This window comes from Tessaracoccus palaemonis, assembly GCF_019316905.1.
GTDB lineage: Bacteria > Actinomycetota > Actinomycetes > Propionibacteriales > Propionibacteriaceae > Arachnia > Arachnia palaemonis.
This window is the reverse complement of the sequence record NZ_CP079216.1, coordinates 2,856,763-2,914,433: the sequence shown is the minus strand read 5'-3', so window position 1 is coordinate 2,914,433 and position 57,671 is coordinate 2,856,763. Positions and strand designations below refer to the sequence as shown.

The 57,671-nt window shown below is 68.4% G+C and carries 43 protein-coding genes (2 of these 43 only partly in view); 23 read left to right on the top strand and 20 right to left on the bottom strand.

Going from position 1 to position 57,671, the window contains the following annotated elements; all coding sequences use genetic code 11:
• The 7 genes from KDB89_RS13240 to KDB89_RS13210 form a co-directional block, all read right to left on the bottom strand.
• Nucleotides 1-242, bottom strand: partial view of a carboxypeptidase regulatory-like domain-containing protein gene (locus KDB89_RS13240; protein WP_219081798.1) — the 5' portion only. It extends 1,108 nt beyond the left edge of the window; 242 of the gene's 1,350 nt are visible here — the first part of the coding sequence; its start codon is at nucleotides 240-242; its stop codon lies off the left edge, out of view.
• Between the two features lie 100 nt (nucleotides 243-342).
• Nucleotides 343-798: a type IV pilin protein gene (locus tag KDB89_RS13235; protein WP_219081797.1), complete on the bottom strand. Its 456-nt coding sequence runs from the start codon at nucleotides 796-798 to the stop codon at nucleotides 343-345.
• Nucleotides 799-925: 127 nt separating this feature from the next.
• On the bottom strand, nucleotides 926-2,164 hold the full coding sequence (locus KDB89_RS13230; protein WP_219081796.1) for a type II secretion system F family protein: 1,239 nt from the start codon (nucleotides 2,162-2,164) through the stop codon (nucleotides 926-928).
• A complete protein-coding gene (locus KDB89_RS13225) occupies nucleotides 2,161-3,903 on the bottom strand; it encodes a type IV pilus twitching motility protein PilT (protein ID WP_219081795.1) in 1,743 nt (580 codons plus the stop codon). Before KDB89_RS13225 ends, KDB89_RS13230 begins: the two co-directional genes overlap by 4 nt.
• A 54-nt stretch (nucleotides 3,904-3,957) precedes the next feature.
• The gene (locus tag KDB89_RS13220; RefSeq protein ID WP_219081794.1) at nucleotides 3,958-5,676 is read right to left on the bottom strand and encodes a GspE/PulE family protein; all 1,719 of its coding nucleotides are present in this window, start codon (nucleotides 5,674-5,676) and stop codon (nucleotides 3,958-3,960) included.
• A 257-nt stretch (nucleotides 5,677-5,933) separates the two neighbouring features.
• Complete coding sequence (locus KDB89_RS13215; RefSeq protein ID WP_439654857.1) at nucleotides 5,934-6,710, bottom strand: amino acid ABC transporter ATP-binding protein; 777 nt, start codon at nucleotides 6,708-6,710, stop codon at nucleotides 5,934-5,936.
• Nucleotides 6,707-8,893, bottom strand: coding sequence for an amino acid ABC transporter substrate-binding protein/permease (locus KDB89_RS13210; protein WP_219081793.1), 2,187 nt, complete (start codon nucleotides 8,891-8,893; stop codon nucleotides 6,707-6,709). Before KDB89_RS13210 ends, KDB89_RS13215 begins: the two co-directional genes overlap by 4 nt.
• A 127-nt stretch (nucleotides 8,894-9,020) precedes the next feature.
• On the opposite strand from KDB89_RS13210, the gene KDB89_RS13205 reads away from it, so the two are divergent.
• The 6 genes from KDB89_RS13205 (at nucleotide 9,021) to KDB89_RS13180 (ending at nucleotide 14,679) form a co-directional block, all read left to right on the top strand.
• The gene (locus KDB89_RS13205; protein WP_219081792.1) at nucleotides 9,021-10,235 is read left to right on the top strand and encodes an AGE family epimerase/isomerase; all 1,215 of its coding nucleotides are present in this window, start codon (nucleotides 9,021-9,023) and stop codon (nucleotides 10,233-10,235) included.
• Complete coding sequence (locus KDB89_RS13200) at nucleotides 10,236-11,210, top strand: acetylxylan esterase (protein WP_219081791.1); 975 nt, start codon at nucleotides 10,236-10,238, stop codon at nucleotides 11,208-11,210.
• Nucleotides 11,207-11,545 carry a NifB/NifX family molybdenum-iron cluster-binding protein gene (locus tag KDB89_RS13195; protein ID WP_219081790.1) on the top strand — a complete coding sequence of 113 codons (339 nt, stop codon included), beginning with the start codon at nucleotides 11,207-11,209 and terminating at the stop codon, nucleotides 11,543-11,545. The genes KDB89_RS13200 and KDB89_RS13195 overlap by 4 nt, the downstream gene beginning before the upstream one ends.
• A gap of 20 nt (nucleotides 11,546-11,565) precedes the next feature.
• The gene (locus tag KDB89_RS13190; RefSeq protein ID WP_219081789.1) at nucleotides 11,566-12,555 is read left to right on the top strand and encodes an acyltransferase family protein; all 990 of its coding nucleotides are present in this window, start codon (nucleotides 11,566-11,568) and stop codon (nucleotides 12,553-12,555) included.
• A gap of 413 nt (nucleotides 12,556-12,968) precedes the next feature.
• Nucleotides 12,969-14,185, top strand: a protein-coding gene (locus KDB89_RS13185) for an IS3 family transposase (RefSeq protein WP_219079980.1) whose coding sequence is annotated in 2 segments (ribosomal slippage) — nucleotides 12,969-13,245 and nucleotides 13,245-14,185 — 1,218 coding nt in all. Because the reading frame shifts where the segments join, the coding sequence is not laid out codon by codon here.
• A 74-nt stretch (nucleotides 14,186-14,259) separates the two neighbouring features.
• Nucleotides 14,260-14,679: a hypothetical protein gene (locus tag KDB89_RS13180; RefSeq protein WP_219081788.1), complete on the top strand. Its 420-nt coding sequence runs from the start codon at nucleotides 14,260-14,262 to the stop codon at nucleotides 14,677-14,679.
• Between the two features lie 98 nt (nucleotides 14,680-14,777).
• On the opposite strand, the gene KDB89_RS13175 is transcribed toward KDB89_RS13180, so the two are convergent.
• Nucleotides 14,778-15,809 (bottom strand): LacI family DNA-binding transcriptional regulator, encoded by a 1,032-nt coding sequence (locus tag KDB89_RS13175; protein WP_219081787.1) that lies wholly within the window; start codon nucleotides 15,807-15,809, stop codon nucleotides 14,778-14,780.
• Between the two features lie 118 nt (nucleotides 15,810-15,927).
• Between KDB89_RS13175 and KDB89_RS13170 the strand changes: the two genes are divergently transcribed.
• The 7 genes from KDB89_RS13170 to KDB89_RS13140 all read left to right on the top strand — a co-directional run bounded on the left by KDB89_RS13170 (nucleotide 15,928) and on the right by KDB89_RS13140 (nucleotide 24,449).
• On the top strand, nucleotides 15,928-17,214 hold the full coding sequence (locus KDB89_RS13170; RefSeq protein WP_219081785.1) for a sugar ABC transporter substrate-binding protein: 1,287 nt from the start codon (nucleotides 15,928-15,930) through the stop codon (nucleotides 17,212-17,214).
• Nucleotides 17,215-17,246: 32 nt separating this feature from the next.
• Complete coding sequence (locus KDB89_RS13165; protein ID WP_219081783.1) at nucleotides 17,247-18,212, top strand: carbohydrate ABC transporter permease; 966 nt, start codon at nucleotides 17,247-17,249, stop codon at nucleotides 18,210-18,212.
• Nucleotides 18,209-19,129, top strand: coding sequence for a carbohydrate ABC transporter permease (locus KDB89_RS13160; RefSeq protein WP_219081781.1), 921 nt, complete (start codon nucleotides 18,209-18,211; stop codon nucleotides 19,127-19,129). The genes KDB89_RS13165 and KDB89_RS13160 overlap by 4 nt, the downstream gene beginning before the upstream one ends.
• Nucleotides 19,126-20,580, top strand: coding sequence for a glycoside hydrolase family 32 protein (locus KDB89_RS13155; RefSeq protein ID WP_219081779.1), 1,455 nt, complete (start codon nucleotides 19,126-19,128; stop codon nucleotides 20,578-20,580). Before KDB89_RS13160 ends, KDB89_RS13155 begins: the two co-directional genes overlap by 4 nt.
• Before the next feature lie 72 nt (nucleotides 20,581-20,652).
• Complete coding sequence (locus KDB89_RS13150) at nucleotides 20,653-22,167, top strand: MFS transporter (protein WP_255555962.1); 1,515 nt, start codon at nucleotides 20,653-20,655, stop codon at nucleotides 22,165-22,167.
• 3 nt (nucleotides 22,168-22,170) lie between these two features.
• Entirely contained in the window at nucleotides 22,171-22,725 is a 555-nt protein-coding gene (locus KDB89_RS13145; RefSeq protein WP_219081777.1) for a TetR/AcrR family transcriptional regulator, read from the top strand.
• A gap of 476 nt (nucleotides 22,726-23,201) precedes the next feature.
• On the top strand, nucleotides 23,202-24,449 hold the full coding sequence (locus KDB89_RS13140; RefSeq protein ID WP_219081775.1) for an alpha/beta fold hydrolase: 1,248 nt from the start codon (nucleotides 23,202-23,204) through the stop codon (nucleotides 24,447-24,449).
• A 150-nt stretch (nucleotides 24,450-24,599) separates the two neighbouring features.
• Here KDB89_RS13140 and KDB89_RS13135 read toward each other — a convergent pair whose 3' ends face one another.
• From KDB89_RS13135 to KDB89_RS13120, 4 genes are all read right to left on the bottom strand, one after another.
• The gene (locus tag KDB89_RS13135) at nucleotides 24,600-25,955 is read right to left on the bottom strand and encodes an MFS transporter (protein WP_219081774.1); all 1,356 of its coding nucleotides are present in this window, start codon (nucleotides 25,953-25,955) and stop codon (nucleotides 24,600-24,602) included.
• Nucleotides 25,956-26,136: 181 nt separating this feature from the next.
• Nucleotides 26,137-29,502, bottom strand: a complete 3,366-nt coding sequence (locus tag KDB89_RS13130) for a DUF499 family protein (RefSeq protein ID WP_219081771.1) — start codon at nucleotides 29,500-29,502, stop codon at nucleotides 26,137-26,139.
• A gap of 39 nt (nucleotides 29,503-29,541) precedes the next feature.
• Nucleotides 29,542-32,340, bottom strand: coding sequence for a DUF1156 domain-containing protein (locus KDB89_RS13125; RefSeq protein ID WP_255556461.1), 2,799 nt, complete (start codon nucleotides 32,338-32,340; stop codon nucleotides 29,542-29,544).
• A 103-nt stretch (nucleotides 32,341-32,443) separates the two neighbouring features.
• Nucleotides 32,444-35,851 carry a helicase-related protein gene (locus tag KDB89_RS13120; protein WP_219081767.1) on the bottom strand — a complete coding sequence of 1,136 codons (3,408 nt, stop codon included), beginning with the start codon at nucleotides 35,849-35,851 and terminating at the stop codon, nucleotides 32,444-32,446.
• 352 nt (nucleotides 35,852-36,203) lie between these two features.
• Between KDB89_RS13120 and KDB89_RS13115 the strand changes: the two genes are divergently transcribed.
• Nucleotides 36,204-37,190 (top strand): hypothetical protein, encoded by a 987-nt coding sequence (locus KDB89_RS13115; protein ID WP_219081765.1) that lies wholly within the window; start codon nucleotides 36,204-36,206, stop codon nucleotides 37,188-37,190.
• Nucleotides 37,145-38,644, top strand: coding sequence for a DEAD/DEAH box helicase (locus KDB89_RS13110; RefSeq protein WP_219081764.1), 1,500 nt, complete (start codon nucleotides 37,145-37,147; stop codon nucleotides 38,642-38,644). Before KDB89_RS13115 ends, KDB89_RS13110 begins: the two co-directional genes overlap by 46 nt.
• A 157-nt stretch (nucleotides 38,645-38,801) precedes the next feature.
• On the opposite strand, the gene KDB89_RS13105 is transcribed toward KDB89_RS13110, so the two are convergent.
• The 6 genes from KDB89_RS13105 to KDB89_RS13080 all read right to left on the bottom strand — a co-directional run bounded on the left by KDB89_RS13105 (nucleotide 38,802) and on the right by KDB89_RS13080 (nucleotide 44,550).
• Nucleotides 38,802-39,791, bottom strand: coding sequence for an ABC transporter ATP-binding protein (locus tag KDB89_RS13105; protein WP_219081753.1), 990 nt, complete (start codon nucleotides 39,789-39,791; stop codon nucleotides 38,802-38,804).
• Entirely contained in the window at nucleotides 39,788-40,588 is an 801-nt protein-coding gene (locus tag KDB89_RS13100) for an ABC transporter ATP-binding protein (RefSeq protein WP_219081751.1), read from the bottom strand. The genes KDB89_RS13105 and KDB89_RS13100 overlap by 4 nt, the downstream gene beginning before the upstream one ends.
• Nucleotides 40,585-41,445 (bottom strand): ABC transporter permease, encoded by an 861-nt coding sequence (locus KDB89_RS13095; protein ID WP_219081749.1) that lies wholly within the window; start codon nucleotides 41,443-41,445, stop codon nucleotides 40,585-40,587. The genes KDB89_RS13100 and KDB89_RS13095 overlap by 4 nt, the downstream gene beginning before the upstream one ends.
• Complete coding sequence (locus KDB89_RS13090) at nucleotides 41,442-42,407, bottom strand: ABC transporter permease (protein WP_219081747.1); 966 nt, start codon at nucleotides 42,405-42,407, stop codon at nucleotides 41,442-41,444. The genes KDB89_RS13095 and KDB89_RS13090 overlap by 4 nt, the downstream gene beginning before the upstream one ends.
• 38 nt (nucleotides 42,408-42,445) lie before the next feature.
• Nucleotides 42,446-43,957: an ABC transporter substrate-binding protein gene (locus KDB89_RS13085; RefSeq protein WP_219081745.1), complete on the bottom strand. Its 1,512-nt coding sequence runs from the start codon at nucleotides 43,955-43,957 to the stop codon at nucleotides 42,446-42,448.
• A gap of 161 nt (nucleotides 43,958-44,118) precedes the next feature.
• Entirely contained in the window at nucleotides 44,119-44,550 is a 432-nt protein-coding gene (locus KDB89_RS13080; protein WP_219081743.1) for an OsmC family protein, read from the bottom strand.
• A gap of 323 nt (nucleotides 44,551-44,873) precedes the next feature.
• Between KDB89_RS13080 and KDB89_RS13075 the strand changes: the two genes are divergently transcribed.
• From KDB89_RS13075 to mshB, 5 genes are all read left to right on the top strand, one after another.
• Entirely contained in the window at nucleotides 44,874-46,238 is a 1,365-nt protein-coding gene (locus tag KDB89_RS13075; RefSeq protein WP_219081741.1) for an ISL3 family transposase, read from the top strand.
• 193 nt (nucleotides 46,239-46,431) lie between these two features.
• Nucleotides 46,432-47,508, top strand: a complete 1,077-nt coding sequence (locus KDB89_RS13070; protein WP_219081739.1) for a branched-chain amino acid aminotransferase — start codon at nucleotides 46,432-46,434, stop codon at nucleotides 47,506-47,508.
• 214 nt (nucleotides 47,509-47,722) lie between these two features.
• Complete coding sequence (locus tag KDB89_RS13065) at nucleotides 47,723-48,877, top strand: LLM class flavin-dependent oxidoreductase (RefSeq protein WP_219081737.1); 1,155 nt, start codon at nucleotides 47,723-47,725, stop codon at nucleotides 48,875-48,877.
• A 471-nt stretch (nucleotides 48,878-49,348) separates the two neighbouring features.
• Nucleotides 49,349-49,942, top strand: a complete 594-nt coding sequence (locus KDB89_RS13060; RefSeq protein WP_219081735.1) for a CE1759 family FMN reductase — start codon at nucleotides 49,349-49,351, stop codon at nucleotides 49,940-49,942.
• Nucleotides 49,943-49,947: 5 nt separating this feature from the next.
• Nucleotides 49,948-50,838 (top strand): N-acetyl-1-D-myo-inositol-2-amino-2-deoxy-alpha-D-glucopyranoside deacetylase, encoded by an 891-nt coding sequence (gene mshB / locus KDB89_RS13055; protein ID WP_255555958.1) that lies wholly within the window; start codon nucleotides 49,948-49,950, stop codon nucleotides 50,836-50,838.
• Nucleotides 50,839-50,924: 86 nt separating this feature from the next.
• Here mshB and KDB89_RS13050 read toward each other — a convergent pair whose 3' ends face one another.
• Together KDB89_RS13050 and KDB89_RS13045 are read right to left on the bottom strand one after the other, a co-directional pair.
• A complete protein-coding gene (locus KDB89_RS13050) occupies nucleotides 50,925-51,551 on the bottom strand; it encodes an HAD-IA family hydrolase (protein ID WP_219081731.1) in 627 nt (208 codons plus the stop codon).
• Nucleotides 51,552-51,555: 4 nt separating this feature from the next.
• Nucleotides 51,556-53,025, bottom strand: a complete 1,470-nt coding sequence (locus KDB89_RS13045) for a purine-cytosine permease family protein (protein ID WP_439654856.1) — start codon at nucleotides 53,023-53,025, stop codon at nucleotides 51,556-51,558.
• A gap of 134 nt (nucleotides 53,026-53,159) precedes the next feature.
• Here KDB89_RS13045 and KDB89_RS13040 point away from each other — a divergent pair, with 134 nt between their 5' ends.
• From KDB89_RS13040 to KDB89_RS13030, 3 genes are all read left to right on the top strand, one after another.
• Entirely contained in the window at nucleotides 53,160-55,526 is a 2,367-nt protein-coding gene (locus KDB89_RS13040) for an alpha-amylase family glycosyl hydrolase (protein WP_219081729.1), read from the top strand.
• 1 nt (nucleotide 55,527) lies between these two features.
• Nucleotides 55,528-56,472, top strand: a complete 945-nt coding sequence (locus KDB89_RS13035; protein WP_219081727.1) for a diacylglycerol/lipid kinase family protein — start codon at nucleotides 55,528-55,530, stop codon at nucleotides 56,470-56,472.
• 839 nt (nucleotides 56,473-57,311) lie between these two features.
• Nucleotides 57,312-57,671, top strand: partial view of a DUF4126 domain-containing protein gene (locus KDB89_RS13030; RefSeq protein ID WP_219081725.1) — the 5' portion only. 234 nt of this gene lie beyond the right edge of the window; only the first 360 of its 594 coding nucleotides appear in the window; it begins with the start codon at nucleotides 57,312-57,314; its stop codon lies beyond the right edge, outside the window.

Sequence of the window (57,671 nt, the reverse complement as noted above, 5' to 3'; positions counted from 1 at the left end):
TTCAGCTCGACGTCGCGGGTCGAGTTCACGATGTCGAACACGGTGGCGCGGGAGCGCTCGATGTCGACCTGCTGGGCCGCCAGATTGGCTGCCACGATGCGGGCCCGCGTGTCGCGCGACAGGGTCAGGCCTGAGGTCATGACGTAGAGGAAGCCGGTGGCGATCATCGCGAAGATCATCATCGCGACGACCACCTCGACGAGCGTGAAGCCGCCGTCGTCGAAGCGCTGCAGTCGTCGCATGGCGGGCCTCCGTCCGTCGGGTGGGTGGGTGGGGTGCGGAAACGTCGTGCCCGCGCGGTGGGGGGACCGCGCAGGCACGACGTGGATCAGGGGGTCCGGATCACGGAGTGGTGGGGGCGTCGCCCCACGAGCCCGCGCCGCTCTCGCTGGTGTAGGTGTAGACCTCATCGACGTTGTCGTTCGTGCCGACGACCTCGTAGGTCTGGGTGTCGTCATCGAACGTGATCTCGAGCGTGTTGTCGGGGGAGACGACGACCTCGGCCAGTTCGTCGCCGTCAGCGTTCAAGAGGGGCGCGGTCTCGTCGTCCTCGAAATCCGCGAGGCCGTTGACGGTGCCGTTGTTGCCGGACGTGGCGGTCTCGATGGACAGGACGGCGTTCTTGACGTCCGACTCGACCGACGACTTCCAGGCGCCTTCGCGCATGTTCAGGAAGATCGGGATGGCGACGGCGGCGAGGATGCCGATGATGATGACGACGACCAGGAGTTCGATCAGGGTGAAGCCCTTCTCGCCCTCCTCCTTCTTCGCCAGTGCGTTAGAAACGAAGTTCAGCACGTGAGTTCCCTTTCGCGGGATGTGGGGGGTTTGTCGGCCTCGGGGGATGTGGCCGATGACCGAGACCTTATAGGTGGTTCTCGGAAGATTTCAACTGCGTTCGGAAAAGTTCTGTAACGATATGGTTTCAGAGGTTTTGGATGGACTGGAAGATCATGAACATCGGCAGGTAGAGGGCGACGATCATGAAGCCGAGCAGGGCGCCCATGAAGACGAGCATCAGCGGCTCCAACAGGGCTGTGAGCTGGGATGACATGGTCTCGACCTCGTCATCGTAGAAGTCCGCGGTCTTCTCGAGCATGGCGTCGATGGACCCGGATTCCTCGCCGATCCCGACCATTTGCACGAGCATTTCGGGAAAGATCTCGGCCTCGGCCAGGGAGGCGCCGATGGAGTGCCCCTGTCTGACGTTCTCCTGGACGATATCCAGGGATGAGGAAACCACGTAATTGCCGCTCGTGGCGCCGACGATCGATAGCGACTGCATCAAGGGGACACCCGAGGCCAACATGGTGGCGAAGTTCCTCGTGAATCTCGTCAGCGCGATCTTCGTATTGAGCTTCCCGAAGACGGGGACCTTCAGTTTCACGGGGTCGAGCACCTTGCGCACGGCGTCGGTGTTCTTGTTGCGCGCCCACCAGATGGAGAAGATGATGCCGACCACCAGGGCGACGGGCACCACCACCGGCATGGCGTGCGACAGGTCGACGAGCAGTTGCGTCGGCGCCGGCAGCGAGCTGCCCAGGTCGGCGAACATCGCCTCGAAGACGGGGACGATGAAGATCAGCATGGCGGCGACACCCACCAACGCGATGATCAGCACCACGATCGGGTAGGTGAGCGCAGCCTTGACCTTGCTGCGGAGCCTGGTCTCGGCCTCGAAGTTGTCGGCGACCATGATGAGCGACTTGTCCAGGAAGCCGCCGGTCTCGCCGGCGCGCACCAGGTGCACCATGATCGGGGGGATGACGAGCGGGAAGTCCTCCAGTGCGTCTGAGAGCGCGACGCCGCCCTCCACCTTGGCCGAGACCTCCACGATCGTCGTTCGCAGCCTGGTGTTGTCCACCTGGTCCTTGACGATGGTGAGGGCCCGCAGGATGGAGACGCCGGCCGAGACCATGGTGGAGAGCTGCCGGGTGAGCAGCGCGAGGTCCTTCAGCGAGGGCCCGCGCTCCAGCGCCGGGATGGTGATCTCCTTCTGCAGGCCGGTGCCGGCGCCCTTCTGGGTCAACACGTCGGGGATGACGCCGCGGCCCTTGAGCTGCTGGATGGCCTGGGCCTCCGAGGACGCGTCGAGCACGCCCTTGACCTTGTTGCCGTCCCGGTCGAGACCCTTGTAGGTCCATTTGTCCATGGTGGCGGTCATGAGGGGCCTCCCATCCCGCCGGCCACCTGGCGGGTCCCCTCGATCAGCATCGGGTCGACGTCACGGCCGAGGCCCCGGTTGCGGACGAGCTGCTCGAACTCGGCCGCCTCCTGCGCCAGGTCGAGGGCCTGAGCGTGCGCGATCTCACCGGAGAGCACCAGCCGGGCCAGGTCCTGGTCGAGCGTGTGCATGCCCTGCGCGCTGCCCGCCTGCAGTGCGGTGCGCATCTGGTGGGTCTTGCCGGAGCGGATGAGGCTCGCGATGGCGGGGTTGGTGAACATGACCTCCGTCGCGACGGTGCGGCCCTTGCCGCCCGCGCGGCGGATCAGTGTCTGCACGACGATCGCGCGCACCGTGGCCGCGAGCTGCGTGCGGACCTGCGCCTGCTGGTGCGACGGGTACACGTCGATGATGCGGTCGATGGTCTGCGCCACGTCCTGCGTGTGCAGCGTCGCGAAGACGAGGTGACCGGTCTCGGCGGCCGTGAGCGCCGTCGAGATGGTCTCCAGGTCGCGCAGCTCGCCGACGAGGATGATGTCGGGGTCCTGGCGCAGCGCGTGCTTCAGCGCATGGGAGAAGCCGTGTGTGTCGGCCCCGACCTCGCGCTGGTTGATGATGCCGCGCTTGTGGTGGTGCAGGAACTCGATCGGGTCCTCGACCGTGACGATGTGCGACGCGCGGCTCGCGTTGGCCTTGTCGATGATGGCCGCGAGCGTCGTCGACTTGCCCGAGCCGGTGGGGCCGCAGACGAGGACGAGGCCGCGGGGCAGGTGCGCGAGGTCGACCAGCTCCGACGGCAGGCCGAGCTGGGCCACCGACTTGATCTCGGTGGGGATGATGCGCAGCGCGGCGCCCAGCCCGCGCTGGTCCTGGAAGATGTTCACGCGGAAACGGGCGACGTCGCCGACGGAGTAGGCGAGGTCGAGCTCGAGGTCCTTCTCGAAGGCCTGCAGCATCTCGGCCGGGACGAAGCTCTCGATCACGCGGCGGATCCGCTCGCGCGACCAGCTCGTGGTCCCCGCGACCGATTTCAGCTCGCCGTCGATGCGGATGACGGGTGTCGACTCGGCGCACAGGTGCAGGTCCGAGGCCCCCTCGGCGAGCACCGCGCGGATCGAGGTGACGAACTCGGTGTCGACGTCGGGGATCTGGCGACGCAGGATCGGGTCGACCTCGCCCGCGCGGGCCGCCAGCCCGCTGACGGGCTCCTTCACCGGCGCTAGATACGCGGGCAGTCGCATCGCCTCGGCGGCGTCGTCGGCGGGCAGTGACCTGGCGGCGCGTGGGGCCGGGGCCGCGGGGGGAGGCCACGCGACGGCGGCGGCCTCGGCGGGGGCCGACCAGGCCGAGGGGGCTGGAGCGGCGGGCGGCGTCGTTTCCTGGGCGGCCGGGGCCGCCCAGTCTGAGGCCGGCTTCGGGGAATCCGACGTGCCGGTCGACGACACCGACCACTCGGTGTTCGCCCTCGGCGCGGACCAGCTCGAGGTCGCCCAGTCGGACGCGGAGGATGCGGACCGGCCGGGTGCCGAGGATGCGGACCGGTCGGGTGCCGCCCACGGGGAGTCTCCGGCGCTGTCCGGCTCCGAAGGCGACGACCGGCGCGCGGCTGTGGGAGGCAGGGTCACACCGGGGACGCCGTCGAGGTAGGACCTCAGGTCAGGATCGACATCCTTGCCGGCAAACAGTTCGTCGAACCGCGTCGGCGCCGCGGGGGGGAAGTACCCGTCTTCTGGGGTCACAGTGTCCTTCTTTCTGCGTCTCCCCCAAGACGATGTTGATCATTTCCCCGACGCTCACAGCGTCACTCGCAGGATCTCTTCGATGGACGTGTGGCCGAGCAGCACCTTCGCCCAGCCATCCATCCGGAGCCTCGTCATGCCGGCCCTCTCGGCATGCTCGGCGATCTCCGCGGCGGGCGCGTTCTGCGACGCCAGCCGTTCGATCTCGTCGTCGACCGCCATCACCTCGTGCAGCGCGATGCGGCCCCGGTAGCCCGTCTCGGAGCACTCCGGGCAGCCGATCGGCCGGTAGACCGTCGGCAGCGGGTCCGTCAGCGGCGCTCCGACGATGCGCAGCTCCTCCGCGGTGGCCGTCGACGCCTTCCTGCACCTGGCGCACAGCCGCCGGGCGAGGCGCTGGGCGATGACGGAATCGAGTGCCGAGCCGACCAGGAACGGCTCGACCCCCATCTCGATCAGTCGGGTCACCGAGCTCGGCGCGTCGTTGGTGTGCAGCGTGGACAGGACGAGGTGGCCGGTCAGCGACGACTCGATGGCGATCTTCGCCGTCTCCTCGTCGCGGATCTCGCCCAGCAGGATGATGTCCGGGTCGGAGCGGAGGATCGAGCGCAGCGCCGCGGCGAATGTCATGCCGGCCTTCGGGTTCACCTGGACCTGGTTGATCCCTGGCATCCGGTACTCGACGGGATCCTCGACCGTGATCACGTTGACCGTGGGCTTCGAGATCGCGGCCAGCGTCGTGTACAGCGTGGTCGACTTGCCGGAGCCCGTCGGGCCGGTGACGAGGATCATGCCGTACGGCTTCGAGAAGCTCGAGGAGTAGACCTCCATGTTGCGTTCCAGCATCGCCAGGTCGCTCAGCTGGAGGCTGGCAACGGGCGAGTCGAGGACACGGGCGACGACCTTCTCGCCCCACACGGTCGGCAGTGAGGCGACGCGCAGGTCGATCGTGCGGCCGCTGTGGTTGACGGAGATGCGGCCGTCCTGCGGCCTGCGACGCTCGCCGATGTCGAGGTCCGCCATGACCTTCAGGCGGCTGATGACGCCGGGGATCATGGAGCGGGGGACGGACTGCACCGTCTTGAGCACGCCGTCGATGCGGTAGCGCACGCGCAGCTCGTCGCGCATCGGCTCGATGTGGATGTCGGAGGCGCGGTCGGTGATGGCCTGCCCGATGATCAGGTTCACCAGCCGGATGATCGGGGCCTCGTCGACGCCCTCGTCGACGTCCTGGCTCCACTGGTCCGTCTCCGCGTCGGCCCCGGCGAAGGCGGAGGCGAGCTCCTCGACCTCGGAGTCGACGCGGTGGTAGCGGTCGATTGCCGCCATGATCGCATCCGGCTCGGCGACGACCGGCGCGACGGGCTCGCGGAGGACGGCCGCGACGTCGTCGAGGACGATGACGTTCTCGGGATCGGCCATCGCGACCATGATGCGCTCACCGGCGCGCGCGATCGGCAGGGCGATGTGGCGCCGCGCCATCGCGTCGGGAACGAGGGAGACGACCGACGCGTCGACGGCGAACTCGGTGAGGTCGACGAAGGCCAGCCCGAGGCGGGCGGCCAGCGCGACGGCCCGCTCGCGCGGATCCTCCGGCTCGGGAGCGCGCTTGGGGGAGAAGTAGGCGCCCAGCCACTCCATCGAGTCGCGGCCCTCGACGTGGCCGTCGCGGCGCGGGGAGTCGGGGTCAGCCTCCGGGCTGCCCTGCGGCGCTGCTGCGGCGGGTCCCCGGCCAGGATCGACCGGCGGAACGCTGTCTTGCGTCTGATGCACGCGCGTTCCTTCCTGGGACACCGACGGCAGAGGCGGACCGCTGACGAGGGCCGTGGGCGAGAAACTGCCCGGAGCCCCCTCAGGCCGCGTTCACCGAAGTGGGACGGTTGTGAGAGCTTCGTGGAACGTGCTCTCGGTGGAAATCTTGGAGCACCCGGGAAGCGCCTGTCAACGACTTCATTTCGCTCTTAGCGAAATCCGACGCGACGGGCCCGAGATGACCTCATGCCGAGGTAGAGCTTCTCGGGTTCGCCGCCTCAGAGCACCTTGGAGAGGAAGTCCTGTGTGCGGGGCTCCTGGGGATTCGCCAGAATCTCCCGCGGGTCGCCCTCCTCGACGATCACGCCGTCGGCCATGAACATCAGGCGGTGGCCGACCTCGCGGGCGAAGCCCATCTCGTGCGTCACCACCACCATCGTCATGCCCTCCTTGGCCAGCTGCTGCATGACGTCGAGCACCTCACCGACCATCTCGGGGTCGAGGGCGGAGGTGGGCTCGTCGAACAGCATGATGTCGGGCTGCATCGCCAGCGCGCGGGCGATGGCCACGCGCTGCTTCTGGCCGCCTGACAGCTGGGCTGGGCGGGAGTCGGCCTTCTCGGACAGCTTGACCCGTTCGAGAAGGTCCCGGCCCAGCTTCTCGGCCTCGGCCGGCGACTGCTTCTTCAGCATGATCGGGGCCAGCGTGATGTTCTCCAGCGCGGTCTTGTGCGGGAACAGGTTGAAGTGCTGGAAGACCATGCCGATCTTCTGGCGCACGACGTTGATGTCGGTGCCCTTGGCCGTCAGATCGGCACCCTCGACGACGACCCGGCCGGAGGTGACCTCCTCCAGCAGGTTGAGGCAGCGCAGGAACGTCGACTTGCCCGATCCGGACGGGCCGATGATCGCGACGACCTCACCCTTGCGGATCGTGGTGTCGATGCCCTTGAGGACCTCGTTGGATCCGAACGACTTGTGCAGGTCCTCCACCTCGACGATGACGTCGCCCTCCGGCGCGGCGGCCGGGGTGGTCTGCTCCGCTGTGGTGCTCACTTGTTGATCCTCCTGTCGAGCGCGTTGCTCAGTTTCGTCAACGCGAAGATGACGACGAAGTAGATGGCGCCGATGATCAGCCACATCTCGAAGCTGCGGAAGGTCCGCGCGATGATCTGCTGGCCCTGGTAGGTCAGCTCGGCCAGGCCGAGCACGGCCAGGAGCGAGGTGTCCTTCAGGGTGATGACGAACTGGTTGATGGCCGACGGGGTCATGATCTTCAGCGCCTGCGGCACGATGATCTTGCGCATCGACTGCATCCAGTTCAGGCCGAGCGAGCGCGACGCCTCCATCTGACCCGTGTCGACGTTCTGGATGCCGCCCCGCACGATCTCGGTCATGTAGGCGCCCGCGTTGAGCGACAGCGTCAGCACGCCAGCCACGAACACGTCGATCTTCAGACCCGTCGCGGCGGACAGGCCGAAGTAGAAGAAGAACGCCTGCACCAGCAGCGGCGTGCCGCGGAAGACGTCGACGTAGATGCTGCCGAGCAGCTTCAGGATCCAGACCCCGCTCACCTTGAAGAAGCCGAAGATGACGCCGAGCACCGTGGCGAAGAGCAGCGACAGCGCGGTCGCGGCCAGGGTCATGCCGAGGCCCTGCATCAGGGCGGGCCAGCTCTGCGCCAGCAGCCCCCAGAAGGACAGTGACGTCGAGCCGTCGCCCGTGTCGCCGGTGGCGAGGTACTTGTCCATGATCTGCTGGTAGGTGCCGTCCTCCTTCATGGACTGCAGCCCGACGTTGAACGCCTTGAGGAGGTCCTCGTTCTGGCCCTTGAGGACGGCGAAGCCGTAGCTGGAGCCCTGCTCCTTGGGCGTGACGATCTTCAGGCCGTTGCCCTGCGAGATGCCGTAGGCGAGAACGGGGTAGTCGTCGAACACGGCTGCGGCGTTGCCCGTCTGGACCTCGGAGTACATGGTGTCGGCCTTGTCGAGGGCCTTGACGGTGAAGCCGTACTCGTCGGCGATCGACTGCGCGAAAGCGAGCCCCTCCGCCCCGGTCTTCGCGACGACCGTCTTGCCCTCGAGGTCCGCGTATCCGGTGATGGAGTCGTCGTCGGCCGCTACCGCCATCTGCACGCCCGAGTCGAAGTACGGGTCGGAGAAGTCGAAGATCTTCTTGCGCTCGTCGGTGATGGACATGCCGGCGATGACGCCGTCGGCCTGGCCCGCCTGGACCGCCTGGAGGGCGGCGTCGAAGCCCAGCGCCTTCACCTCGACGTCGAAGCCCTGGCGCTCGGCGACCTCCTTCATGAGGTCGACGTCGATGCCGGTCATGTTGCCGGAGGCGTCGCGGAACTCGAACGGGGCGAAGGTGGTGTCGGTGGCGATGACGAATGTCTCGCCCTTGACGCCTTCGACCTGCTGGCTGCTGTCCTCGGGGGCGTTGTCGCCGAGGTACTGCACAAGGATGTCGTGGTAGGTGCCGTCGGCGCGGAGCTCGGCGAGCCCGGAGTTGAAGGCCTCGAGCAGGTCGGCGTTCTGGCCCTTGAGGACGGCGAAGCCGTAGCTGGAGCCCTGTTCCTTGGGCGTGACGATCTTCAGCCCGTTGTCCTGCGAGATGCCGTAGGCGAGCACGGGGTAGTCGTCGAAGACCGCGGCAGCGTTGCCGGTTGTCACCTCGGAGTACATGGTGTCGGCCTTGTCGAGGGCCTTGACGGTGAAGCCGTACTGGTCCGCGATGGACTCCGCGAACGTCAGGCCCTCCGCCCCGGTCTTCGCGACGACGGTCTGGCCCTTGAGGTCGGCATAGCTCGTGATGTCGGAGCCGTCCTTGACGGCCATCTGCACGCCGGAGCTGAAGTACGGGTCGGAGAAGTCGAAGATCTTCTTGCGCTCGTCCGTGATGGACATGCCGGCGATGACGCCGTCGGCCTGCCGCGACTGCACCGCCTGGAGGGCCGCGTCGAAGCCGACGGCCTTGATGTCGACCGTGAACCCCTTCATCTCGGCGATCTTGTTGATGAGGTCGATGTCGATGCCGGTCATGTCGCCGGACTCGTCGCGGTACTCGAACGGGGCGAACGTGGTGTCGGTGGCGATCACGAACGTCTTGCCCTTGACCGCGTCGTCGTCGGCGCGCGCGGCCAGCGGCGCGACCAGCGTGGTCACCAGCACCGAGAAGAGCAGCGCCAGCAGCGCAAGGGGTCGGACGGCGGAGCCGCGGATCAGCGGTCGTCGCATGGGGTCACCTCCAGAGCCGGACCGGTCGGCCCGATGCCCTGAACCGTAGTACCTCGGTGAGTCGAACCGCTTGTCCGGATCAAGGTGTGATCCGCTAGCGTCGGTCCTGACGGCAAAGGAGTCCCCCATGCAGATCATCGAACGAGACACGCACAGGAACTGGCTGGATGGGCACTTCCTCAGCCTGCTTGAGTTCGGCCGCCGCACCCCGGTCGACGGTGGGGGAGCCGCCTGGCTCGACGATGATGGAAGCCCCGTGGCGGCGGAGGGCGTGCAGTGCTGGATCACCTGCCGGACCGTCCACACGTACAGCCTCGGCGCACTGCAGGGCATCCCCGGTGCGCGGGTCATCGCGCAGAGGGCGCTCGACGGTCTGACCGGGCCGCTGTACGACGACGTCAACGGAGGGTGGTTCGCCCAGGTCGGCGGCACGTTGCCGCCCGGCGCCCGCGACAAGGCCGCCTACGCGCACGCGTTCGTGGTGCTGGCGGCGACCTCCGGCGTGCTCGCCGAACTCGACGGGGCAGGCGATCTCCTGGCCGAGGCGCTGCGCACCGTCGAGGAGAGATTCTGGGACGAGGAGGCCGGGCTGGTCGTCGACACGTTCAACGACGACTTCACCGTGCTCGACCCGTACCGCGGCATCAACGCGAACATGCACACCGTCGAGGCGTTCCTCGCCGCGGCGGACGTGACGGGGGACCGGATCTGGCTCGACCGGGCCGCACGCATCGGGGCCTTCGCAGCCCGGGCCGCCAAGGCCAACGGGTGGCGGCTGCCCGAGCACTTCGACGAGCAGTGGAGCCCGCTGCTGGAGTTCAACGCCGACGTCCCGGGCGACAAGTTCAAGCCGTACGGCGCCACCGTCGGGCACGGCATCGAGTGGGCGCGGTTGTTGCTGAACCTGGAGGCTGCGGGGGCGAAGGGGGCCGACTGGGCCGAGGCTGCCGTCGCGCTGTTCGACCGCGCCGTCGAGGACGGGTGGGATGCCGAGCGCGGTGGCTTCGCCTACACGACCGACTGGACGGGGACCCCGGTCGTCGCGGACCGCATGCACTGGGTCGTCGCGGAGGCCATCGGTGCGGCCGCGTCGCTGTGGAAGCGCACGGGTGACGCCCGCTACGCGCAGCTCTACGCCACGTGGTGGGACTACGCCGACGCCTACGTGCTCGACCATGAGCACGGCTCGTGGCACCACCAGCTCGACCCCGAGAACCGGCCGACCGACACCGTCTGGCCGGGCAAGGCCGACCTGTACCACGCGGCGCAGTGCACGCTCATCCCGCGTCTGCCGCTCGCGCCCACCATGGCCAGCGCCATCGCTCGCGGAACGGAGCTCTGAATGCCCGCGATCGACCTGCCGCTGGCCGGGCTCGAGACCTACCGGTCCGCAGCCGTCGCGCCCGATGACTTCGATGAGCGCTGGGCGACCACGCTGGCCGAGGCGCGCGCCGTCGAGATGGTGCCGGTGGTCACGCCCGTGCAGACGGGGCTGAGGCTCGTCGACGTGTTCGACGTGACCTTCCCGGGGTTCGGTGGCGACCCCGTCCGGGCGTGGCTCGTCGTGTCGGCGGGGACCTCGGAGCGGCTGCCCGTCGTCGTCACCTTCCAGGGCTACGGCGGTGGCCGTGGGCTGCCCATCGAGCACCTGACCTGGGCGAACGCCGGCTACGCGCAGCTGTTCATGGACACGCGCGGGCAGGGGTCGTCGTGGGGGAGCGGCGGCCACACCGACGACCCGCACGGCGCCGGCCCGTCGGTGCCCGGTTTCCTGCTGCGTGGCATCGAGAGTCTCGAGACGTACTACTACCGTCGCCTGATCGTCGACGCGGTCCGCGCCGTCGACGCGGCCAGGGAACTGCCGCAGGTGGACCCGGAGCGGGTGGTCGTCGCGGGCATCAGCCAGGGCGGGGGGCTCGCGATCGCCGCGGCGGCGCTGGCCGACGGGGTCGTCGCGGCGATGCCCGACGTGCCGTTCCTGTGCGACTTCGCCCGCGCCGTCGACGTGTCGACGACGACGCCGTACGCCGAGGTCGCCCGGTACCTGTCGGTGCACCGCGACCGCGTCGCGACGGTGTTCGAGACCCTGAACTACGTCGACGGCGTGCACTTCGCGGCCCGGGCGACCGTGCCGGCGCTGTTCTCCGTCGCGCTGCTCGACCAGACCTGCCCGCCGTCGACGGTGTTCGGCGCCTACCATGCGTGGGCAGGCGAGGCGTCGATCGAGGTCTACCCGTTCAACGACCACGAGGGTGGCCAGGAACACCAGGTGGCGGTCCAGCTCGCCTGGCTTCAGAAGAGGATGGAGACGCTGTGATCATCGCAACACCCGTCGACGCCGAAGGGCGCGCGGCCGGATCCTGGGGGCGCGCCCACTTCGTCGCGATCGCGGACGTCGTCGACGGCGCCGTCGCGGCCTGGGCGGTGCACGAGGTCGCGTGGGACGAGTCGCACGACAGCGGCACCCACGGGTCGCACCACGCCCGCGTCGTCACCTTCCTGCGCGAGCAGGGGGTGCAGGCGGTCGTCGTCGACCACGTCGGCGACGGCATGCAGCGCATGCTCGGCACGATGGGGATCCCCATCCTGCCGGCCACGCCGGGCGACGCGCAGGCCTCCGTGCTGGCCGCCGTCGCATGGGCACAGACCTAGTCAGCGGGTAGATTCAGCAGGTGGCCGCGCAGAGACTCGTCTGGATCGACCGGATCCGGGCGCTGGGAATCATCATGGTGGTGACCTATCACACGGAGATCGCCCTGGTCTCGCGCGGCATCGACCTGATCCCCGGCATGTGGACGTGGAACGCTGCCACATCGGCGATGCGGATGCAGATCATCATCTTCGTGTCCGGGTTCCTGCTGGAGCGCACGCTGCGGAAGTCGTGGGGCGTGTTCCTGGACAACAAGCTGCGCACCATCGCGTGGCCGTGGTTCGTGTGGACGTCGATCCTGGCGATCTTCCTCGTGATCGGCAGCTGGGGCTTCGGCGGGCACACGTTCGGCTGGCAGCAGGTTTTCGACACCTACCTCAGCCAGTACACCTACACCTGGTATCTGGCCTACCTGTTCGCGTTCTTCGTCATCGCACGGCTGCTGACCCCGGCGATCCGCGCGTGGTCGATCCCCGTCCTGCTCGTGTTTGCCCAGTGGGTCGGTGATTACGACGGCTGGCACACGCGCTTCCCGTACATGCTGGCGCTGTTCTTCCTCGGCGAGCTCGTCGCCCGGCACCCGCGGTGGTGGGATGTGCTGAAGAAGAAGTGGGTGCTGGCGCTGTTCGTGCTTGTCACCGCCGCGTCGCTGGTCGCGGGGCCGCTCGGGTTCAAGACGTGGTACACCATCTGGTCCGTGCCGGGAACCGTGACTTTCGTGGCCGTGCTGGTGCTGCTGTCGGACCGGATCACGCGACCGATCGGCTGGCTGGAGACCATCGGCCGCGAGGCGATCGTCTTCTATGCGTCGCACCTGCCGTTCCTGAAGACCGCGTCGTACCTCGCGGTGATCCTCGGACTGGGCCGCTGGCCCGCGACGATCCTGATCCTGGCCGCGGCCCTGGGCATCCCCGCGCTGCTGGTGAAGTTGCGGTCCCGCTACCGCGCCGTCGGCTGGCTGTACGAGTGGAACCCGAAGTCGCCGCCGAAGTCCGCCCCGGTGGTTCCCTGAGCGGAACGCGGTTCCCTGAGCTGGACCCGGTTCCCTGAGCCTGTCGAAGGGCGCCGAGCGGAGCGAGGCGGTGGTCGGGTGGTTCCCTGAGCTGGACCCGGTTCCCTGAGCTCGTCGAAGGGCGCCGAGCGGAGCGAGGCGGTTCCCGGGTGTGTCCCTTCGCTTCGCTCAGGGCGTTTCGACAGGCTCAACGACTCGGTGCCAGTCCTCCGACGCCACCCTTCCCAACCGACGCCACCCTTGTTGACACTCGCCACCGCCATGGCGGTGGCAAGTGTGAAGAAGGGTGGCGTCTGCAGCTAAGGGTGGCGCCTGCGGATAAGGGTGGCGTCTGCAGCTAAGGGTGGTGGGCCTACCCTGGATTTGTGGACACCTGAGTAAGCGGGATCGTGGGTTCCGCGGGAGGGTGCCTGATGGCAGCAGAGAAGAAGAGTCGTCGGAGGTACACGGCGGAGTATCGGGCCGAGGCGGCTCGGTTGGTGATCGACACCGGGCGGCCGATCGCGCATGTGGCCCAGGAGTTGGGTATCGGGTCCCAGCTGTTGGGGCGGTGGGTCCAGGCGGAGCGTGATCGGGACGCTGGCGAGCCCGACGGCGATCTGAGCTTGGACGAGCGGGCCGAGTTGAAGCGGTTGCGTCGGGAAGTCAGCGAGCTACGCAAGGACAACGAGTTCCTGGGAAAAGCAGCTGCCTTCTTCGCGTCGAAGCCACCACGATCGAACGGTTCGAACTGATGGCGGCGGAGAAGGCCAACTTTGAGGTGGCCCGGATGGCGCGGCTGTTGCGGGTGTCCAGGTCGGGTTACTACCAGTGGGCCCAGCGCCGCGTGGCTGGTCCGAGCAGCCGGGCTCGCCGGCAGGCGAGCTTGGATGAACGGGTCCGTGCTCTGCATGAGGCCTCTGACCAGGTCTACGGCGCGCCGAGGATCACCGCTGATCTCCACCAGGAGGGCACGGCAGTCAACGTGAAGACGGTCGCTTCGTCGTTGCGTCGGCAGGGTCTGGAGGGGATCTCCCCGCGCTCGTTCTCGCCGGTGACCACGATCCCGGGGGTCCCGACTCACCACATTCCCGACCGGGTCAGCCGCGAGTGGGACACGGGAGAGTTGAACAGGGTGTGGGTCTCGGACATCACCTACCTGCGGACCGGGGAGGGCTGGCTCTACCTGTGTGTGGTGCGTGACGGGTGTTCCCGGCGGGTGCTGGGCTGGGCGATGGACTCCCACCAGGACAGTGACCTGGTCGAACGCGCGTTGACTATGGCGAGAACCCTCCGTGGTGACGTCCCGGGGCAGGTCGTGTTCCATGCCGACCGCGGCACGCAGTACACCTCCGACCAACTGCACCGCGCCGCGAAACGCCTCGGGGTGGAGCAGTCGATGGGACGCACCGGGGTGTGCTTCGACAACGCGATGGCTGAGTCGTTCTGGTCCACGCTGAAGCACGAGTTCTACCACCGGCACACCTGGCCGACCCGGGCCCAAGCCCGACGGGAGGTCGCCCGCTGGATCGAGGTCGTCTACAACCGACGACGACGTCACTCAGCCCTGGGCTACCAACGCCCCGTCGAGTTCGAAACCACCAAGACCCAGACCGACACCGGCCGGGTCACCAAGGATCAAGCCGCGTAAGCGGCACGTGTCCACAATTTGCGGAGAACCCCAGTGGCGTCTGTCGGCGAGGTGGTGCTGGGTAGGCTGCTGGCATGAGCGACGAGCACCTGACGCAGCGGCAGCGCGACGCGAAGAAGCGTGCGGAGCTGACGGCCAACGCGGCCCGCGCCGAGGCTGCCCGCGCTCAGACGTTCATCGACGAGTTCGTCGCCACGGCGACGGCTCAGGGCCCGGCGGCGCACCCGTTGAAGGCCACGACGATGGACGGTGTGGTCGTGAAGACGGACAAGGTCGGCTGGTACCTGCGGACCAACAAGTCGCTGGCCATCGACACCGACGGCAACTACTACTCGCTCGTCGTCCCGGCCGGCTTCATGGCCCGGTTCCGGGGCGTGCAGCTGGTCCCGACGCTTGCCACGATGCAGATCGGCAAGGGCGGACGCGACGGCGAGACCGGCGACCTACGCGAGTTCCTCGCCTGGGTCCTCGACGGCACCATTCCCCAGGACTGAGCCGCCCGGCGCACGGCCCACCTCCTCAGCGGGGGTGACCCGACGGATGGGAGTCTGGTGAGGAGATCATGCTGGACGAGGTTCTCGCGTCCAGAAACTCAGCGGGGTGGCCCGACGGATGAGCGAATGGTGAGTGGCATGGGCACAAAGAGATCGCCCATCTCGCGGTCGCCCAGGATCATGTCGACGGCGGTCGCGGCCATCTCGTCGTACGGCAGACGGGCGGTGGTCAGCCCCGGCCGGAGGTAGCGGGCGAGCTCCTCGTCGTCGAAGGAGATGACGGAGATGTCGTCGGGGATGCGCATGCCGCGCTGGGCCAGGGCCTGGTAGATGCCGAAGGCGACGTTGTCGTTGCCCGCGATGATGGCCGTGACCTCAGGGTGGGAGTCCAGGAGGCTGTTGGTGAAGGCGAAGCCGGTCTCGGGCGACCAGTCCGGCACCTCCACGATGCGCGGTTCGGCGTCTGCGGCTGCGAACGCCGCCTCCAGTCCCTCGAACCGCCGCCCGATCGTCAGGCTCAGCCGCGGGTCCGCGGCGATCGTCGGGAGCGCCCCAAGCACGGCGATGTGCCGGTGGCCCGCGGAGGTGAGCGTGGCGGCGACTGCCGTTCCTGCCTCGTGTTCGGCGGGGAGGATGCTCGGCAGGCCGCTGGTGGTCCGGCCGTTGACGATCACCGCGGGGACGTCGTCGGGGATCGCGGGAGCGGTGATCAGGCGCGCGCCCATCAGACCGATGATGAGTCCGTCGACGCGACGGTCGAGCATCTGGTCGATGGCGAGCGGCAGCTGGTCGATGCTGCCCCCTGTCTCGGACATCAGCACCGTGTGGTCGTAGGACTTCGCGGCCGCCAGGATGCCGCGCGTCATGGCCGAGGCGTAGCGGGTGATGGTGACTTCGTTGGAGATGAACCCGATGGTGCGCGTCTTGCCGAGGCGGAGGCTCTGGGCAGCGGGGTTCGGCTTGTAGCCGAGCTCGGCCGCAGCAGCCCGGACGCGATCCGCCGCGTCCTTCGACAGGCGCGAACCCGGTCGGTCGTTGAGGATGAGGCTGACGGCGGTCTTGGACATGCCCGACAACTCGGCGACGTCGGCGAGCGTTGCCCGGCGGCGGTTCCCGGCAGCTCGTGCCACGGTGTCTCCTTCGGTCGGGGAGGGCCTGCTGAATTATTTTAGCCAGGGGGTTGATGCGATGGCCAGTGGATGCTACCTTTCTGCTAAATCCATTCAGCACCTCTCAAGGAGCACTTCGATGAAGAAGTCCACTCGCGTCGCCGCGGTCAGTGTCATGACCGCCGCGGCACTCCTCGGTCTCGCCGGCTGCGCGAAGGGCGGCGCCTCAGGCGACGCAGCCAGCGGAACCATCACCCTCTGGACCCACAACGCCGGAAACGAGGCCGAGCTCGCGGCCATTCAGAAGATCGTCGACGACTTCAACGCCAGCCAGGAGGGCCACACCGTCTCCCTCCAGGCCTTCCCGCAGGAGTCGTACAACGAGTCGGTGACCGCAGCCGCAGCGTCCAAGAAGCTGCCGTGCATCCTCGACATCGACGGCCCCAACGTTCCGAGCTGGGCGTGGGCCGGCTACCTCGCGCCGATCGACGAGCTGACCGACCGACTGGCGGACTTCCTCCCCTCGACGGTGGGCACCTACGAGGACAAGACCTACTCGTACGGCTTCTACGACGTCGCGCTCACCATGGTGACCCGGAAGAGCACCCTCGACGACAATGGCATCCGCGTTCCCACCCCCGACAAGCCGTGGACGAAGGACGAGTTCGACCATGCACTGGAGACGCTGAAGGCCACGGGGTCCTACGCCTACCCCGCGGACTTCGCGACCTCGTCGACCGGCGAGTGGTACCCGTACGCCTACTCGCCCTTCCTGCAGAGCGCCGGCGGAGACCTGATCGACCGCACCACCTACGAGAGCGCGGACGGCGTCCTCAACGGGCCCGAGGCACTCGAGTGGGCGAACTGGTTCCAGGGGCTGGTGTCGAACGGCTACATCGCCGCGAAGTCGGGAACGGACCAGACCGCGGACTTCATCAACGGCAAGACGGCCATCATGTACGCCGGCAGCTGGGCCGCCGAGAAGGTCCGCGACGCATTCGGCGACGACGCGCTGTTCCTGCCGTCCGTGGATCTCGGGCAGGGCCCGAAGATCGGTGGCGGCTCCTGGCAGTGGGGCATGTCCAGCGGATGCTCCGATCCCGAGGGTGCGCTCGCGTACCTGGAGTTCGCGGCGCAGGACGAGTACGTCGCATCGGTCAGCGAGGCCACGGGCACCATCCCGGCGACCGACGCAGCGGCCGAACTGGTTCCCGGCTACGAGCCCGGCGGAGTGAACGACGTCTTCCGCCAGTTCTCCAAGGCCAATGCTGTCGTGCGGCCCGTCACGCCCGGCTACCCCTTCATCTCGTCCGCCTTCGCCGAGGCCACCCAGCAGCTCCTCGACGGAGCGGACCCGCAGAAGACCCTCGACCAGGCGGTCAAGGACATCGACGCGAACCAGAAGCAGAACGCCTACCAGGGCTGACGCCGGCGACGAGACCTGACAAGGAGTAAGCGGTGAGCAGCACGACATTGTCCCCGCCCCTGGCCGAGCCAGGGGAGGCGACCCGGCCCGGGCCCTCGAAGGGCCGGCGACGAGGCCGAGGAAAGGAGAGCGCGACGGCGTTGGTGATGTTCCTGCCGGCGGCCGTGCTGATCCTGACCTTCCTCATCATTCCGATCATCCTGACCTTCATCCTCGCGTTCACGAACACGCGGCTGATCTCACCCGAGCCCGGTCGCTTCATCGGTCTCGAGAACTTCAGCAACCTCTTCACCGACGACACCTTCTGGGCGTCGCTGCGCAACACGATCATCTTCACCGTCGTCATCGTCCCTGTGCAGTCGGCCATCGCGCTGGGGGTCGCCCTCCTCGTCAACACACGCACGCGGGGGACTACCTTCTTCCGGACGGTGTACTTCCTCCCGGTCGTGACCTCGATCGTCGTCGTGTCGATGCTGTGGATGTTCATGTACCAGAAGGACGGGCTGATCAACACCATGCTCGCCCGGATCGGCATCGCGGGGCCCGACTGGCTGGGCGACCCGAACTGGTCGCTGTTCGCCATCATCGTGATGTCGATCTGGCAGGCGATGGGCTTCCACATGATCATCTGGTTGTCGGGACTGCAGACGATCCCGGCGGAGCTCTACGAGGCCGCGTCGCTCGACGGGGCCACCCGCTGGCAGCAGTTCGTGCACGTCACGTGGCCCGGGCTCCGTCCAACGGCCATCTTCATCCTCATCACCATCACGATCGCGGCGTTCGGACTGTTCTCCCAGGTCAACATCATGACCCAGGGTGGCCCGCTCGGCTCGACCACCACCCTCGTCTTCATGGCCGTGCGGAGCGGGTTCGAGAGACAGCAGACGGGGTACGCATCAGCGATCTCGCTGGTCTTCTTCGTCCTGGTGCTGATCGTGACCGTCATCCAGATGCTCCTGACCAGGGAGAAGTCCGAGAAGAAGGGGGCCAGGTCGTGACCGTCACAGACCTCGAGGCCGCGCGGAGGGCGGAGGCGCGACCAGCGGTCCGTCGGACGCCGCACCGGGTGCGCGCAGGTGCGCTGCTCGTGTTCAAGACCCTGCTGGCGCTGGTCTTCGGGCTGCCGCTCGTCTTCATGATCGTCTCCAGCTTCAAGCCCGATCTCCAGATCTTCGCCGACCTCGGCAGCCCGGCGGCGTTCCTCCCCATCGGGGACCTGACGCTCGACAACTACCTCGGCGTGTTCGACCGGGTCCCGTTCGCGCAGTTCCTGCTCAACTCGATCATGATCTCCGCGGTGACGGTCGCGCTCGGGCTCGTCGTCAACTCGATGGCGGCGTTCGCGATGTCGCGCATGAGGATGCCCGGGCGCAAGGTCGCCCTCGGCGTCATCCTCGCCACCCTCATCGTGCCGTTCGAGGTGATGGCCCTGCCGATGCTGTGGTGGGTCAACCAGCTGCCGTATTTCGACGGGAGCGAGTTCGTCCAGGGGTGGCTCGACACCTACCCCGTCCAGATCGTGCCCTTCATCGCGAGCGCCTTCTCCATCTTCCTCTTCTACCAGTACTTCGAGTCGATCCCGAGAGAGCTGGACGAGGCGGCCCGCGTCGACGGAGCCGGATGGTTCAGGATCTATGTGTCGATCGTCATGCCGCTCTCCGGGCCGGCGGTCGCCACGGCGGCGATCCTGACCTTCCTGCCGGCCTGGAACCAGTACCTCTGGCCGCTCATGGTCACACAGAGTGAATCGGTCCGCCCTGTGATGGTCGGCATCGACTACTTCAAGCAGCTGAACGTCTCGTGGGGGCAGATCATGGCGTACGCATCCATCATCACCGTCCCGGTGCTCGCGCTGTTCATCGCCTTCCAGCGGGCGTTCGTCTCGTCCATCGCGTCGTCGGGGGTCAAGGGATGAGTCAGGACTCTGGGGCAGCGGCCACGCCGTCCGGCGTGCGGCCGGGCGTGCACTACACGCCGCAGAAAAACTGGATGAACGACCCGAACGGTCTCGTCTTCCACGGGGGGCGCTACCACCTCTACTACCAGTACAACCCGCTTGGCACCGACCATGCCAACATGAGCTGGGGCCACGCGACGAGCACCGACCTGCTGCGGTGGGAGGAGCACCCCGTCGCGATCCGGTTCGACGAGAAGGAGCAGATCTTCTCCGGCTCGGTCGTGTTCGACGAGCTCAACACCAGTGGGCTCGGCACCGACGCGGCCCCGCCCCTCGTCGCCATCTACACGTCGGCCCGCGCCGACGGGATCCAGGCGCAGTCCCTCGCGGTGAGCCTTGACGGCGGCTACGCCTGGAGCAGGTACGAGGCCAATCCGGTCCTGGACCGGCAGTCGCGCGACTTCCGGGACCCGAAGGTCTTCCGCTACGAGACAGCGGATGAGGCCTACTGGGTCCTCGTGGCCGTCGAGGCGGCCGAGCGTCGCGTCCTGCTCTACCGGTCGGACAACCTGCGCGAGTGGGAGTACCTGTCGGACTACGGCCCCCTCGGGGCCGTGGGCGGTGTGTGGGAGTGCCCGGACCTCTTCCCGCTGGAGGTCGACGACGAGGCCGGCGCCCTCAGGTGGGTGCTGTTGATCTCGCTGTCTCCGGGTGGACTGGCCGGCGGATCGGCCACGCAGTACGTCGTGGGGGAGTTCGACGGTGTGAGGTTCCGCCCCGACGTCGAGCCCCCGGCGCTCATGCCCGATGCCGGTGCGGCGGAGCTCGCCGCCGTCGACTGGGTGGACCTGGGGCCGGACTGCTATGCCGGGGTGACCTTCAGCGGGCAGCCCGCCGATCGACGGACGTTCATCGCGTGGATGAGTAACTGGGCATACGCGGGTTCGCTGCCGTCGCACGGTTGGCGGGGAGTGATGACCGTGGCCAGGCGGCTCGCACTCCGTCGGATCGACGGGCGGGCGCGGCTGTGCGCGGCGCCGGTGCTTCCGTCGCCGTCGGGTCCCCTGCGGGCCGTGGGGGATGGGGGGACTGTGCGTCGGCCGCTATCGGGTGCGACGATCGTCGACCTCGAGGTCGCGACGCAGGGTGTGACGCGCGTCCGGCTGGGAGCCGACGAGCGCCGGGTGGATGTGCTCGTCGACGCCGACGCGGGGCGCCTGCTGGTGGATCGCACGCTCGGCGCGCCCGCGCCAGCCTCGGAAACGGACCCTCCCGTCGCGAATCTCCTGGGCGGGAACGTGCCCTTCGCCGTCGACAGGCGGGTGGTGATCGTCGTCGACAGCGGATCCGTGGAAGTCTTCGCCGACGGTGGAAGCGTCGTGGTCACCGCTCGGGCCGACCTGCCAGTGGAGTCGGGCATCGAGATCGCGGGGCCCGCAGACACGCGCGTCGGGCTGACCGACATCTGATGAACGCGAGCGCCTGTGCCGGGGCACAGGCGCTCCCATCAACCGTAACTGTATGTCTGTTATAGTTACTGGGTGATTGGTGCTCCTCAGACTCGACAGATCTCGAAGCTGCAGCGCTGGGCCGTGCTGGCCACGGTGAGCGTCGGGCTTCTGATGATCGTGCTGGACAACTCGATCCTGTACACAGCCCTGCCGACGCTGACCCGGGAGTTGGGTGCGACGGGATCGCAGGCGCTGTGGATCATCAACGCCTACCCGGTGGTGATGGCGGGGCTGCTCCTGGGGAGCGGCACGCTGGGCGACCGGGTGGGGCACCGGCGGATGTTCCTGATCGGGCTGGTGATCTTCGGGGTCGCTTCGCTGGTGGCTGCGTTCTCTCCCACGGCGTGGGTGCTGATCGGCGCCCGGGCGCTGCTGGCCGTCGGGGCGGCGACCATGATGCCCGCCACGCTGGCGCTGATCGCGGTGACCTTCGAGGACGAGCGGGAGCGCAACATCGCGTTCGGTGTGTGGGGGTCGCTGTCCACCGTCGGCATGGCGATCGGCCCCATCGTCGGGGGCTCGCTTCTCCAGGCGTTCTGGTGGGGGTCGGTGTTCCTCATCAACGTGCCAGTTGTGATCGCCGCCATCGTCGCCACGCTGGTGCTCGCTCCGCCCAATGACCCGAACCCGGAGAAGAAGTGGGACCTGGTGTCCTCGATCTGGGCGCTGGTCGGGCTCGTGGGGGCAGTGCTGGCGATCAAGGAACTGGCCCACGTGCCGCAGAACTGGGCCCTGATCGTCGGGGCGGCGATCAGCTCGGGCATCGGTTTCGTCCTCTTTGTGCGACGGCAGAGGCGTCTGGCCGAGCCGCTGCTGGAGTTCTCCATCTTCCGCAACGAGCGCTTCACCTCCGGGGTCATCGCCGCATCGCTTTCCATGTTCGCGGTCGCGGGTATCCAGCTGATCACCACCCAGCGGTACCAGTTGCTGGAGGGATTCAGCCCGCTGGGTGCGGGGCTCCTCGTCGCGGCCGCGGCGTTGGGCGCGTTGCCGTCGTCGCTCATCGGCGGGGCGATCCTGCACCGCACCGGCCTGCGGCCGATCATCGTCGGCGGCCTCGCGATCGCTCTGGTCGGTGCCGTTCTCATCCTGTTCGGCGCGCGGACCTCTCTTCCGCTCCTCGTGGCCGGGCTGGTGGTCGTCGGAATCGGGACCGGGTTCGCCATGTCGGTCGCTTCGATCGCCATCGTCGGTGGGGCGCCTCCTGGCCGGGAAGGCATGGCCTCGTCCGTGGAGGAGGTCTCCTACGAGTTCGGGTCTCTCACTGCTGTCGCGCTGCTCGGCAGCCTGGTCAGCTTCGTGTATTCCATGTCGATCCGGGTTCCCTTCGGCGCCCCCGACGCAGCCCGCCAGAGCCTGCCCGACGCGCTGGCGGTCGCCGACGCCCACCCCGGCCTGTTCGACGCCGCCCACCTCGCCTACAACACGGCCTACACCGTCACCATGATCGTCATTGCGGTCATCCTCGCCGTCGCGACCGCCGTCACCGCCTGGCTGCTGCGCACCGGGGACCGCGAGGCGGCCAACGTCCCGGTGGGGGTGTGAAGGGTGCGGCCGAGTAAGCGTGTCCAGATCCTCGACGCGGCGCTGCGCGTCGTCGGCCGCGATGGCGTCACCGCGGTCACCTATGAGTCAGTGGCCGACGAGGCCGGCCTGACCAAGGGCGGCATCGTCTACCACTTCCCGTCGCGCGAGGCCCTGCTTGCCTCCCTGCAGCAGCACCTCGCCGACCAGTGGGAGGTCGCCCTGGTGGAGGCGGCGGGTGCGCCCGCCGACCGGCTGACCGGCGCCCAGCGCGCCGCGGCCTACGCGCGGGTCGCCGCCACCAGCGCCGACCGCGCGGAGCTCCTGCTGGTCCTCGAGGCCGCCACGGACCCCGCGCTCGCCGCCCCGTGGGCCCGGCTGATGGAGGTCTGGGCGCCACCCGCACCGTCGGGTCTGCCGCTGACCACGCAGCAGACGGATCGGCTCATCGCACACCTCGCCTCCGACGGGCTCTGGGTCTACGACACGATCACGGGAACCCCCCTGCCCCCCGACGTGCGCGCGCATCTCAGCAGTCGGATCGCGGAGCTCATCGAGGCGTCGGGGGACCCCGCCTGACGGTCGCAGCCGCGGCCCTTCGCGCCCGACTGGGGTCGGTTCCACCTTCGTCGCGCACGGCTCCGGCTCCACCTGCGTCGCGCACGGCTCCCGCCCCGTCGCGCAAAGTCGGGCAGTGCCCACTTCTCCCCGGTCCGGTGCCTAATTACGCACACTGCTTGGCCGTCGGATTGGTCACGCGACTCGGTGGTGCTCGCCGCCCCGTCGCGAAAAGTGGGCAGTGCCCACTTCTCCCTGGTCCGGTGCCTAATTGCGCACACTGCTTGGCCGTCGGATTGGTCACGCGGCTCGGTGGTGCTCGCCGGCCCCGTCGCGAAAAGTGGGCAGTGCCCACTTCTCCCCGGTCCGGCGACGAGAATCGTTCGCTGACCATCGACGGTGACGACTTGCGCACACTGTCTCTCCGACGGGGTGGGCGAGGGCGCGACCTCCGGTCGGGCGGGATCCAGCGTCGAGGGCGGGGATAGGCTCGGCCCATGACCCACACCACCCGCCGGATGCAGGACCTGATCGTCGACGAGCACCACTTCAGCGCGCCGCTGGTGTGGAAGGACGATGCGGACGCGCGAACGATCGACGTGTACGCGTCGGTCGTCAGCCGCGAGGGCGGCGAGAACCTGCCGTTCCTGCTCTACCTGCAGGGCGGTCCGGGTCACGAGGCCCCGCGCCCCCTGCGCAACCCCACCGCCCCCGGCTGGCTGGACGCGGCCCTGAAGGAGCACCGCGTCGTGTTCCTCGACCAGCGCGGCACGGGCCGGTCGACGCCGGTCGGTGACCGTGATCTGGCGAGCCCCACCGACGTCGTCGTCGAGCACCTCACGCACCTGCGGGCCGACGCGATCGTCCGCGACGCCGAGGCCCTGCGCGAGCGGCTGGGCGCGGAGAAGTGGTCGGTGCTGGGGCAGTCGTTCGGCGGGTTCTGCACGCTGACCTACCTCAGCACGGCGGCCGCGAGCCTGGACAAGGTGTACTTCACCGGCGGGCTGAGCGCCATCGGGAAGACGCCGGATGAGGTGTACGCCGTCACCTACGACAAGATGCGGTGGGCCAACGCGAACTACTACCGACGGTTCCCGGAGCACCGCGCGGCCGTCGAGCGGCTGGTCGACCTGGCCGACCGCGGGGAGTTGGTGCTGCCCGACGGCGAGGTGGTGTCGGTGTCGAGGATCCGCTCGTTGGGCTCGCTGCTCGGAGGCGACAACGGCTGGCAGACGCTCCAAGAGCTGCTCGAGCTGGAGCCCGGCACCAACGCCTTTGCCCACGATCTGGCCTCCGCGCTGCCGTTCGGCGGCCGGAACCCGGTCTACTACGTGCTGCACGAGTCCTGCTACGCGGACGGGGTCGCGACGCGCTGGGCGGCGGACCGGGCGGAGCCGGAGGACTTTCGCGCCGACCCGACGCTGCTGACCGGCGAGCACGTCCGTCGCGAGTGGGCCGACACGGTCCCGGCGTTCCGGCCGTGGCGTGAGGTGGCCGACCAGCTTGCGGAGGTGACGTGGCCGAGGCTGTACGACGCGGACGCGATCGCCGCGTCGGGCGCCGTCGGTGCGGCGGCGATCTACTTCAACGACGTGTACGTGCCGGCGGAGCTGTCGCTCTCCACGGCGTCGCTGATGCCGGGCCTGCGGCCGTGGGTGACGAACCAGTTCGAGCACAGCGGCCTCCGCGCCGCTGACGTCCTCCCGCGCCTGATCGACCTTGCACACGGTCGCCTCGTCCGCTGACGGCTGGCCGGCTCACCTGGGACGCGATGAGCACGACACACTTGTCGTCATCGGAAACGGCCGATTTCGGGCTGAATTCGACGATGGGAAGGAGGATGTGCTCATCGCGACGGTGCGGTCCGGCCCGTCGACCCGCGCCTTCGGGCTATGTCAGGGGGCGGGATCGGGGCTCGGGACGACGTCGATGTTCACGTCGCCGGCGAGGTAGCTCTCGTTGAGTCGACGGTACGTGCGGGTGAAGAACACCGCCGCCGTCAGCACGAGCCCCAGCAGGCTGAACAGCACGAACACCAGCGCGATGCCGCGGGCCCGGCCGGTGCCGATGAGCCACGACCACGTCGCGACGCCCTCGGGCGACTGCGCGTAGGGAATGAGCCAGAACTCGGCGACGGGGCCGATGATGAACGCGCTCAGCGGTGCGGCGGAGACCTCGACGGCCTGCGCGAAGCCGAACACGCGACCCTGCTTCTCGAGTGGGACGACGCGCTGCAGGAGTGTCTGCTCCGAGGCCTCGATGAACGGCATGAGCACCATGTAGAGGAAGACACCGACGGCGAGCAGCCAGACCTGGTCGCGGATGGTGAAGAGCGCCGACACGACCCACATGGCCATGCACGCCTGCAGCAGGGTGCGGAGCGGCAGGCGGCCGAGGCCCGTCCAGGCGATGATCGCGCCGCCCACCATGAACCCGATGCTGCACAGCCCGAAGAGGATGCCCCAGGCCTCGACGGACAGCAGTTCGAGGCCGTACGGGTCGAGCAGGCCCATGAAGACGCCGCCGAGAAAGTTGTTGAACGTCGAGAAGATGATTAGGCCGATGAGGCCCGGCACGACGATGATGGCGCGCCACGCGGCGCCGAAGTCAACGGCCTTCGGGGTCCCCTCGGCGTGCACGATCGTCGGCTCGGGGATCTGGATCAGCAGTAGGTGGATCAGCGAGCCTACGACCGCGACGATCGAGATGAACAGCGTCCAGCCGAGCCCGAGCTGCCCGATCGCCAGCCCGGACAGCATCCCGACGACCAGCATCGTCATGCCCTGTACGGCCCCGACAAGTCCGTTCGCGTTGGCACGCTTGTCGGAGTCGACGAGGATCGTGACGCACGTCGACAGCGCCAGCGAGCGGATCATCGCGACGAGAGCGCCGAGCAGGATCAGGATGCTGAAGATCCAGAACCAGGGTCGGCCCATGTCGGAGAGGTGGTCGGCGGGGACCAGGAGGAAGATCAGTCCGCCGAGCAGGAAGAACGCCGTCGTGGCGATGGCGGAGATCATCATGGCGGTGTGCTTGCGCAGCCGGTCGATCAGCCCGCCGAACGGCACGCCGAGCACCGCCATGCCCAGCATGTACGCGCCGCCGAGGAACGACGTCGCCAGTACAGATCGGGTCTCAAGGTAGGCCCAGAACGTGATGCCGAACCAGATGAACGCGGTCCCGAGCGACGCGGCGGCCGAGTTGATCAGCACGTGCGTGAAGGCGCGGGAGCGTTCCTGTGAGGTCGGCATCCGGGAACGCTAGCACAGGCGGGTCCGGCCCTCCCGCCGTCGCCTGACCGCGTCGATGAGCACATCCTCCTGCTCGTCGCGGAAGGCAACGTTCACATCGCGATTTCGCGCGACGACAAGTGTGTCGTGCTCATCGCGGCCGTGGAGGGGCGGGGCGGTCAGGCGGTGGTGGGGGGAGGGGTCAGTCCTCCTCGAAGCCGGACTGGTCGAACTTCAAGGTTGTTGCGTTCTCCGACACCGTGCGCCTCTGGGACGCGTCGAAGCCCGTGGCATCGGTCGCCTCGATCTCGATCCGGACCGTGAGGCGGGCGTTCGGATCCGACTTCAGATGCGCGATCACCTCGTCGGCGACGTTGCGGAAGTCGGCCGCGATGCGGTCGCTGCTGAGCGTCTTCACGCCGAAGAAGCGTGTGAAGACCACGTCCACGGGGGTGGGAGCAGCGGGCATCGGCTCGTCCTCGGCCGAAGCCTCAGTCGAGGGCTGCTGGCCAGTCGACACATCGGAAGGCTGGGCAGCGTCGGCCTGGAGCTTCGCTGCCTCCTGCGTGCGCTGGACCATTGCGACATCGGGTCGGACGATCAGCAGCGAATCGACCAGCGGCGGCGCGGCGGACTTGTCGTCCGACGTCCACAGCCCGACGTAGCGGTCAGCCTCGTCGTCGTAGCCGGTCGCCAATGCGAAAGCGTCACTCTGCCAGAGCATGGGCATGTCCAGCACGCCGTCGTTCAGAACGCTCCGGTCTCGCAGCCGCGGCATGTAGGTGTACTGCGCATACAGGCCCCAGAGCGTTCCAAGCTCGACGTGTCCCGACTGCCAGATCTGTGGGATCTTTCCGATGGCGAGGCGGATGTTGGCGGCCGACTGCCGGACGGACAGGCTCCCATCGCTGCCGAGGCGTCGCGAGACGCGCTGGGCGAGTGAATCCGACTGCCCCTCGGCCTTGGTCTCGCGGATGACGAAGGGCGCGGACGGGTCCGGCTGCTCGGGCACCAGCGTCCAGGTGAAGGTCTGCAGCAGCCGTGCCGTGACCGTCTCATCGGCCTGCCCTCGGCGTTGGACTGCCTGGTTGCGCTGGTTCTGCGTGAGGTCCAGGTCGACCTCGTTCTGCAGTACGTGCGACCAGCCGAGGAAGTCGCGGACCGCGGCGTCGAGCTCCTGGAGCCGGGCCTCGTCCGCGGCGAGGAAGACGAGCATGTTCCGGTTGGTCCGGTTGGAGGTGCCACGGTGTGTGGTGGCCCGCTCCGCGAACTGCTTCGCCTCCGACTCCGTGCCCCGCTTGTGCGCGAGGCTCGGGTGCAGGATCACGAGCCGTGCATCGTCGACGTCCGGGATGTCGGCGTGGTCCTCCGGGCAGACATGGACGGCTGCGAAGTCGCCTCGTGTCCTGGCCTGGTCACTGAGTCGGTTGACGATCTCCTTCCAGACGTCCTCCTTATGCAGGCGCTCCGCCTGATCCTTGGCGCTGCGCGTGATGTTGGGACGCAGGTCGTACCAGTAGCGGCCGTTGCCAGAGTAGAAGTACGTCGCGCGGTCGCCCAGCTGCGTCAGCGCGGCGTGGAAGTTCCCCAGCACATCGCCCGGGATGGCCGTGCCGAGCAGTACGCGTTTGGTGCTGATGCCCTTCTGCGTCGCCCCCGGCGCGATGGTCGGCGCCGACCCGAAGAACACCGTCCGCGCGAGCCGCTTCGTCAGCGCACGCTGGCCGAAGAGAGGCCGCTCCGTGTCGATCTTGACCGGCTCGGAGTTCGGCCCGTCGACGTCGGCGTCGATGATCGTCTTCCACGAGTCCTGCAGGTACTGCGTCAGCTCCGAGTTGACCGACGACGTGGCCAGCGGAAGCGATCCGGGCATGATCAGCGGCGACGAGTCCTCGCCCTTCCACAACGCGTGGACCACTGTGCTCATGAGCCGCAAGACACCACGGGTGCGCTGGAACCGCTCAAGAGACGACCACTCCTCGTAGAGGGTGTCGAACAGCTCGGGGTGGATCGGGTACGTGTCACGGATCCGCGCCTCGTAGGCCGGCTCCCGCGACTGCTTCGGGAACTCGTCCGTGTGCTTGAGGTACATCTCGTTGTACTCGCGGGCGGTGGCGCTGATCGCCGCCAGGGCGGCCGCGTCGGCCTGCTTGAAGAGCCGCTGTTTGACGATGTGGTAGGCCTCGTCCGACGAAGCGGGACGCCACTGGTCCGCGACGCGCCGCACCACGTTCTGCAGCCGCTTCAGTGCCTCCAGGCCGTGGGCGCCGCCGACCTCCTCCTCGTTGCCGACGACGAGGTCGGCGTTCTGACCGCTCTCGGAGGCAGGGATGGAGATGGCAAGCAGCACGCCGGGCGTGCCCTTGCAGGCCTCGGTGAGCGACTGCGCGAACGTGAACTGGTCGTCGAACGTGCCGCCGGCCAGGTCGTCGCGGCCGACGAGCGAGCGTGCGTACGCCACCCATTCGTCGATCAGGATGACGGCGGGGCTGTAGGCGGCGAGGAGTTCGTGCAGCGCCTTGCCCGGGTGAGTGCGGTTGATGTCGGCGGTGGCGATGATCGAGTACGCCTCGTGCCCGCCGAGCTGCCAGGCCAGCTCGCCCCAGATGGTGTTGATCCGGGTGCCGTCGTCCTTGACCATGCCCGAGGGGCTGAGGTGGTTGCCGACGATCGCGACCCTGTTGACGCGCTCGCCGCGGTAGCCGCTGGCGTCCAGGAGCTCCTGGGTCTCCTGCGGGAAGTCGCCCAGCGGGAGTCCGGCCGCGATGTGCCACAGCGACAGCATCGAGTGTGTCTTGCCGCCGCCGAAGTTCGTCTGGAGGTTGATGACGGGCGTGGCGTTGGCGTCGCCCGTGATGCGGCGGACCGCGCGGCCGATGAGGTCCCGCAGGCCCTCGGTGAGGTAGGTGCGGCGGAAGAACTCGACGGGGTCGGCGTAGTCCGAGTCCTTCTCGTCGCCGGTCGCGACCTTGTACAGGTCCGCGGCGAACTCGGAGGCGTGGAAGTTGCCGGTGGCGACGTCGTCGTGGGGCTGCAGCACCTCACGCCAGGGCCGGATTCCGGCGGAGCCGGGGTTCGCGACGGCGGCCTTGAGCGTCTTCTTGTCCTCCTTGTCGGCGGTCACGCGGCGAAGGTTCAGCCGGATGTCACGGACCTGCTGCGCCTCGTCGTTGGCGCCGATCAGCTTCAGGAGGCGTTCACCCGTGTCGAGGGCGCGGTAGGCGTCGTCGTCGCTGAAGGTGCCGTTGTGGGCCCAGGTGTTGCGGACCTCGCGTAGTTCGCTGGCGAACGTCTCGCCGGCCCTGCCGAGGGCTGTGCTGAAGGGATACCAGCCAGGCTTGATGCCGCCCGTGATGCTGCCCTCCGTGAGCATCCGGAACTGCACCTGCGGGTCCAGCGCGTCGTAGGTCTTGTGCAACGGCGCCTTGTCCTTCGCCTGGACGAGCTTGGTCCAGACCGCGCCGAGTTCGGGATCCCCCTGGCCGACGACGGTGGAGATGAAATCATCGAGTGGGGGAGCGATCTGCTGGAACATGCGGTCGATGCGGTCACGGTTGCTCAGTGCCATGTCAGTTCAACTCTCTGCACGCCGTGTAGGGGTGGTGGTTCATTCTTCTCCGTCGAAGTCCAGCTGGCCCTGCGACGAGTCGGAGCGGGCAGCGCCGCGCGCTGCGTCGAGGATCTCGGGCCAGCTCGTCACGAGGTCGTTGTTGCTCACAGCGTCCCTCGTCCAGCCGTTGAGTTCGGCGACGCGGAACAGCAGGTGGGCGAGTTCCTTGATCAGGTCAGCCTCCACCGTCACGTCCGATCTGTGCAGAGCTGCGGCGAGAAACGCTCCGGCTCCGCCCAGGCCGTCGGTCTCGAGCACTCGGATCAGGTGTTGGAGGACCTCCCAGGTGCTGACGCTCGGGTCGGTCGCCACGTCGTAGGCAGGGCTCAGATCTGCGGGGCGGATGAGCTGCACCTTCCCGGCCCGGCTGGTCAGGATCCCGGCGCGGTCCAGCGACTCGACGGCTGTGTTGCGGGCTCGTGCGAGGTTGTCGGCGTCACCGAACCTGCCTGTCTCGTAGCCGTGTTGGCGGTACCAGGCGATGGCGAAGCGGGTGGGCGCGTCGAAGTCGCCTTCCTGTTCCGCAAGCACCTCGTCGAGAGTCTCGTTGATGCGGGCGAGGGCCGACCGGACCGTCATGGCGGACCCGTCGGCTTCGAGGACCGTCGAATAACGGGAGAACACCGCCATGCCGGGGCCGATGGCGGCCTGCGGCAGGTCGACGGGGGCGATCTGGCCCTGCTGCAGCTTCCGCAGGGCGTCGGGGAGTTCCGAGCGCAGCGCGGCCAGGAATCCTCGACGATCCGTAGAGGGCGCGTCTTCTGGGCGAGGTCGCAGTGCTAAGACGATGGAGGAGGCCAAGGCATTGGTGCCAACCGAGATCATTCGGCCGCTGCTCTCAGTGCGGACCGGCCAGGTCGCCGTGATTCGCCACCCCGACTGAATCATCCCCTCGAGGAGAGTCTCCCAGCCGGACGAGGCGTCCCCATCGGCGGACGAGTCGGCCTGCTTGAAGGCGTAATAGACGGCGATGGGGTAATTGGGCACTGCCACCACGCGGGCCCTCGCAAATACCTGGCGGAAACCGTCCTCGAAAAACGCCTTGGCACCGGCTTTGCCTCCGTGCCGATATGGGTTTGCCACGAGTTCTTCCTGTTTGGGTACCAAGACAGTCCCGAAGAGATCTGGCTGGATACTTGAGAGCGTCCGTCGAAGCCAAACGTAGAAGAAATCCGAGAGATCTGAGTATCCGATGTTGTCGTAGTAGGGCGGATCTGTTGACAGCAGGGCCTCTTCTTTGACTGCTGAGATCGCGTCTTCCTGAAGAGCTGTCCCCAGCGGGGAAGAGGGTAACGACTCGACCGCTCGAGCGACTGCTCCGGCCATGCGGGAGATCGATCCCGAACTGTCGAAGAAGGGGTTTCCTTCTCCGAAGTCCCAAGCCATTGGAAGCGCCTGGCGAGCAAAGACGTTGCGCAGGATCTCCATTTGGGGGTTGCTCGCCCAAGTCGTCAGGGAGGAAGAGTAGTCAGAGAGGCGGCTAACAACCAGCCCAAGGTAGGTGGCGACGGCGTCGGCGTAGGCCTCGGCCCCAGCAGGTGCGTCGGGGGGCATGCCGTCCAGGCGTGGGCCTGCGGTGTGGCCGGCGGCCAGCGCATCCGCCAGCACCCTCTCCCTCGCCTCGCCGACGAGGTCGCTGAACGTTGTCAGCGCCACCAACTGCCGGTTCGTGAACAGGTCAGCAAACTCTGTTAACCCATAGGCGGGAGGCGAGAACCACCGGGGGTTTGTTGCGATCGTGCCAGCAATAGTCTCGGAAGGTGGGTCGATGAGTGCGGCTTCGCTCTGTGCCTTGTTAGGCGAGAGGTAGTGGCGCCGACGGCTTCCCTCGGCTACGACGGCCATGAGGGCCTGGTTCCCTCGGCCGGCGGCCGTCTCGTCGCGTACATACTGCGTTGCCACAGCCGCCCCGCAGGCGATACAGACGGCGCCCTTTCGGCCTTCCATCGTTCCATCAGAAGTGTTTCGTGGAGCGTTTCCTGCATCGTGGCCGATGTCGAATTTCACGCGCTTGCCGCTCGGATGGCTTGGGTCGGCGACGACGCTCGGAACGACGTAGGCCTCCTTGCCCTTCTTCTTGCCCAGCCACCAGCTGCGGACCAGCGGCATCTCGATGCCGCACGCGGGGTTGGGGCAGGTGACGGTGCGGGCCCAGATCCAGGCGATCACGGTGGCCTGCGTTCCGTCGGAGAGCGTGGCCTTGGGGTACAGGTGCCCGATCCTCCGGAAGGCCTCGTCGCGCATCCAGGCGCCGTAGCTGCGGACGTCGTCGGCGAGCCCCTCGGCGCCTCGCCAGCCGCCGCGCGTGTCTGCCTGGCCGGGGAAGACGGGCTTCCAGTCGCGGAACCTGGGCGGGATCTCGATGAGGGCCTTGTTGATCAGGACCGCGACGGGGTTCAGGTCAGAGGCGTGGGCCTCCAGCCCGAGGCGCTGGGCCTCCAGCGGGATGGTGCCGCCGCCGGCGAAGGGGTCGAGAATCGGGGGGGGGGTGCCGTTTGTTGAGGCGAGGATCTCCGCGCGGGCGGCATTCATCACGTCCTCGTTGCGGACGTTCTCCCAGACCACCATGTCCTCGATGATCCTGTGCAGGCGGGCGCGCTCGGTGGCCTGGGCTTCCTCTGTGGGGAACCGGTCGGGGTGCGAGGAGGGGTCGTCGACCAGTTGGGCGAACAACACGGCGCGGGCGGTCGCGAGGGGGCGCCGGGCCCACCACAGGTGCAGGGTCGACGGGTGGCCGTGCCGGATGGACTTCTCCCTGGCCGATTCCCTGTTGATGGCCTCGAGGGGGAGTGCCACCTCGATGAGCTTTCGCTTCTGCACGGCTGCGTTGACCTCTTCGTTCTGGCCGCCCGCGTGGGCGGGGTGTCGGGTTCAGGCTATCGGGGGTCGGCGGGTCTCGTCAGAAGGGGGTCCGGCCTTTGGCCCAGACCTTCGCGAAGTCGCCTCGGATGCCAGTGGCATCGAAGCCGCCGAGCTCCGTGGTGGCGAAGGGGTCGTCGAGGTAGCGGACCTCGTCGTGCGCAGGTCCGGCCTGGCTGACCTTGACCAGGGCGAGCCGGTAGCGCGGCGCGGTGTTCTTCCCGGTCAGGACCTCGGAGTGGCTGATGAAGAAGTCCTTCGCACCTTCGATGCGGGCCTTGACCTCGATGTGGATCCGGGAACCGTCGGGGAGCCCGGAGAGGATGTCGAAGCCCTCGTTGTTGAAGGACTGTTCCACGGGGTTGCGGCCCAGCTTCCGCTCCTGGGCCATCACTAGGTCGACCCCGCGGCGCTCGACGGTCTTCGTCTCCTTGGCGTGGATGGGGGCGTCGGCCGGGATGTCCCCTTCGACCATGTCGATGGGGAGGACCAGCGCGGCGGCCTCGAGGCGAGGGGGCTTCGCGGACATCTGAAGCTGGCGGTCTATGACGTCCAGACGGTCGCGCAGGCGGTGGTCCAGCTCCACGGCCTTGCGGTGGAGGCTGTCCGAGGAGTCCCGCGGCCGCTCGCCCGCGCGTTCCTTCTCGGCCGCGACCGCCGCATCGAGGAGGAGACGCTCGCTCTCACTCGTGAGGCGCTCGGTGACGAGTCGTCGGGTCTTCTCCAGTTCGCGGCTGCGGCCGGGCACGACCTCGGCGAGGTAGTTGGACGAGTGGTCGGAGATGATCCAACTCTTCGCGCGATCCTCCGCGTCGGCGAGCCAGGGCAGGCTCCGGGCCTGCGCCACGACGGGCGAGTCGGGGGCTGCGACGCAGTCGAGATAGGGCGCCGGCCCGGCCGGCTGCACTTCACCCTCGGGCGTGACGAAGACATAGCGGAATCGGCGGGCGATGGTCTCCCCGGTGGCGTCGCTGACCTCCTCGGTGACCCCGACCATGAGCGTGGGCGCATCGATGGTTGCCGAGACCAGGACCGTGCCTGTGTTGAGGGCTCCCTGGAAGAGTCGGATCGTCTGCTGCATGACCACGTCGTGGAGGGCGTGGCCGGGGGCCAGGAGGTCGGCGCGCTGGGTCCCGGCGTCGACCAGTTCGAGGTCGAACGTGACGCGGTCGTAGCGCGTGGCGACAGGCGCCTTCGCGTGGCTGCGCAGCGACTGGGGGACGTTGGTGATCTCGAACCGGCCCTTCTCCCTGCGGACGATCCGTCCGCCGAGCCGGGTGAACGCCTCACGGAAGGCCATCTCGATGTAGTGGGGCTGGAGCCGGCGGGCGCGGGCATCGTCCATGGCGGCGCGCAGTGCGTGCAGGTCCGCGTCGGCGAGGCGGTCGGCGGCGAGCGCGCGCTCGTTCATCAGGTCGACGAGCCCGTCCCCGACGCTGGCGTCGATGACCTGGTGCATGCGCTCCCGGATGTCCGGGCGTTCGCCGTACCGGATCGCGTCCTGCAGGAGTTTCCGCAGGGGGGTCTCGGTGAACGACTCGCCCAGGACGTCGAAGACCTTGCCGCCGTATGTCTGACGCATCTGGTCGAGCTTCTCGAGCAGCCGCGTGAACACCGCACCCTCGCGGGTGTTGCTCGCCACGAGGTTCCACAGCCGGCAGACCTCCGTCTGCCCGATGCGGTGGATGCGGCCGAACCGCTGCTCGATGCGGTTGGGATTCCAGGGGAGGTCGTAGTTCACCATGAGGTGTGCGGCCTGGAGGTTCAGACCTTCGCCCGCGGCGTCTGTGGCGACGAGGATCTGACAGTTGGCGTTCTTCGTGAACTCCTCCGTGATGGTGCGGCGCTGATCGCGCGGGACGCCGCCGTGGATCGCGACGACGGCGTCGGGGCGTCCGATGAGCGACCCGATGCGCCGCCTGAGGTACTCCAGCGTGTCGCGGTGCTCCGTGAAGATGATGAGCTTGCGGGGGCGTCCGCTGGCATCGGACGAGAGAGCGTGCTCCTGCACGATGGTGGAGAGCTCGGACCACTTCCGGTCGGTGCCGGAGCTGCGCACCCGCTGGGCCAGGGCGAGGAGGGAGCCGAGTTCAGCCAACTCGGCGTCGAGCTCACCGATTGTCCTGGCAGCAGTCGCCTCATCGAGGAGTTCCTCCTCGACCGTCTCCAGTTCCTGGGCCGTGAAGTCGTCGGAGTCCAACGAGTCCAAGTCGACGGTGATGGCCTTGGCGGCCGTGCTCCCGTCGATCAGTTCCTGCCGTCTGTGCTGGAGGCGTGCGATGCGCCGCCGCAGGCTCTGGTAGATCGCCTCGGGGCTGGAAGCCAGGCGGCGCTGCAGCACGGTGAGTGCGAAGCCGACGGTGTTGCGACGCTTGTCGTCGAGCTTCTCGGCGCGGTTCATGCCCTCGCGGACGTAGTGGGTGACCGACTCGTACAGGTCGCTCTCAAGGTTCGTCAGCGTGTAGGGGACGGTTTCGGCGATCCGCTGGGGGAACAAGCTCCTGCCCTCGAAGGTGAGGAGGTCCTCCTTCACCATGCGACGCATGATCCCCGCCGTGTCGACGGAGGTGGCGCGTCTGCCCTCGAAGCGGTCCTTGTCCAGGAGCGTCAGGAAGAGCTGGAAGTCCTCCTCCTTGCCCGAATGCGGGGTGGCGGTCATCAGGAGCAGGTGCCGGGTCAGGCTGCCGAGCAGTTCGCCGAGCTGGAAACGCTTGGTCTTCTGCAGCTTCCCGCCGAAGTAGTGGGCGCCCATGCGGTGCGCCTCGTCAACGATGATGAGATCCCACTGCGTGTCTGCGAGCTGCTTCTGCAGGTCCTCGTTGCGGGAGAGCTGGTCCATCTTCGCGATCAGGAACGGGTGGGCCTCGAACGGCGACACGTTGGGCTGCGCGTCGGCCATCGAGGGGCTCAGGATGTCGAAGCGGAGGCCGAACTTGAGGAACAGCTCGTCCTGCCACTGGCCGACCAGCCCGCCGGGAGCGACGATCAGGCAGTGCTTGACGTCGTTCCGGAGCACCAGCTCCTTGATGTAGAGGCCCGCCATGATGGTCTTGCCAGCGCCCGGGTCGTCGGCGAGGAGGAAGCGCAGCGGGCCGCGGGGCAGAAGCTCGCCGTAGACCGCGCGGATCTGGTGCGGCAGCGGTTGTACGTCACTGGTGGCGACCGCCAACATGCGGTCGAACAGGCCGGCCAGGGAGATCCGCTGCGCCTCTGCGGCGAGCTTGAAGTCTCCGGCGGGGGCGGTGAAGGGCCTGGATCCGGACCCTGAAGGGCGGAGTCGGTGCTCGTCGCTTCGGAACACCAGCTGCTGGTCGAGGCTGCCTGACCTGGTCTTGAAGGTGAGCTCCACCGTGTCCTTGCCGTGCCACTGGGCCGCGACGATGGTGACTGGTTCGTTCGGGACCACCCCGTCGATCCGGTTACCGGCCTGGATCTGCTCGAGTCGCACTGCCTGTGTCCTCCGTCGTTGGTCGTCCGCAGCTTCGAGAGCGCGCACGAGCCCCGCCCTTCGTCAGTAATCTAGCGCCCACAACGGGGGATGTTGCGGTCGGCGACGGAAAGGCAATGTGTCCATGGATCAGGCGACGCGTGAACGCGGTAAGGCTGCCGCAGCCCAGATCGCTGACTGGAGCTTACGCATAGCCGCCGCCCGTCAGGCACGAGAAGGCCTCAAGCAGGGCGCCTTGGCTGCCAGGTCTGACCTTCGTGCGCGCGTAAGGAACTCTGCGCCCACATCTCCTGCCTGGGCTCTTCTCCCTCTGCGCGGCCCGAGTTCCCCGGAGATCGGTCTGCTGGCGGGAGTGAATCAGCTCCGTCCGCTGCGGGCCGCGGACGAGCGGGCGGTCGAGTGGGTGGTCACTGAGGGTGTCCGGCTCGCTGAACATGCCCGACCGGCATGGGGTATCAAGAGGCTGTTCCTTTCGAGAGCGAACCGCAGAGCTGCGGAAGAGGCGGTGACGGCGCTCGTGAAAGGCGTTGACGGAGCCCGCTCTTCCGGTGTGGAGTCCGCTCTCAAGGCCTTGCGGAGTGTCCCGGATGTCCGTCGTGTCTCGCCCGAGCAGGCACTCGATCCCAGCGTCGGCCTGGCGGAGGTGCTCCAATGCCGTCCGAGCGAGCTGCGCCTCTACCAGCGGAAGGACTTCAAGACCCACATTGAGGCAGCGAAGGCACTGGAGAAGGCCTTGGCGGGGGTCGAGGCCCTGCGTAAGGCGGCCGTGGAGGCGGGCAACGCCCTACGGATCGCGGAGGTGCACAGACTCCTCGACGAGATGCCCGTCGAGCGTCTTCGCGAGGCCACCGCAGGACGTCTCAACCTGGGTGCCCTCGAACAGGCTGGCCTGACGACGGTCCAGAGTGTGCTTGATGCTCGGAGATTTCTCGAGCAGATCCCCGGCATCGGACCAACCAGTGCAGTGCGGTCAGTGGGTGCGGCGCAGAACATCTGGCACACGACCCTCGAAGACATGCCCTGCCGGATCGACGTCAAGCGTCGCACCGAGGAGGCCTCGTCCTTCCTGCGGGCCGTCGCTGCCTGGGACACCGCACGTAGGAGCGCAGGGGACGACGGGCAAGCGCATGGGCGCGACGTGCGTGCGATGCTGGCCATGCTGGGTGATGAGTTGGGAGAGCCTTCATCGTGTGCTCCGGCAGCGCGTCAGCAGGAGCCTTTCCCGCAGCTGCTGATTCGCTTCGAAAGCGTGCAGCGCCGCTCCTCGGTGGTGCCGAGAGGCCGAACAAGGACGTGTGGAAGGACTTCCTGGCTCGTCCGGCCGACTACTTCGCGCTGATTTCGGAGCTCGGATTCAACACCGAAGACGAGGCGAAGACCCATGGTGATATCCCTGTCGAGATCATCGAGGCAGTGAGGAAGGTCGAGCTCGATATCACCTACTTCACGGCGAACCTCCGTGGGTATCAGCAGTTCGCGGCGCGCTTTGCCATCGCGCAGGAGCGGGTGATCATCGGGGATGAGATGGGCCTCGGGAAGACCGTCGAAGCCATCTCGGTGCTGGCGCATCTGCGCGCCAAGGGCGAGTACTTCTTCCTCGTGATCTGCCCTGCCGCGGTGGTGACCAACTGGGTGCGGGAGGTCCGCTCCAAGTCGAGACTCACCCCGCACAGGCTCCACGGCCCCGGGCGCGACGATGCCCTGAGCGCCTGGGTGCGTCGTGGAGGCGTGGGCGTCACCACGTTCGAGAGCCTGCGGTGGCTCGAGGGCGAGTGCGACCTGGACAAGGTGCCGTTGGGGTGTGTCATCGTCGACGAAGCCCACTACATCAAGAACCCCGCAGCCCAGCGCACCACGCGGACCCTTGCGATCCTTGAACGAACGAGGCGCTCGATCCTCATGACGGGCACACCCATGGAGAACCGGCTGGATGAGTTCCGCACCCTGGTGCACTACGTCCGTCCCGATCTCAACACGTTTGGTGCGGGAATGTCGGCCAGGAAGTTCCGACGCCAGGTGGCACCCGTATACCTTCGCCGGAACCAGGAGGATGTCCTGCGGGAGCTGCCGGAGCTGGTGGAGGTTGACGAGGTCCTCCCCCTGTCGGTCCACGATGCTGACCGCTATCGGCAGGCGGCGATCGACAGCAGTTTCATGGGTCTTCGGCAGGCCGCGATGCTCGAGGGTAGTCGCTCCATGAAGATGCAGCGACTGCTGGAGATCGTGCAGGAGGCTGAACAGGATGGGCGGAAGGTCATCGTCTTCTCGCACTTCCTCGCGGTGCTTGAAGAGGTTGAAACGTTGATACCGGGGAAGACGTTCGGGATCCTGAGCGGGCGTGTCTCTCCTGTTGACCGCCAGCGGATGGTCGATGACTTCACGAAGGCCAAGGGAGGGGGGGTGCTCATCTCGCAGATCATCGCCGGCGGCGTCGGGCTCAACATCCAGGCCGCGTCGGTGATCATCATCTGCGAGCCCCAGATCAAGCCGACGACCGAGTGGCAGGCGATCGCACGAGCGCGTCGGATGGGCCAGCTCAACTCGGTCCAGGTGCACCGGCTCATCTCGGAGGAGGGCGTCGATCAGCGCATCACGCAGCTTCTTGCCGAGAAGGCTCACCTGTTCGAGGCCTTCGCGCGCGACAGCGACATCGCCCAGCACGCGCCCGAGGCATACGACGTGTCGGAGGCGGACCTGGCGCGCGACGTCGTCGCTGCTGAACGTGAGCGGCTGCTGTCGAAGCCGACGTCTCCGGTCAGGTCGGACGAGGGCGAGGAGTTGCCCGTCGCCTGACCGCATCGATGAGCAGATCCTCCTGCTCGTCGCCTGACCGCTTCGATGAGCACATCCTCCTGCTCGTAGCGGCAGGCAACGTTCACATCGCGATTTCGCGCGACGACAAGTGTGTCGTGCTCATCGCGGCCGGCGGGGGAGGGGCCGGGCGGGGCGGTCAGGCGGTCGGGAGGGTGGCGATGGCGGAGATCAGCTGCGCGGTGTAGGGGTGTGCGGGGGAGTAGAGGACCTGCATGGTGGGCCCCTGCTCGACGACCTCACCGTCCTTCAGTACGACGGTGTCGTCGCACAGCGCCGCGACGACGCTGACGTCGTGCGACACCATCACCACCGACAGGCCGCGGCCGCGGCGGAGCCGGTCCAGCAGGGCGATCACGTCGATCCGGGTGGTCACGTCGAGTGCGCTGACGGGCTCGTCGGCGATCAGGATCGCCGGGTCGGTGACCAGCGCCCGGGCGATCGCGATCCGCTGCCGCTGACCGCCGGAGAACTCGTGCGGGTAGCGCGCCAGGGTGTCGTCGTCGAGGCCGACGTCGGCCAGGGCGTCGCGGACCTTCTGCTTCGCCGCGGCGCCCGACGCGATCCCGAGTGATGCGAGCGGCTCGCCGACGATCCGGTCCACGCGCATGCGCGGGTCCAGCGATGCGTACGGGTCCTGGAAGACGGGCTGCACCGCGCGGCGCAGCGCCCGGACGCGGGCTGCGCCCCGGAGCTCCTCGCCGTCGAACAACACCCGACCCGAGGACGGCCGTAGCAGCCCCAGCAGCAGGTTCAGCGTCGTCGACTTGCCCGATCCCGACTCGCCGACGATCCCCAGGCTGCCGCGCACGGCGAACGTCGCATCGCGCAGCGCCGGGGCCGCGGCGCCGCGGTAGGTGAACGTCACACACTCCAGCGCCAGCCGCGGGGTCTGGCCGGCGGCCGACGCGCGCGGCTGGTTTCCACCCACTCGGCCCGCACCGCCTCCTTCGCCGGGGCTGTCGTCGGTGGGGCTGACATGGGCCTCGACGTCGCCGCCGGCCTGATGCCCGGTGGCTGCACGGCTCGGTCCAGCGATCTCGCTGCCCCCGATGGGAGACGGGGTGACAAGGGGCTCGGCGTTGCCGATGGGCTGGTCGGGCGGTCCCACGGTGGGCTCGCCGGTCATGGCAGTTCTCCCGTCGCGAGGGCCTGCTCCAGCGCCCGCGCGCTGGCCACCAGCGACGCGGTGTACGGGTGCTGCGGGCGGTTCACCAGGTCGACGATCGGACCCTCCTCGACGACGTGTCCGTGCTGCATGACCAGCGCGCGGTCGACGATGCCGGCGACGACGGCGAGGTCGTGGCTGACGAAGATCAGCCCCATCCCGCGCTCCTCGCACAGCCGACGGATCAGGTCGAGGATCTCGGCCTGGACCGTGACATCGAGGGCGGTGGTGGGCTCGTCGGCCAGCAGGAACCGCGGCTGACAGGCCAGGGCCATCGCGATCGCGACCCGCTGCCGCTGGCCGCCGGAGATCTCGTGCGGGAAGGACCGGACGGTGCGACGGTCGTCGGGCAGCGACACCTCCCGCAGCGCGGCGCGGACCGCCTCGTCGAGCTCTCCTCCTCGGAGCCCCCGGTGGCGGGCCAGCGGCTCGGCGATCAGGTCGCCGACGCGGGTCAGCGGGTCGAGCGCGGTGGCGGGCTCCTGGAAGACGATCGCCGCCTGGGCGCCGCGCAGCGTGCGCAGGTCCGCGGGGCGGGCGCCGACGACCTGCGTGCCGGAGATCTCGACAGACCCGTCGGCCACCAGCCCGCGGGGCAGCAGGCCGAGCAGCGAGAAGATGGTCACCGACTTGCCGGAACCCGACTCGCCGATGATGCCGAGCCGCTCGCCCGGCGCCAGGCTGAACGACAGCCCCTCCACGAGCCGGCGCCCTGACGTGGCCAGCGAGATACTCAGGTCGCGTACCTCGATGCTCATGCGCGGGTCCTCCTCGTCGGGTCGAAGCGCTCGCGCAGCCCGTCGGCGAGGAAGTTGGCACCCAGCACGATGGCGACGATCATCACGCCCGGCGCGATCGCCGCCCACGGCGCGTTGAGCACGGTGGCCTGCGCGCCCTGCAGCAGCCGGCCGAGCGACGAGTTGGGCGGCGGGACGCCCAGGCCCAGGTAGCTCAGGCTCGCCTCGGCGAGGACGGCGGTGCCGAAGATCAGGGCCGCGGTGACGACCAGCGTCGGCCACATGTTCGGCAGCAGGTGCAGCCGGATGATCCCGAACCAGCCGGTGCCCGACGTGCGGGCGGCGGTGACGAACTGCTGTTGCAGCAGCCTCTTGGCCAGGATGCGGGTGAGCCGGGCGACGACGGCGGAGGCCGCCAGGCCGATCGACCACACCGCCGACGTCAGGCTCGCGCCTTGCGTGGCACCGATCAGCATGGCCAGCAGCAGCGTCGGGAACGCGATCACGACGTCGAGCAGCGACGATGCGACGTCGTCGAGCCAGCCGCCGAGGAAGGCCGCCGCCGTGCCGAGCACCAGCCCGACGACCATGGCGATGACCGCGCTCGACAGCCCGACGGTGAGCGCGATGCGGGTGCCGACCATGACGTAGCTGAAGGTGTCGCGGCCGAGTTTGTCCGTGCCGAGCCAGTGCTGGGCGCTGGGCGACTCGAGCCGCGAGCCGGAGGTGTCGGACAGCTCATACGGCAGCCAGACCAGCGAGACGAGCGCGACAACGGTGACGAAGGCGAGCAGCACCACGCCGATCGTGAGCGACGCGGGCCACCGTCGACGGTGCGGCCGCACCTCGACGATCGTGCCCGTCACCGACGCGCTCATGCGTGGGCCCCCGAGAGGCTGGAGCGGAGCCGCGGGTCGACGACGCGCTGCACGATGTCGGCGGCGAAGCCGATCACCAGCACCAGGAACGTCGTCACGAGCAGGACCCCCTGGATGGACGGGTAGTCGTGGGTCTCGATGGCCTTGGTCAGCATCGACCCTAGTCCGGGCAGCGTGAACACCGACTCGACGACGACGGCGCCGAGCAGCGTCGAGGCCAGCTCGATGCCCAGGATGGAGATGACGGGCACCGACGCGTTGCGCACGCCGTGTCGTCGGAACGCCTCGCCCGGCGTCGCGCCGAGGGCCTGGGCGTTGCGCAGATAGTCGCTGTCGAGGACGTCGAGCACGGCCGAGCGCACGTAGCGCACGAGCGAGGCGGTCATGACGATCACGATGGTGCAGATGGGCAGCAGCAGGGACCGCAGCGCGTCGAGGGGGTCGGCCCAGTCCTCGCGGGGGAAGCCGCCCGACGGCAGGAGCCGCAGCGTGAGCGCGAACACCCACACCAGCAGGATGCCGATCCAGAACACCGGCACCGCGATGCCGACCTGCGCGACGGCGGCGACCGCCACGCCCAGCCGGGTGTGGGAGCGGACCGCCGCGTAGTAGCCGAGCGCCGCCGCCAGCACGACCGAGATGACGAACGAGATGAGCGTCAGCGGGATGGTCACGCCCAGCCGCGAGGCGATCTCGGGCAGCACGGCCGTGCCGGAGGTGAACGAGGTGCCGAGGTCGAGGCGCGCCACGTCGCCCACCCAGTTCAGCAGCTGCGTGCCGATGGGCTGGTCGGAGCCCACCTGCGCGCGGGCGGCGGCAATCTGCTCGTCGGTCGCGTCGAGCGACAGCAGCGCGTTGGCCGGGTCGCCCGGCAGCACGCGCAGCAGCAGGAAGATCAGCAGCATCGCGGCGGCGAAGCTGAGCAGCAGAAAGGCGGTGCGCCGCACCAGGTAACTAGCCACAGGTGGGCGCACCGCCTTCCGTCATCGGGTTCAGGATGTCAGGCCTTCTCGATGTTGTACACGTAGAACTGCGAGTTCAGGCCGTTGACGGGGAAGCCGGTGACGTCGGAGGAGGCGACGACGATCTGCGGGTACAGGTACAGCCAGTTGCTGGCGGCCTCGGTCGCGATGATCTCGTTGGCCTTCTTCAGGTCCTCGGTCTGCTCGTCGGTGGTCTCAGCCTGCTCGGCGGAGGCGACGAGCTCCTGGACGTCGGCGTTGTCGTAGCCCCAGTAGAAGTCGGGGTTGGCGTACCAGACGACGTCGCGGTCGTTGACGTGCTCCTGCAGCGTCGCCTCGAAGTCGAGGTTCTGGTAGACGTCGGTGTACCACTCGTCGGCGGTGATGACCTTGATGTCGACGGTGATGCCGACCTTCGCCAGCTCGGACTGCAGGAACTCCGCGACCTCGGGGTGCGGGTCGTAGTTCGGGGTCGAGAGCGTGAAGGAGAACCCGTCGGCCAGGCCGGCCTCGGAGAGCAGCTGCTTGGAGAGCTCGGGGTCGTACGGGTTCACGGAGGTGAGGTCCTCGTACCACGGGTCGGTGGGGGGAACCATCGAGCCGATCAGCGTGCCGCGGCCGTCCCAGATGGCGTCGAGGAGCTTCTCGCGGTCGAGGGCGGAGTAGATGGCGCGTCGGACGCGGGAGTCGTCGAACGGGGCGACGCGGTCGTTGAAGGCCAGCAGCTCCTTGGTGGTGGAGGTGCCCTCGGAGATCGTGAAGTCCTCGTTGTTCTCGAACTGGGTCAGCGAGTCGGGGCTCTGGATGCTGGTGATCAGGTCGATCTCGCCGGTGAGCAGCGCGTTGGACTCGGCGCTCGCGTCGGTGAAGTAGTGGAAGGTCACGCGGCCGTTCTTGGCCGGGTCGCCCCAGTAGTCGTCGTTGCGGACGAGGCTGAGCGTGCTGCCGCGCTGCCACTCGTCGAACGAGTAGGGGCCGGTGCCGTCGGCGTCGGTCTTGGCGTCGGCGAGGTCCGGGTTCACGATCCACACGTAGGCCATCAGGTACGGGAACGAGATGGAGCGCTGCGAGAGGGTGAAGGTGACGGTGGAGTCGTCGGTGGCCTCGACGTCGGAGACGACGGCGTAGCTGGACTTGCGCGCCGCCTGGGAGTCGTCGGCCGTGACACGCTCGAAGCTGGAGACGACATCGTCGGCCGTCAACTCCTTGCCGGAGTGGAACTTCACACCGTCGCGGAGGGTGAAGGTGTAGGTCAGGCCGTCGTCGCTGACCGAGTAGTCCTCGGCGAGGAGTGGGGTGACGGAGCCGTCGTCGTCGAGCTTCATCAGCGACTCGTAGACGTTGCCGCTGAACGCCTCGGTGACGCCCTGGCCGCCGGCGTCGACGTTGCTCAGGTTGCTCGGCTCGTACAGGGACCCGACCTCGATCGAGGCGGCCGTGTCGGCGGGCGCGGAGGTCGTCGCGTCGCCGGTTCCTCCGCCGGCGCAGCCCGTCAGCAACAGGCCGGCGGCCAGTATTCCTGCGAGCGATGGGGCGAGGCGGAGTCTCATGTCACGTCCTTTGGTCGGGGCTGGCGCCGGGTGGCGTCAACGCCTGACAACCACCGGAGCGCCAGATTGATTCCCGTTGTGTGGAGCTTTTTCGTCGGGCGCCCTGTGAAGCGACCCCTGTGTCGCTATTCTTCGCCGCTGCGCGCTGGGTCGGCCCCGGCTCAGTCCTCCGACAGGCCCATGGTCACGGGCGTGCCGGCCTCGACGGTGCGGGAGACGGTGCAGAGACGGTCGTGGGAGTCCTGGACGGAGCGCGCGAGGATGCGTCGGGCGCGGTCCCCGTCCTCGCCCTCGGGGAAGCGGATCGTGAACGTCACGTCGATGGCGTCGAGCCGATTGCCGGACTCATCCTTCACACGGTCTGCGGTGATGGTGGTCGTGAACACGTCGGGCTCGGCGCGACGGTGGGTGAGCATGTCGACGTCGATCGCCGAGCAGCCCGCGATCGCGGCCATCATCAGCTCGACGGGGGTGAACTCGTCGGTCTGGCCGGTGCCGATCGGCAGCGTGCCGCCGCGGGAGTTGGTCGCCTCGTAGCGCAGCGGGCCGAGTCGATCCAGCGTCACCTCGGTGGGGTTGCGGGTCTCGGACATGGATCCTCCTTGGGTCGTGAGACCCCACCTTAGGGCGGGTCTGGAGTGGCAGGGCCCGGCAGGTATCCGGACGGGAGGGTTGCTGGGCGGCCGGGCCGCGGGCCGTTCCGCCCAGGCTTCCCGATGGATCGGTGGCAGGGTTCCGTGCACAACTATGCCCAGAGCGGCAGCGCTGCTCCTATGTTGCAGGGCCGGCGGAATGCGCATTGTTGTGGCTCTTGTGTCGGATGTGTGGGTGTCCGGCGGGGCTGGATGTGGAGCACACCGCTGTCCGGCTAGGTTCTTTGCTGTCAAAGGCTTCAAGAACTAGAGCGGATAGCGGTGTGCAGAGCTCAATCTTATGGCGTCGGCTGCTGGGTGTCGATCACACGATCATCGAGGACGTTGATCTCGATGATCAGGCCGGGGTGCTGGTGTGTCGTGTGCGGCCTGCGAAGCGGGCGAGGGGCAGGTGCGGGATCTGCCGCCGACGTTGCCCGGGCTATGACGCTGGTGGGGGTCGACGACGTTGGCGGGGCCTGGACCTGGGAACCATGAAGGTGTTCCTCGAGGCCGAAGCGCCGCGCGTGTCGTGCCGTGTCCATGGGGTGGTGGTCGCCTCGGTGCCGTGGGCCCGTCACGGGGCTGGTCACACGTACGAGTTTGATGCTCAGATCGCGTGGCTGGTCACTCAGTGCTCGAAATCGGCTGCCTCTGAGTTGATGCGGATCGCGTGGCGCAGTGTCGGCAGCATCATCGAGCGTTACTGGAATGACCTGTCGAAGGAGCAGGACCGGTTCGCGGGGCTGCGGCGGATCGGTATCGATGAGATCAGCTACAAACGGGGCCACAAGTACCTGATGGTGGTTGTTGATCATGACACCGGACGGCTGGTGTGGGCGGCCCCGGGTCGGGACCGTGAGACCCTCGACGGGTTCTTCTCCCGACTCGCCGCATCGGGTCAAGCCGCTGGTCAGGACCGGCTGGCCATGATTTCGCATGTCACTGCCGATGGGGCCAGATTCATCCACGCCGCGGTGAAACGTCACTGCCCGCAGGCGGTGATCTGTGCCGACCCGTTCCATGTGGTCAAGTGGGCTGGCGAGGCCCTCGACACCCTACGTCGACAGGTCTTCGACCACGCCGTGATGCAGGCGCTCGGGTACTCCGGTTTCGGCGGTCTCGACACCCTACGTCGACAGGTCTTCGACCACGCCCCCGGCAGACGTCGCACCGATCAGGCAGGCCGTCGTCATCGAGCCACCGGTGATGCCCAGGCCATCAAACGAGCCCGCTACTCACTCTGGAAGAACCCCGAAGACCTGACCGAGAACCAACGCGTGAAACTGGCCTGGATCCAGACCAGCCACCCCTCCCTGTTCCGCGGCTACCTGCTGAAAGAAGCACTACGCACCGTGTTCAAAGTCGATCCCGCCGAAGCACCCGCCGCGCTCGAGGCCTGGATCGGGTGGGCGAGACGCTGCCGCCTGCCACCGTTCGTCGAGCTGCAACGCAAGATCTGCACCTACAAGCACTCGATCCTGGCCGCCATCGAACACGGCCTCTCCAACGGCCGCATCGAATCGGTCAACACCAAGATCCGGCTGATCACCCGCATCGCGTTCGGCTTCCACGGCCCCGAACCCCTCATCGCCCTAGCCATGCTCAACCTCGCCGGCCACAAACCCCGCCTCCCAGGCCGAGACTGACCCACACATCAGACAGGAGGGCCATTGTTGTGCACGGCACTCCGGCCGGGACACGCCGGGGACGCGGGCTGGGCCTGACATGTGCAGGGCCGGGGTCGCCGACGCCGCGCGGGCACCGTTCGCGCGCGCGCAACCCGCCGGGCGCGGATGGACGAGGACCGGGGCGTCCGACGGGCCGGGCTAGCATCGCGGCATGGCTGAGTTCTCCCTCACGCGCACCACGCATCCCACCTCCCCTGCGGTCCGTCAGGCCGCCCTCGCCGACCCCGGTTTCGGGCGCCACTACGTCGATCACATGGTGGTGATCGACTACGTGGAAGGTGACGGTTGGCAGGACCCCCGGATCCTCCCGATGAGCGACTGGTCGCTGCACCCCGCGGCCGCCGTCCTGCACTACGGGCAGGAGATCTTCGAGGGTCTGAAGGCATATCGTCGCGACGACGACTCCATCTGGCTCTTCCGCCCCGACCGCAACGCCGCCCGCTTCGTGAACTCCGCGAGGCGTCTCGGCATGGCCGAGCTGCCCGAGGACCTCTTCGTCGAGGCCGTCGAGCGCATCGTCGCCCTCGAGCGCGACTGGGTCCCCGCGGGCGAGAACGAGCAGAGCCTCTACATCCGCCCGTTCATGATCGCCAGCGAGGCGCTGCTGGGCGTCCGCGAGGCGAAGTCGTACCGCTTCTCCGTCATCTGCACCCCCGTCGGCCCGTACTACTCGGAGCCGGTCAAGCTGTGGATCACCCCGAACTACACGCGCGCAGCCATCGGCGGCACGGGTGAGGCCAAGTGCGGCGGCAACTACGCCGCGAGCCTCGTCGCGACCGAGGAAGCCTACGCAAACGGCTGCGGTCAGGTGCTGTGGACCGACGGTGCCGAGCACAAGTGGGTCGAGGAGTGCGGCACGATGAACGTCATGTTCGTCACCGCCGACGGCGAGCTGCTGACCCCGTCGCTCGGCTCGATCCTCCCAGGCGTCACGCGCGACTCGATCCTCAAGCTGGCCGACGCCCACGGTCTGAAGGCCGTCGAGCGCCCCATCTCCGTCGACGAGGTTCTCGACGGGGTCGAGTCGGGCCAGATCGCGGAGGTCTTCGCGTGCGGCACGGCGGCCGTCGTGACGCCGATCGTCGGCTTCAACTCGCCGCAACGCGGCGTCGCGGTCGTCGGCGACGGGCAGCCCGGCCCGAAGACCGAGGAGATCCGTCGCCACCTGGTCGACATCCAGTTCGGCCGCGCCGAGGACACCTTCGGCTGGACCCGCAGGGTCTGCTGACCCCGCTCCGTGGCCGACCTCGCCGTCGGCCCCCGGGGCCCGGATGAGCACGACACACTTCTCATCGCGACGGGGAACGTTCACATGGGCGTTTTTCGACGATGACAAGTGTGTCGTGCTCATCGCGTGCCTGCTGACCCCCGGGTGCCGCACCAAGGGAATAGTTGAACAGTCAACAATGTTGTAGGCTGGTGACACCTTGAAGGAGGTCACCATGCAGTTCGGCATCTTCAGTGTCGGCGACATCACCACCGACCCGACCACCGGTCGCACGCCCACCGAGCACGAGCGCATCAAGGCGACTATCGCGATCGCGAAGAAGGCCGAGGAGGTGGGCCTCGACGTCGTCGCCGTCGGCCAGCACCACAACCCGCCGTTCGTCGCGAGCTCCCCGACGACGACGCTGGCCTACATCGGCGCCCAGACCGAGCGCATCATCCTCTCGACGGCCACCACGCTGATCACCACCACGGACCCGGTGCGCATCGCGGAGGACTACGCCACGCTGCAGCACCTCGTCGACGGCCGCATGGACCTCACGATGGGCCGCGGCAACACCGGCCCGGTGTATCCCTGGTTCGGCAAGGACATCCGCGACGGCATCGCGCTCGCCGTCGAGAACTACGCGCTGCTGCACGAGCTGTGGCATAGCGAGGTCGTGAACTGGGAGGGCAAGCACCGCACCCCGCTGCACGGCTTCACCGCGACCCCGCGGCCGCTCGACGGCGTGGCCCCGTTCGTGTGGCACGGCTCGATCCGCTCTCCCGAGATCGCCGAGCAGGCCGCCTACTACGGCGACGGCTTCTTCCACAACAACATCTTCTGGCCGCCGAGCCACACGCGTCGCATGGTCGACCTCTACCGCCGTCGCTTCGAGCACTACGGGCACGGCTCCGCCGACCAGGCGATCGTCGGCCTCGGCGGGCAGGTGTTCATGCGGAGGAACTCGCAGGACGCCGTCCGCGAGTTCCGCCCCTACTTCGACCACGCCCCCGTCTACGGCGGCGGCCCGACGCTGGAGGAGTTCGCGAAGGAGACCCCGCTGACCGTCGGGTCGCCCGAGCAGGTCATCGAGCGCGTCCTTGGGTTCCGCGATTACGCAGGCGACTACCAGCGCCAGTTATTCCTGATGGACCACGCCGGACTGCCGCTCAAGACCGTCCTCGAGCAACTCGACCTGCTCGGCGAGGAGGTCGTGCCGGTGCTGCGCAGGGAGTTCGACGCTCTCCGCCCCGCGCACGTGCCGGACGGCCCGACGCACGCGGCCCGGGTCGCGGCCGCCGGCGGCCCCAAGGCGGCGGGCGAGCAAACCGAGCCCTCCGTCGACAAGTGGACCGGCACCCGTGCGGAGGACGCGAATCACCTCTGACCGTCGGGCGCCGACCTCCCGATGTCGCGCGAGCCGCAGGGCGGGTCGGCCCGCCTCGGCTCTGCGGACGTCCGGCTGGGGTCGTTTGGGTGGCGCGGCGTCGCGCGTGGAGTCGGCGCGCGGTGTCCCGCGCCGCTGACGAAAAGCGGGCATCGGTCGATTCTGGTCGCCGGACCGGGGAGAATCGACCGCTGCCCGCTTTTCGTCAGCGTGAGGGGTGGCGGGCGTTGAACGATTCTCGTCGCAGGACCGGGGAGAATCGGGCACTGATCGATTTTCGACGGTGGATGGCGCCCGGCGCGCGCGCCTCGAGGCGTGTCGGGGCGTGTCGCGAGACGGGCGGCGACGCTGGTGCGGGGATGGCGAGACGGGGCGTTCGAAGTGTGCCGAAGCGAGGCCGCTCCGACGGAATGATTGAACAGTCAATTATGTTGTACAGTATTGAAGTCAAGCCACAGTGAGGAGTCAACCATGGCCAGCATCGTCGTGATCTCCGGCGGACTCGGATCGCCCTCGAGCACCCGGGTGCTGGGCGACGACATCGTGGTCCACCTGACCGATGCACTCGCCCTGCGCGGCGAGGATCTCGAGAGCCGGGTCGTCGAACTCCGCGAACTTGGGCATCCCATCGTCGACGCCATGCTCACCGGATTCCCGACGGGGGAACTGGCCTCCGTCGTCGAGGCCGTCGCCTCCGCCGACGCTCTGGTCGTCGTCTCCCCGACGTTCTCCGCGTCGATCAGCGGTCTCGTGAAGAGCTTCTTCGACATCCTCGAGCCCGACACCCTGCGCGGCAAGCCCGTCCTGATGGCCGCGACCGGCGGCACGGAGCGCCACTCGCTCATGCTGGAGTTCGCGATGCGACCGCTGCTCAGCTACCTCGGTGCGCTCCCCGTGCGCACCGCGGTCTTCGCCGCCACGGCCGACTTCGGCGGCCCCGGCGCCGCGTCCCTGAGCCGTCGCGTCGCCACCGGCGCCGACGAGCTGGCCGACGCCCTCGCCCACACCGCCCCGCGCCCGGCCGACGACGGGTTCGTCGAATTCGCGACCCTGCTGGGACGATGAACACCGTGACAGCACCCGACCGCCGCCTCCTCCTCGTCCACGCGCACCCCGACGACGAGTCCAGCCAGTCGTCAGCGACCATGGCCCGCTATGTCGCCGAGGGGGCCCAGGTCACCCTCGTGACCTGCACGCTCGGTGAACTCGGCGAGATCCTCGTGCCCGAGTGGACGCACTTCTCGCCCGCCGAGCTCGGCGCCCACCGCCAGGAGGAGATCCGCACGGCCCTGGCGGAGATCGGCGTCACCGACCACGTCTACCTCGGCGGGGCCGGCCGCTACCACGACTCGGGCATGACACACGACGAGAGCGGCCGTGTCGTCGCGCCACCCGAGCGCCAGCCCAACGCCTTCTGGGACGCGGACCTGCTCGAGGCGGCCGACCACCTCGTCGAGGTCATCCGCTCGCGCCGCCCGCAGGTGGTCAGCACGTACGACCCGTTCGGCAACTACGGCCACCCCGACCACGTGATGGCCCACCGCGTCGCGATGTACGCCTGCATGCTCGCCAGCGCGCCGGCCCACCGACCGGACCTGGGCGAACCGTGGCAGGTCGAGCGCGTCCTGTGGAACACGCACAACACCGCTCGCTGGGCCGAGGCTTACGCGGTCGCCCGCGAACGCGGCCTCGAGCTGTGGCCCGAACGTGAGGTGGATCCCGGAGACGTCGGCCCCGACCCGGAGCGGATCGTTGCCATCGTCGAGACCGCCCCCTGGCTGGAGGTCTGCCGGGCCGCGCTGGCGTCGCACCGCAGCCAGGTCAACACCGAGGACGACTTCTGGCAGTTCTACCGGATCATGCAGGAGCTGCCAGGCTCCGGCGAGGCTTACCTGCTGGCCGCCGGCCGCCCGTTCCCGGTCTCCGACGCCCCGGCCAGTGACCTCTTCGCGGGCCTCTGACTGGACCCCGGCTCAGCGGGCCCCGCGACCGTCCCGCCCCGCCGATCAGAAGGCGGCCGCCGGCGCTGCCGGCTGACCGGCGGCGATCAGAGCCCGAGGATCGGCCGGAGCTCGTCGAGCGAGGCGACGCTGTAGTCCGCCTCGTCGTCGACAGGGGCGTCGGGGGACTCGAGGGTCGCCGAGGCCATGCCCGCCCGGCGGGCCGCCACGGCGTCGATGGGCCGGTCGCCGACGCTCAGACACGAGCGGGCCGGCAGCCGGTGCCGCTTCAACAGGGCGAGGTGCATCGACGGGTCGGGCTTGCGCGGGAACCCGTCGGAGGTGGAGAGCAGGTCGTCGACGGCGAGCCCGAGGCCGCCGATCAGCGACATCGCCGAGGTCCGGTCGCGGTGCGTGACCACCAGGTTCAGCACGCCGGCGACGGCCAGGTCGCGCAGCAGCTCCCGCGCACCCGGCATCGCCGGCGCGGGGTGCTCCTCCCAGCGATGCTTGAGCGCCGCGTTCGCCGCCTCGAACTCCGCCGCCGGGATCCCGAACCGACCGGCCAGCGCCGTGACGGCCTCGGAGGTGGAGCGCCTTGTCAGCCGCGCGACCTCCGCCTCGCCGACCGTCTCCGCGTGCGCCGCGACCACGGCCGCGAACGCGCGGTCGAGGGCCGGGTAGGTGTCGACGAGCGTCCCTCCTAGGTCCCAGACGACCGCGCGCCTCAGCACCGGATCAGGCCGCTTCCTGCGCCCGGATCTTCGCCGCGCGGGCGAAGTACGTGACCACGAAGCTCAGCACCAGCGCGAAGAACACGCCCAGGTTGGCGTAGGCCCAGTCGCCCTCCTTGCCGCCGATCAGCGGCAGCAGGTAGCCCTGCCAGTTGTTCCACGACGCGGACTCTGCGAAGTTGTTGACGACGAAGCCCCAGCCGATCAGCGACGCGGCGACCATCGTGCCGATGGAGGTCCAGTCCCATGCGCCGTAGATGCCCTTCGGGTCGAACAGCGCGGCCTCGTCGTAGTTCCTGCGGCGACGCAGGATGTCGGCGATGAGGATGCCTGCCCACGACGCCAGCGGCACGCCGAGCGTGATGAGGAAGCTCTGGAACGGGTCGATGAAGTTCGCGGCGAAGAAGACGACGTAGATCGTGCCCAGCGTCAGGATCGTGCCGTCGATGCCCGCGGCGACCGGGCGGGGCACCTTGATGCCGAGGCTCAGCAGCGTCAGGCCGGAGGAGTAGATGCCGAGCACCGCGCCGGACACGAGGGCGAGGACGGCTGTCAGCAGGAACGGGACGAGCACCCAGATGGGCAGGATGGAGGCCAGCGCGCCCAGCGGGTCGGAGTTGATGGCCTCGCTCAGTGCCGGGTCGGAGCCGGCGAGCAGCAGGCCGACGATGACGAGCGGGATCGGGGCGACGGAGGCGCCGAAGGTGTTCCAGAAGATGATGGAGCCGTCGGATGCGGTGCGCTTCTGGTAGCGGGTCCAGTCGGCGGCGATGTTGATCCAGCCGAGACCGAAGCCCGTCATGACCATCACGAGCGCGCCGATGACGGCGCCGAGGCTGCCGGCGGGGATGGCGGAGACGGCGGCCCAGTCGATGTGGCCGAACGTCAGCACGACGTAGAGGATGGTGATGAAGCCCGTGAGCCAGGTCAGGATCGACTGCAGCTTCATGATCGTGTGGTAGCCCAGCACGGAGGCGCCGACGATCAGCGCCGCGACGACGATCGTCGCCACCAGCTTCACCGCGGTCCCGCCGTCGCCGCCGAGGCGGGCGATGATGCTGGAGGTGGCCAGCACGGCGAGGATCGCGAGGTAGGTCTCCCAGCCGATCGACGTCAGCCAGCTGACGATGCCCGGCACCTTCTGCCCCCGCACGCCGAACGCTGCGCGCGACAGCACCATCGTCGGCGCCGAGCCGCGCTTGCCCGCGATCGCGATGACGCCGCAGAGGAAGAATGAGATGACGATGCCGATCACGGAGACCACGGCGGCCTGCCAGAACGAGATGCCGAAGCCCAGGATCCAGGCGCCGTAGCTCATGCCGAACACGCTCACGTTGGCTGCGAACCAGGGCCAGAACAGGTCGCGCGGCTTCGCGTGCCGCTCAGACTCGGGGATGATCTCGATGCCGGCCAGCTCGATGAGTGGCGCGCCGGCGGCGTTGCCGGGCAGTCCGGCGGGCGATTCGGTGGTCACTGTGTGCTCCTACTAGGTGGTCTGCGGTGGATTCTCCCAGACAGGGGAGCGCGCGGTCCCGTCGCCGCGCCGCCCGGGATGCCGACCGGCCACGATGCGGGCCCCGCTTGTCGCGCCATGACAGAATCCGAGGCATGAGCTATGTCATCGCGCTCGACGAGAAGTCCTGGCCGAGGGCCGAGTGGCCCCTCGGCGCGCACCCGTCCGCCGAGGGGATCACCTTCGCGGTCTACGCTCCCGCAGCGACCCGCGTCCAGCTGGAGATCTACCCCGAGGCGATGGGTGCCGGCGCGTCCAACACGTTCCTGCTGGCCAAGGGCGACGACGGTATCTGGCGAGGCAAGGTCCAGGGCCTCCAGCTCAACGCCCTCTACGCCTACCGGGTGTGGGGGCCGAACTGGCCCTACGTCGACGGATGGGAGCCCGGCTCCGACCTCGGCTTCGAGGCCGACTTCGACGAGGCGGGCAACCGCTTCAACCCGAACAAGGCGCTTTTCGACCCCTACGCGCGCGAGGTCACCCACAACGTCTACAGCGACGCGCTGCTGGACCTCGGCGTCGACGACGGCGTGTTCGGCACCGGTGACGACGACGTCGACGGCGTGCCACGCCGCCTGATCGACACCGGCCCGTACGTGCCGAAGGGCGTCGTCATCGCCGGGACGGCCACCGTGTCGCCGCGGCCTCACATCCCGGGCGAGCGGGCGGCCATCTACGAGACGTCCGTCGAGCAGCTCACCGCCCACCCGTCCGCCGCCAGGCTCGGGGAGCTCCTGGCGAGGGAGCCCGCGTTCGGGGACGTCGTCGACATCCCCGAGCAGTTCCTCGGCACGTACAAGGGCGCGGGCATGATGGCCCCGTACCTCAAGGCGCTGGGCTTCACGACCATCGAGCTGCTGCCCATCCACGAGACCAACGCGTCGGAGTCCGGCCGCGAGACGGACAAGAGCAACGCCTGGGGCTACATGACGCTGGACTTCTTCGCGCCCAACCGCAGCTACGCGTTCGACCAGAGCCTCGGCGGCCCGACGCGCGAGTTCAAGGACATGGTCTCCTCGTTCCATGACCACGGCCTCGAGGTGTACCTCGACGTCGTCTACAACCACACAGCGGAGGGCGGGAACTGGAACGGCGACGCCTCCGTGACGGGGTTCACGAACCTCGGTGGATTCGCGACGGCCGAGTACTACCAGATGACCTCGACGAAGACGCTGGTCGACGGTGCGACAGGCACCGGCAACCAGATGAACTACTCGTCTCCTGCCGCCGTCGACCTCGTCCTGGACTCGCTGATGTACTGGACCGTCGACATGGGGGTCGACGGTTTCCGCTTCGACCTCGCCACCGTGCTCGGCCGCAAGCCAGCAGCCGCGGACGCGGACGACTGGACCGCCCAGAAGCGCTTCTTCACCGACCACCCGCTGCTGCTGGCGATCGCGCACATGGCGCGCCGCCGTCGCATCGAGGTCATCGCGGAGGCCTGGGACCTGTGGGGCTACGAGGTCGGGAACTTCCCGCGCGGCTGGGGCGAGTGGAACGGTCGCTACCGCGACGCCGTGCGCCGGTTCTCCAAGGGGGACGGCAACATGACCGACTTCCTGGACATGGTCAACGGCGACTACCACCACTTCCACGACTCCGGGGGCGCGCAGAAGACCATCAACTTCATCGACGCGCACGACGGGTTCAACCTCGCGGACCTCGTCAGCTACCAGAACAAGGTCAACGACCAGCCGTTCCCGTTCGGCCCTTCCGACGGCGGCAGCGACAACAACCTGTCGTGGGACTCGGGCGGCGACCAGGCGCTGCGCCGGCAGCGGCTGCGGAACCTGTGGACCATCCTGTTCATGTCGCGGGGCGTGCCGATGGTCGTCGCGGGTGATGAGTTCGGCCGCACGCAGAACGGCAACAACAATCCGTGGGCGCTGCATTCTCTCGCAATGTGCAACAACTACGCGGCCGTCGCGACCAATCAGCCGCAGGCGGTCGACGTGGACGCGGGCGTCGAGGACGCCATCTACCACGACAACCTGGGGACGTTCGACACGGAGCCCCACGTCAACGGCCTGTTCCGGTTCGCGACGTTCATGGCGAACCTGCGCCAGCGCCACGAATCGCTCCAGCAGAAGCACTACGGCGACCTGATCCCGGACAACGAGGATGTCAGCTATCTGTTCCACACCCCGTCGGGGGACGGTTACCCCCAGGAGGGGGAGCGGGCGGTCGCGGTGCACATCAACTCGCCGGGCGATGACTTCTGGATGATGGTCAACATGACATCGGAGGCCATCGACTTCCGCGTGCAGGCCGCCGAGGAGGGCAACGTGTGGCGTCGGCTCATCGACACCGCCAGCTGGGCTGAGCCGGCCAGCAACCACTGGCCCGAGGGCGACGGCATGATCGTGCGTGACGTGGCGACGGTGCAGCCCTGGTCGATCGTCGTGTGGCACCAGCTCGAGCGGCCCGACGGGTCGCGCCCGGTCCCGGTCTGGCAGGACTGACATGCCGAGGCTCGCGGTGGTGCTCAACCCCACCAAGCCCGTCGCGGACACCGTCCGCGCCGCCGTCGCCGCCGCCGAGTCGGCGCACGGCTGGGAGCAGAGCCTCTGGTACGAGACGACGGTCGAGGACCCCGGCGTCGGGATGGCCAGGGCGGCCGTCGAGGACGGCGCCGACGTCGTGCTGGCCGTCGGCGGTGACGGGACCGTGCGCGCCGTCGCGGAGGGGATGAAGGACTCGGGCGTGCCGCTGGCGATCTGCCCGCAGGGCACCGGCAACCTGCTGGCCCGCAACCTCGGGCTACCACTGGACGACGTCGTCGGCGCCGTCGAACTCGCTTTCGGCGGGGTCGACCGGCCCATCGACCTCGCGGTCGTCGCGCTGCGGCGCATCGACGGCACCCGCGACTTCCGGACCTACACCGTGATGGCCGGGGTCGGGCTCGACGCGCAGATCATGAGCAACACCGATGAGCAGCTCAAGGCGAGGGTCGGAATGCTGGCCTACGTCCAGACCGGTGCGGTCGAGGTGGGTCGGAACCGTCGGATGCAGGTCGGGTACCGGATCGAGGGCGGGCGCCAGCGCCGCACCAGGGCGCAGATGGTGCTCGTCGGGAACTGCGGATCCATCGGCTACAACGTGTTCCTGATGCCCGACGCCTCGCTCGATGACGGGCGCCTCGACCTGATGATGGCCAAGCCCGCGTCGCTCGTCGGCTGGCTGGTCGTCGGCTGGCGGGTCTTCGTCGACTACGCGCTCGTCCGCCGGCTGCGACGCAAGGCGGGGCGTCGGGAGGACCGGTTCACGAGCTACATCCAGGCCACACAGCTGACGCTCGAGTTCGACGAACCGGAGCAGATCGAACTCGACGGCGACCACTTCGGCCAGGTGACCGCTGCGCACTTCGCCGTCGCCCCGGGGTCGCTGGTCGTCAAGGTCCGGCCCTGAGCCCAGTCGCGTCGGTTCCTGGCGACCGCGCTGAGTCTGTCCTTGGGGCCAATCTTGCGCACAACTGTGGCCTGGTCCCCAGCACGCGTCGTATATCCGCTTGCTTCGGCTCTGGCCACTTTTTTGCACGGGAAGTCGGGGTGGGGGTCGTTGAGCTTGTTGAAACGCCCTGAGCGCAGCGAAGGGTCCAACCCTTGGAGTCTTCGGCGGAGAGGCAGGCCCGCCTGGTGTCGTCGGCTCGCGACGGGTCGGACTGGGCCGTGGATTTCGCCTCGCTGCGCTCGGCGCCCTTCGACGGGCTCAGGGAACCGGATGGGCCAGCGCCCTCCCACGGGCTCAGGGAACCGGATGGGCCAGCGCCCTCCCACGGGCTCAGGGAACCGGATGGGCCAGCGCCCTTCCACGGGCTCAGGGATCCGGGTGGGCCTCTCCCGTGCACAACTGTGGCTTGGTCCGCAGCACGCGTCGTATATCCGCTTGCTTCGGCTCTGGCCACTCTTGTGCACGGGAAGTGGGGGTGGGGGTCGTTGAGCTTGTCGAAACGCCCTGAGTGCAGCGAAGGGTCCAACCCGACCCAGGGTCGTCTGCGAAGGGTCCAACCCGACCAGGCGTCGTCTGCTTGCGACGGGTCGGACCTGGCCGGGGACTTCGCCTCGCTGCGCTCGGCGCCCTTCGACGGGCTCAGGGAACCGGATGGGCCAGCGCCCTTCGAAGGGCTCAGGGAACCGGATGGCGGCGGGTGACGGCGAGCAGCGGAAGGGTCGGGTCGGTCCCTGAGCCGCCCCTGAACCTGTCTCCCGACCCTGGTGACGCCCGGCGGCCCGACCAATACTGGCTGCATGGAACTGCTGCCGATGACGTTCGCCGCGGGCTTCGCCTCCGGCCTCAACGCCTATGCGACGGTGTTCGTGCTCGGCCTGCTCGGCCGGGTCCTCGGCACCGGGTCAGTGCCGGCCGGGTTCGAGCGGACCGACGTCCTGATCCTGATGGGTGTGCTGGCGCTGGTGGAGTTCGTGGCCGACAAGGTGCCGGTCGTCGACTCCGTGTGGGACCTCCCGTCGACGGTGATCCGCCCGGTGGCCGGGGCGTTGATCGGCGCGCTGATCGCCGGGGCGCAGGGCGATCTGCTGACCATAGCCCTGGCAGCCGTCGGGGGTGTGACGGCGCTGCTGACCCATGTCAGCCGGGCGGGGGTGCGG

Bases quoted from the DNA above. Each gene is read 5' to 3' on its own strand.
- KDB89_RS13230 (WP_219081796.1), bottom strand. From the start codon at position 2,164: ATGACCGCCACCATGGACAAATGGACCTACAAGGGTCTCGACCGGGAC.
- KDB89_RS13210 (WP_219081793.1), bottom strand. From the start codon at position 8,893: ATGCGACGACCGCTGATCCGCGGCTCCGCCGTCCGACCCCTTGCGCTG.
- KDB89_RS13205 (WP_219081792.1), top strand. From the start codon at position 9,021: ATGCAGATCATCGAACGAGACACGCACAGGAACTGGCTGGATGGGCAC.
- KDB89_RS13200 (WP_219081791.1), top strand. From the start codon at position 10,236: ATGCCCGCGATCGACCTGCCGCTGGCCGGGCTCGAGACCTACCGGTCC.
- KDB89_RS13180 (WP_219081788.1), top strand. From the start codon at position 14,260: ATGAGCGACGAGCACCTGACGCAGCGGCAGCGCGACGCGAAGAAGCGT.
- KDB89_RS13170 (WP_219081785.1), top strand. From the start codon at position 15,928: ATGAAGAAGTCCACTCGCGTCGCCGCGGTCAGTGTCATGACCGCCGCG.
- KDB89_RS13155 (WP_219081779.1), top strand. From the start codon at position 19,126: ATGAGTCAGGACTCTGGGGCAGCGGCCACGCCGTCCGGCGTGCGGCCG.
- KDB89_RS13140 (WP_219081775.1), top strand. From the start codon at position 23,202: ATGACCCACACCACCCGCCGGATGCAGGACCTGATCGTCGACGAGCAC.
- KDB89_RS13135 (WP_219081774.1), bottom strand. From the start codon at position 25,955: ATGCCGACCTCACAGGAACGCTCCCGCGCCTTCACGCACGTGCTGATC.
- KDB89_RS13130 (WP_219081771.1), bottom strand. From the start codon at position 29,502: ATGGCACTGAGCAACCGTGACCGCATCGACCGCATGTTCCAGCAGATC.
- KDB89_RS13105 (WP_219081753.1), bottom strand. From the start codon at position 39,791: ATGACCGGCGAGCCCACCGTGGGACCGCCCGACCAGCCCATCGGCAAC.
- KDB89_RS13100 (WP_219081751.1), bottom strand. From the start codon at position 40,588: ATGAGCATCGAGGTACGCGACCTGAGTATCTCGCTGGCCACGTCAGGG.
- KDB89_RS13095 (WP_219081749.1), bottom strand. From the start codon at position 41,445: ATGAGCGCGTCGGTGACGGGCACGATCGTCGAGGTGCGGCCGCACCGT.
- KDB89_RS13085 (WP_219081745.1), bottom strand. From the start codon at position 43,957: ATGAGACTCCGCCTCGCCCCATCGCTCGCAGGAATACTGGCCGCCGGC.
- KDB89_RS13080 (WP_219081743.1), bottom strand. From the start codon at position 44,550: ATGTCCGAGACCCGCAACCCCACCGAGGTGACGCTGGATCGACTCGGC.
- KDB89_RS13070 (WP_219081739.1), top strand. From the start codon at position 46,432: ATGGCTGAGTTCTCCCTCACGCGCACCACGCATCCCACCTCCCCTGCG.
- KDB89_RS13065 (WP_219081737.1), top strand. From the start codon at position 47,723: ATGCAGTTCGGCATCTTCAGTGTCGGCGACATCACCACCGACCCGACC.
- KDB89_RS13060 (WP_219081735.1), top strand. From the start codon at position 49,349: ATGGCCAGCATCGTCGTGATCTCCGGCGGACTCGGATCGCCCTCGAGC.
- KDB89_RS13040 (WP_219081729.1), top strand. From the start codon at position 53,160: ATGAGCTATGTCATCGCGCTCGACGAGAAGTCCTGGCCGAGGGCCGAG.
- KDB89_RS13035 (WP_219081727.1), top strand. From the start codon at position 55,528: ATGCCGAGGCTCGCGGTGGTGCTCAACCCCACCAAGCCCGTCGCGGAC.